Origin of the sequence: Alicyclobacillus sendaiensis NBRC 100866, assembly GCF_001552675.1 — a bacterium.
Taxonomy (GTDB): Bacteria; Bacillota; Bacilli; order Alicyclobacillales; family Alicyclobacillaceae; genus Alicyclobacillus; species Alicyclobacillus sendaiensis.
Genome location: NZ_BCRQ01000009.1, coordinates 1 through 54,862, shown reverse-complemented (window position 1 = coordinate 54,862; position 54,862 = coordinate 1). Strand labels below are relative to the sequence as shown.

Genomic DNA, 54,862 nt, shown 5'->3' with positions numbered 1-54,862 from the left:
GACACGGACCGATGATGCCGATGACCTTGATGCTTGCAAACCAAAATTCGCTCTCGCCGTACACCCCGACCCGCGTCAGGTTGAGCGCCAGGTAAATGGCCGCGAAGATGGCGTACCACACCACGTCCGGCACATGCGGCAGATACTGATGAATGATGATGTCCGCGGCAATCCACTCGCCGCCGATGGTGAAGGCGCCGTTTAACCAGTACAGCCACGCGCTCAAAAAGCCAATCGACGGGCTGATAAACTCCTGCGCATACGTCTTGAACGATCCCGCCACCGGCATGGCCGTGGCCAACTCGCCGAGACACATCATGACAATGGCCACGATGACGCCGCCGAGCACGTACGCCAGCACGGCGCCCCCCGGCCCGGCCTGGTTCACCGTGTAGCCGGAGCTCAGAAAAAGCCCCGTCCCGATGACCCCTCCAATCGAGATCATGAACATGTGGCGCGCCTGCATGCCGCGGCGCAGCTTCGATTCTTTCTCCAAAATGTCGTCCAACTGCTTCATGCGCGACGTCGCCTCTCCTCGTCTGGCTCGCGAGAACGCTTACACGTGCGATCGCGGCTTGTTTGACTCCCGTAGTGTAGCAAATCCTGTGCCAAGTGCGCGACAGCGCCACCGCACCGGACGCGCCCGCGGCCGAGGCGGCTTCGCGCGCCCACCCGTGGCGGCGCAGGTGCAATCCCGCTTGGCGGTGCCCACGGACTTTGCACCCGGAACAATCGCTTGCTTCGATGCAAACAGCCCATACGCTCCTGCATGCCCATGCATCAGCGGCGGTACCTCGCCGGGTCCACCCCCACCTCCCGCAGCCAGTACTGCAGGTTCTGGCGCGACATCCCAAGCTGCCGCGCCGCCTCCGAGACGTTTCCGCGCGTCTCCTCGAGCGAGGCTTGCAGCACGCTCCGGACGTAATCGCGGACGAGATCGCGAAAGGACGGGCGTTCCCGAGGGACCACCTCCCGACGAGCCTCCGAGGTGGACTCGCGCTCCCCGTCTTCGCGCGCGCCGCGCCCGGCCTGATGCTCGCTGCCTTTCGCCTCATCGAGCGCCTGTTCCAGCCTGCGCCGCACGTGGCCCGGCAGGTGCTGAAACCCGATCTTCGTCTCGTCCTCCATAAGGTTCATGGCGCCCTCAATCACGTGCTCCAGTTCGCGGACGTTGCCGGGCCAGTCGTAGGCCAACAACGCGTCCACGAGCCTCGGCTCGCAGCCTTCCACCCTTAGCCCGAACGCAGCGTTCAACCGGCGGATGAAGTGGGCCACGAGCGGCAAAATGTCCTCGCGGCGGGATCGCAGAGGCGGCACGGTGAGCGTCACGACGCTCAGGCGGTAGAACAGGTCCGCCCGCAGCCGTCCCTCGCGGATGGCGCGGCCCGGCTCCTCGTTCATCGTCGCGAGGATGCGCACGTCCACGGGCCGATCCTTGAGGTCCCCGACGCGGCGCACCACGCGCTCCTGGAGCACGCGCAGCAGCTTGGCCTGAAGCGGCGCGGGCATGGCGTTCATCTCGTCCAAGAGGAGCGTGCCCCCGCTCGCCTGCTCGATGAGCCCGGGCCTGTCCACCGCGCCCGTGAACGCCCCGCGCGCCGTGCCAAACAGGATGCCCTCGACGAGCGTGTCCGGAAGGGCGGCGAGGTTCTGCGACACAAACGGCCCATCCCGCCTCGGGCTGGCCGCGTGGATCCCTTGCGCCAGAAGCTCCTTGCCCGTGCCCGTCTCCCCGACGATAAGCACCGACGAGTCCGTGCGCGCGGCGCGCCGCGCCTGCTCGAGGAGCTCTCGCATCGCGCGGCTCTCCGCGATGATGGACGCGAACGTGTAGCGCACGCCCGCCTGGCCAAACGCCGTGCTTTTCAGCTGCTCGACGCTCGTCACATCGCGGGCGATCTCGACCGCGCCCACCACCCTCCCGTCCGCATACACGGGAAACGTGCGATTCACCGTCGTGATGGCGTGTCCCCGCCGGTTGAAGTAGGTCTGGCGCACGTCGTCGCGCCTTACGCCGCGCCGCACTGCGTCGAGCAGCGTGCTCCCCGCGGCGTCCGGAAACGAGAACACGTCGTCGATCCGCCGCCCCATCACGTCCTCCCGCGCCATTGCCTCGATGTCCGCCATCTTCCGGTTGTAAAACACGGTCACGCCCTCGGCGTCCACCACGTGCACGCCTTCGTCCAGGGCTTCGAGCGCCGCCTCGAGCAAAAGCTGGCGCAAGTCCACGTCCTGCGCGCGCATGCCTCGCCTCCTCTCCGCATGTTCTAGCCTCGCTTGCATCAATATACAAAGAGCCTCGTGGCGCCTGTCGAGATCGGCATGCAAGCCTAGTTTGCAGTGCGAGCCCGAAAAGCGCAAGGCCCTTTTTGCGCTCGTGCGGTCGCCTGCGCCATGGCCGACACCGGCGCTGGCCATTTGGCACAAAGTTTGCTTCGATAGTACACGTAGAGCCCTGCGCGGATCCTGGCCCTACCCATCACACGACTTCGAAGGAGGCCATACGATGATTCCGTATCGCCCAGAACCCTTGACGGACTTCCACAATCCGGCCAACCAGGAGGCGTTCGCCGCGGCCCTCGCCAAGGTCGAACAAGAGCTCGGCCGGACGTACCCGCTCATCATCGGCGGCAAGCGCATCGATACGGGCCGCTACATCGAGTCCATCAACCCGTCCAAGAAGGCGGAAGTCATCGGCCGCGTGGCCATGGCCGGCAAGGACGAAGTGGAGCAGGCGCTCGCCGCGGCCTGGGAGGCTTACCGAACCTGGTCGCGCATGCCGGTCATCGAGCGCGCCGCGCTGCTTTTCAAGACCGCGGCCATCATCCGCCGCAGAAAACACGAGTTTTCCGCCTGGATGCTGCTCGAGGCTGGCAAGAGCCGCGCCGAGGCCGACGCCGACACCGCGGAGGCCATCGACTTTCTGGAGTACTACGGGCGCCAGATGATCGATCTCGCCCGCCGCGCGGACGATCTTCTCACGCCCATCGCGGGCGAGGACAACCACATCGAGTACATTCCGCTCGGCGTGGGGGCCATCATCCCGCCGTGGAACTTCCCGCTCGCCATCGTGACGGGCATGACGGTGTCGGCCGTCGTCGCGGGGAACACGGTCCTCCTGAAGCCCGCCATCCAGACGCCCGTCATCGCCTACAAGCTGATGGAGGCGCTCGAGGAGGCCGGCATGCCGGCGGGCGTCGTGAATTTCGTGCCGGGCGATCCGGCCGAAATGGGCGACTTCATGGTCGGCCACAAGGACGTGCGCTTCATCTCCTTCACGGGCTCCAAGCAGGTGGGCCTGCACCTGAACGAGCTCGCCGCCAAGCGCATCCCTGGGCAGCGCTGGATCAAGCGGTTTGTCGCCGAGATGGGCGGCAAGGACGCCATCGTCGTGGACGAGGGCTACGACGTCGAGCAGGCCGCGCAGATCATCGCCCAGTCCGCGTTTGGCTTCTCCGGCCAGAAGTGCTCGGCGTGCTCGCGCGTCATCGCGCACGAGTCGCTCTACGACGCGCTCGTCCATCGCGTCGCCGAGATCGCCAAGGCGTTCAAGGTGGGCGACGTGCGCGACGCGAGTGTCGGCACGGGGCCGGTCATCGATCAGAAGGCGTTCGAGAAGGTGACCACCTACATCGAGATTGGCCGCGGCGAAGGGCGGCTCGTGGCGGGCGGCACGGCGTCGAACGAGACGGGCTTTTTCATCCAGCCGACGGTGTTCGCGGACGTGAAGCCGGACGCGCGGATCATGCAGGAGGAGATCTTTGGCCCGGTGGTGGCGTTCACGAAGGTGAAGTCGTTTGAAGAGGCCATCGACGTGGCCAACAGCACGGAGTTCGGCCTCACCGGCTCCGTCCTGTCGACAAACCGCGAGCACTTGGCCTACGCGCGCCACCACTTCCACGTCGGCAACCTGTACTTCAACCGCAAGTGCACGGGCGCCGTCGTCGGCGTGCACCCGTTCGGCGGGTTCAACATGTCCGGGACCGACTCGAAGGCCGGCGGCCCGGATTACCTGCTGCTCTTCACGCAGATGAAGAGCGTGTCGGAACTGTTGTGACGGAATACGGCGGGCCGCCGCGCCCGCCTGCTGAGGTGAATCGCATGACAACTCACGTGTCGAGCCGCGAGGCGCTGCGGCTTGAGGAACAGTATGGCGCCAAGAACTACCACCCCCTGCCCGTCGTGCTCGTCAAGGGCGAGGGCGTGTGGGTGTGGGACGCGGAAGGCAACCGGTACCTCGACATGCTGAGCGCGTACTCGGCGCTCAACCAGGGGCACCGCCATCCGCGCATCATCCAGGCGCTGAAGGAGCAGGCGGACGCCATCACGCTCACCTCGCGCGCGTTTTACAACGACAAGCTCGGCCAGCTGTACGAGCGCATCGCGAAGCTCACGCACAAGGACATGGTGCTGCCGATGAACACCGGCGCCGAGGCGGTCGAGACGGCCATCAAGGCGGTGAGGCGCTACGCGTACGACGTCAAAGGCGTGCCCACTGACCAGGCCGAGATCATCGTGGCGGAACACAACTTCCACGGCCGCACCACGACCATCATCTCGTTCTCGAGCGATCCGGAGTACCGGCGCGGCTTCGGCCCGCTCACGCCGGGATTTCGCATCATTCCCTACGGGGACATCGAGGCACTGAAGCAGGCCATCACGGATCGCACCGCGGCGTTTCTCGTCGAGCCCATTCAGGGCGAGGCGGGCATCATCGTGCCGCCGGAAGGCTACCTGCGCGAGGCGTACGAGGTGTGCCGCGCGCACGGCGTGTTGTTCGTGGCGGATGAGATTCAGACGGGGCTTGGCCGCACGGGCCAGATGTTCGCGTGCGACTGGGAGGGCGTCGTGCCGGACGTCTACATCCTCGGCAAGGCGCTCGGCGGCGGCGTCTTCCCCGTGTCCGCCGTGGCGGCCAACCGGGACATCCTCGGCGTGTTCGAGCCCGGATCGCACGGCTCCACGTTCGGCGGCAACCCGCTCGGCGCGGCCGTGGCCATCGCGGCGCTCGACGTGATCGTCGAGGAGAAGCTGCCGGAGAGATCTCGCGCGCTCGGCGAGAAGTTCCTCGGCTGGCTGCGCGAGCTCAAGCACCCGGCTATCAAAGAAGTGCGCGGCAAAGGGCTTTTCATCGGCGTGGAGCTGCACGAGAAGGCGCGGCCGTACTGCGAGCGGCTGAAAGAGGCGGGCCTCTTGTGCAAGGAGACGCACGAAAACACCATTCGCTTCGCGCCGCCGCTCGTCATCACGGAGGACGAACTGGCGTGGGCGTTTGAGCAAATTCGCGGCGTCTTTGCGCAGGATGCGCGCTAGAAAGCAGGGAGAGGCATGAAGGACATTCACATCATCGGCGTCCCGTCCGACTACGGGCAGAGCCGGCGCGGCGTGGACATGGGCCCGAGCGCCATCCGCTACGCCGGGCTGAAGGAGAAGCTCGAGCGGCTCGGCTACGAGGTGGCCGATCTCGGCGACGTGCCCGTGCCGACGCCGGAGACGAGGCGGATTGAACATCAGAAGCTGAAGTACCTGCGCGAGGTCGTCTCGGTCTGCGAGGCGCTCTGCGAAAAGGTGGAGGGCGTGCTCAAGGGCGGCCACACGCCGGTCATCCTGGGCGGCGATCACTCCATCGCCATCGGCAGCCTGGCGGGCATTGCGCGCGCGGGCCAGCCGTTTGGCGTCATTTGGTTTGACGCGCACGGCGACATGAACACAGACGAGACGACGCCCTCCGGCAACATCCACGGCATGCCGCTCGCTGCAAGCCTCGGCCTCGGCCACGAGGCGCTCACCGGCATCGGCGGCATCCGGCCGAAAGTCAGGGCGGAGAACGTGGTGCTCGTCGGCGCGCGGTCCATTGACCCCGAGGAGCGCGAGCTCATTCGCCAATCCGGCATCCACGTCTTCACCATGCAGGACGTCGACCGGCGCGGCATGGACGCCGTCATGCAGGAGGCCATCCGCATCGCCTCTGACGGCACGCGCGGCATCCATTTGAGCCTCGATCTCGACGCCCTCGACCCCATGTTCGCCCCCGGCGTCGGCACGCCGGTCAACGGCGGCTTCACGTACCGGGAGGGCCATCTCGCCATGGAGCTGTTGGCCGCAAGCGGCAAGCTCCTCTCGGTCGACGTCGTCGAGGTGAACCCCATTTTGGACCACCGCAACCAGACGGGCCGTATGGCCGTCGAGCTCCTGGAATCGCTCTTCGGCAAGCGCGTGATGTAAAGACGCGATGGGGTGCCTCGCGCCACGCAGAGGCACCCCGTTTTCCCGTCGGTCGATTCGGCCGTCAGCCCTTCGTCTCCACATAGCGGACGTCGCCCAAGCCGGCCACGTCCTTCTGCACCTCGATGCGACCCCGATCGTTCTCGCCAAGGACAATCCAGCGGCACTCGGGCAGCTCGCGCAGCGGGCGATCGGCGAGATCGCCGAGATCGCGAAGTTGGAACAGCTCGCGCACCTGCTCGGCCACCTCGCCGAGCGTCGCCTCCGGATGCTGGCGCAGCCAGCGGCGGGTCTTGCGCGCGAGGTCCTTGCCGGATCGCGTCAGATACAAGATTTCCTGGTCCAAACTGCATTCCACCACCTATCGCTTGTTAAAGATCAATATACAAGAAAAAGACGGCCATGACATCAAAAATTCTCTAAAAAAGCGGTAGCTGCGCGAGAACGGCGGACTGGCGAGCGCGGCCGTGCGAGTCCACGGGCCTTCACGCGAGCGTATCGAGGATCTCGCGGAGGGAGAGATCCGCGCCGGCGAGCGCCTCGTCGGCCACCCCGTAGTACATGTGCACGACGTCCCCTTCCACCCACGCCCCGCAGGAGAAGACCACGCCGCGGAAAAAGCCCGCCACTTCGTACGGCGCCTCTGGCTTGAGAACGGGCTCGGCCGATCTCGCCAACACGCGCGACGGATCGCCGAGCTCCACGAGGCAAGCACCCATGGCGTACTCGTTCTTCTCGTTGGCGCCGTGGTACAAGAGGAGCCAGCCCTTGTCGGTGCGGATGGGCACGGCGCCTCCGCCCACGCGCACGCTGTCCCAGCTGTCCTTGCGCGGCGCGAGCAGAAAGCGGTGATTGCCCCAGGCGCGCAGATTGGGGGATTCCGCGAGCCAGATGTCGAGCTCCCCGAGGCCGCGCGGCGCAGGGCGGTGGAGCAGGTAGTAGTGCGAGCCGATGCGCTCAGGAAACAACACCACGTCCTTGTTCTCCGGGGGCAGGATGAGGCCGAGCCGCGAGACGTGGTGAAAGTCGCGCGTCGCGGCCAGGCCCACGGCGACGCCGTGGTCGGACACCGCGGTGTAGGTGATGTAGTACACGCCGCCAATCTCGGCCACCCGCGGGTCTTCGACGCCGAAGACCTCGTACGGGGTCTCCGGCGCGAGGAACGGCTTTTCTTCCACGGTGAAGTGGCGGCCGTCGCGGCTTCGCGCGAGGCGCAGGTGGGACATGGACGTGAGCCACACGGTTTCACCCGTGTCCTTGCGGCGCACCGCGCGCGGATCTGAAAAATCGTAGTGCGGATCCGAGCGCTTGAACCAATGGACCTCGACGGTTCGATGCGCGGGGTTGTACACGGGCACGCCAACCGCGTCCTCGTCCGCGCTCGCCTGCTCCGCCACGCGCAGCACGAGCACGGTCTCGTCGCCCACGCGCGCGACGCCCGCGTTAAACGCGCCGATGACGCGCATATCGGGATGCGAAGGCGGCACGTCCTTTGGGGTGATGAGCGGGTTTTCCGCATATCGATTCACGTTCACCGAGATCTCCTCCTTTGCGCGCTGAGCCGTGCGGCTTCACCAGTCCGCGATTTGCCCGCCGCGGTGATTTTGCGCAAACACACGTTGCGGCGGATCGAAGTCGTCATGCGTGACGGAAGACGGCGGCGCGATGCCCGCGTCGCTCGTGTACACGGCGTCAAAGGTCGGATCGAAGATCACCCACCGGCGCCCGTCCCAAGCTTCGTCCCACTGGTGTGGCCCCCACCCGAGTTCACCCAGTCCTTGACCTTGGACCACAAGGGCCGGGATGCCGAGCGCGCGCAGGAGCCCCGCCGCGACGCCCGAGATGTCCTGGCACACGCCGTAGCGACGCGACAAGGTGGTGGTCATCTGCTGCCACGGAATCTGGCCGTTCAGGTAGGCGGGCCAGTTGTACCGGATGTTTCGGGACGCCCAGTCCGAGATGGCCCGGATCTCCGCGTCCACCTGTGTCGGCGAAAGCGAGCGTGCGCCTGGGCGCGTGTGCGCAATGGAGGCGGCGAGCGCGGCCACGGATGGCGACTCATTGTCGTTCACAAACCAACTCTGGAGGAGGCCGAGGCTCTGAAGCGGGAGACTCGGCGCCGCGGACTCGATGGCACGGCTATAGGCGAGCGTGCGCAGCTTGAGGGAAGACTCGTCCAGAACTTCGTCCACCTGAACGTCCAGTGCACCTGTGAACGGCAGGCGAATGGTGGCATTGAGAACGCCGTTCACCATGCGAGCGCTGTAGTGGTGCAATTCATTCGGCTGGGCCTGAGACCTGACCGTGATCATCACCTCGCCTGAAAACCCGTCCTGAGCTTTGAGGCGAAGAGGGAGGACCGGCGCAAGCGGGTTGTAGAGCGCCGAAGAGGTGACGCCCGCCTCTCCGTAGAACCACGGCTCCGGCCACAGATCCCCGGGCCCCTGGTACGCCACGGGCGCGACACCCGAGGCCGGGAGCGGTGTTTGCGGGACGGGATCGATCACGGCGAGCTGCGAGCCCTGCCACCGCGTCTCAACGTGTAGCGCGGCCAACAGCTGCTGCAGGGCGTCCACATCCACGTAGCGTTGACCCCCTTGCGTGACGGCATTCGCGTCGATGGGGCCCCCATACGTGACTTCGTCGCCATTCGCAGGCTGCCAGTACCAGATGTAGAGCGGGCCTGACGATGGCGGCGCCTGCTGAGACGAGGGCAAGTCCCCCACCACCCACCCGTCTGACGTCAGGCGCTGAGGGACGTGCATGAGGTTGAACCAGGCGATGCAGGCGGAGAGCGGCGCGTACACGTGACCACCCGCCCGCCACCACGCAACCGACACCTGGCCCACCCCCGGGACGACGAGGGCGCCCCTTGAGTCGGCGGGGGTGTTGGCACCCTGGGTGGACGCGGAGGCGCGCAGCGGTGCGGCGAAGGACGTGGGAACGGCTACAGCGAGCGGCAGCGCGCACAGCGCGCAAAGCTTGGCGAGAGCGCGAGGGCGAAGCAAACGGCGAGCACCTCCGGATGCTGCGGGAAGATGAGGTTCAAATGCATGGCACACATGCTGGAACAATACGCCGCGCGCGCACCAAATCCTGCGAACAGTGTCGCTCGCCGTCGATATTGCTCGGGAAATTGAGAAGCGTGCCGAAGGGAGGTACGGACAGGAAAATGGGGGGTGGCGTCGAAGAGATCTGAAGAACGGTACGATTCGCGTGGGCCAGGGAGGCGCGCCCGCGCCGGCGCTTTCACACCACGAGGAGGATCTCAAGATGCCGAATTCCAGAACCTACGGTTATGCCTTGCTTTCCGTGACGGCGACCTTGTTTCTTGCGACGGGCTGCGGAGGCGGATCGTCCGGCGGGAGCCCACCGCCTGTCAACAACACGACCAATGCCACCCATGAACCGCAGAACAACACCACGGCGCTCTCCAACGGGACAGGCAACAGCTCGGCGGCCAACCCGGCGGGGAACAACGCGTCGACGCAAAACACGAGCACGTCGTCGCAGGGCGGATCGCAGCCGGCCGACGCCAGCGCATTTCCGGCCATCGTGCAGCAGGCCATGACGAGCCTCGGCAAAAACGGGTTCCAGGGCGCCGACGCGCCGACGTACGTGCCGAAGCCTGTGGGAAGCGGATCGACATCGTACAACGCGCACAACACGCAGCCGAGCGCGCACGGCCCCCAGTTTCTTGTGGGTTACCACGTGGATCTGTTGACCGGCGGACAGCCGTACGCCTCGTACGAAGTGGACCACTTCGTCTCGACGAGCCAGGCGGCGTCGAGCCTCTCCTCGTTCGCGAGCGCCGTGCATGGCGGCGCGATGCCTTCGGGCGGCACGGGGATTCTCTTGCCGAACAACCACTCGGCGCAAATGACCACGGTGGGCAACTCCACCGTCGTGTACTGGTCGGACAACGGTTGGAACTTTCAGGTGGTGAACGAGAACACGTCGGTGCCGCCGACGCCGATTGTGGACAAGCTGGTGAGCGCGCTCGCGAGCGCCTCCCTGCCTTCTTCGGACGGCGTTGGCCGTGTCATTGTGGACAACCAGAACCCTTCCGGCGCGGATGTCACGGTGACGGTCATCTGGAGCCGGGACGGAAACGTGTACGAGGTGCAGACCACCAACAGCGCGGAGTCGCCCATCCCATCCGCGCTCGAGATGGCGGGGTCCATGCGGGCGTACTGGTCGTGAGAGAATAGCGACACGATGGCGCATCGCCAGGGAACAGGCGGTGCGCCATCTTCGCGTTGCAAATGCGCCAGCTCCTCGTTTCAGTTGTTGTCGATCTGCGCCCGCTGCAGCCGGCCGCTGTAATCGACGTAGATGGTCTTCCACTCGGTGAAGACATCGAGAGCGGCCTGGCCGGAATCGCGGTGCCCGTTTCCGGTGGCCTTGGTGCCGCCAAACGGCAGGTGAATCTCCGCGCCCGTGGTGCCCGCGTTGACGTAGACGATGCCGGTGTCGAGATCGCGCATGGCCTGAAAGACGCGGTTGACGTCGCGCGTGAAGATGCTCGCCGAGAGCCCGTACTGGACGCCGTTGTTGACTTGGATAGCTTCCTCGAACGAGTCGACCGCCATCACGGCGAGCACCGGACCAAAGATCTCCTCCTGGGCGATGCGCATCTCGGGGCGGACGCCTGTGAACACGGTCGGCGCGTAGTAAAAGCCGCGCGCGAGCGGACCGTCCGTCAGCCTGCGCCCGCCGGTCAACAGCCTGGCGCCCTCCTGCGCGCCGAGATCGACATAGCGTTGAATCTTGCCGAGGGCGTCTTCGTGGATGACGGGCCCCACCTGAACCGCGGGATCCAGCCCGTCGCCGACGCGCAGCGCCTGCACACGCGGCACGAGGCGCGCCAACAATTCCTCCTCCACCGCGCGTTCCACAATCACGCGGCTCGCCGCCGTGCACCGCTGGCCGCTCGTGCCGTAGGCGCTCCAGAGGATGGCCTCGACGGCGAGGTCCAGATCCGCGTCGGCGAGCACCGTGATGGCGTTCTTGCCGCCCATCTCGAGCGACACGCGCTTCAGGTTCGCGCCCGCGCGGCTCGCGATGTGCCGCCCCGTCTCGGTCGATCCCGTGAACGAGATGACGTCGATGCCGGGATGCTCCAGCATGGCCTCGCCGACCACCGGGCCATCGCCGTAGACGACGTTCAGCACGCCCGCAGGCAGGCCGGCCTCCTGATACACCTCCGCGAACGCCCGGGCCGTGAGCGGCGTCTCCTCCGCGGGCTTCCACACCACGGCGTTGCCGGCGACAATGGCCGGAAGCGACTTCCACGACGCGATGGCGATGGGGAAGTTCCACGGCGTGATGAGCCCCACCACGCCCACGGGCGCCCGCACGCTCATCGCGAACTTGTTCGGCAGCTCCGAGGGCGTGGTCTGGCCAAACAGCCGCCTGCCCTCGCCCGCCATGTAGTCGGCCATGTCGATGGCCTCCTGCACCTCGCCGCGCGCCTCCTCGATGACCTTGCCCATCTCCATCGTGAGCGTCCGCGCGATCTCGTCCTTCCGTTCCCGCAGCAGATCCGCGACGCGCCGCAGCACCTTCGCCCGCTCCGGCGCGGGCACGAGGCGCCACGCCGCCTGCGCCTCGCGGGCCGCTCGCACGGCGTCGTCGAGATCGTCCGGGCCGGATCTGGCCCAGAGGCCCAGCACCTCGCCGTTGGCGGGATTCACGTTGTCCCCGTACTGCCGCGTCTTCGGCTCGCACCACCGGCCGCCGATGAAGTTGAGACACTGTTCAAACCTCGGCATGCGCCTCACGCTCCTTCGCCTCGCGGACCGCCGCCGCGAAGATGTCCAGGCCTTCGTCCAGCACGTCCCACGGGATGTTGAGCGGGCACAGGAAGCGAATGGCGTTGTTGTACACACCGCACTTCATGAGCAGAAGCCCCCGCTCCATAGCGAGGCGCAGGACCCTCGCCACCATCTCCGGGTAGGGCTCCATCGTGGCGCGATCGCGCACGAACTCCACGGCGAGCATGGCGCCGCGCCCGCGGACGTCCCCGATGCACGGGCACTCGCGCATGAGCTCGAGCAGCTTCGCGCGGATGCGCTGGCCCACCTCCTCGGCCCGCGCCACGAGCCCCTCCTGCTCCATCACGTCGAGCACCGCGAGCCCGGCGCTCGCCGCCACCGGGTTGCCGACGTACGTGCCGCCGAGCGTGTTCTCCGCCGGCGCATCCATGATCTCGGCCCGGCCAAACACGGCGGAGAGCGGCAGGCCCGCCGCGATGGACTTGCCGCACGTCATGAGATCCGGCACCACGCCCTCGTGCTCCATGGCGAAAAATCGCCCCGTGCGCCCGTAGCCCGTCTGAATCTCGTCCGCGATGAGCAGGATGCCGTGCTGGTCGCAAAATTCGCGCACAAGCGGGAAGAAGCCTTCCACCGGCACGATATACCCGCCCTCGCCCTGGATGGGTTCCGCGATGACGCACGCGATCTGGGCGGGATCGAACCACGTCACCGCGGCGCGGTCCAGAAACCGCCGAAATTCGTCGAGGCGCGGCCCGTGCGTCGCGCTCGGGTAGGGCAGCCGGTACACCTCCGGCGCGTACGGGCCGTAGTGCGCCTTGTACGGGTGGAGCTTGCTCGTGAGGCTCATGGCCATGTACGTCCGCCCGTGGAAGGCCCCGTCAAACGCAATCACGCCCGGCCGCCCCGTTGCCCACCTCGCGATCTTCACCGCGTTCTCCACGGCCTCCGCGCCGGAGTTGAAGAAGAGCCCCTTCGCGTTTGGGATCCGCGTCTTCGGCGCGAGCCGCTTCGCCAGTTCAATGAGCGGCGTGTAGGGAAACATCGTGTAGTCCGTATGCGTGAACCGCTTCGCCTGGTCGATCACGGCCGCCACCACCTTCGGGTGGCTGTGCCCGACGTTCAGGCAGCCGACGCCGCCCACGAAGTCGATGTAGCGGTTGCCGTCGAGATCGTAGAGCAGGCTTCCCTCCGCTTTGGCGATCATCGCCGGCAAAAACGGGCGGTACGCGCGCGCGAGATACGCGTCTGCGTCCCGCAGGTAGGGCGCGCTCGCCGCCCCCGGGAGCGTCTTCACGTCGGCCATGGTGCACCGCCTCCTTCGGGGAATCTGCCTCAACTTATGGAGCAAGTGGCGTGCCACGTGCCAGGCCGCGCCGCTTCGGTGTATGATGATTCTGACAGCGCAAAATGGGTGCGCAAAACGCAAAACGGAGGCATTGGGCGAGGGGGCGAGCGCATGGAACCGAGCCTCGTGGCCGACGTGTGGAAGCTGTATCAGGAGATCCTCGAATTCGCGCCGGTCGGCGTCCACGCGGTCGATCGCGAAGGGCGGACCCGCGTGTACAACCGCGCCATGGGCGAAATCGATGGGTACCGTCCGGACGAGGTGCTGGAGAAGAACGTGTTTGAGCTGTACGAGCTCGACGAGGAGACGAGCACGCTGTGGCGGGCGCTAAAGACGGGGCATCCGGTGCAGATTGAGGAGCAGGTGTACGTGGCGCGCAACGGGCGGCGCGTCGTGACGCAGAACCGCACCAAGCCGGTGGTGATTGCAGGCGAGATCATCGGCGCGATGGAGATTGCCGTGCCGCGCGAGGCGGGCGGCGAACACGACGCGGCAGACGCGCGGCGTGGGCGCCGGCACTCGTTCGCGGACATCCTGGGCGAGAGCCGGGCCATGCGGCGGGCGCTCGATCTCGCCGAACGCGCCGCGAAGACGGATTTGCCGGTGCTCCTCGTGGGTGAAACGGGCACGGGCAAGGAGCTTTTCGCCCAGGCCATCCATCAAGCGAGCGCGCGTAAACACGGCCCGTTTTTGGCGCAAAACTGCGCGGCATGGCCGGAGGGGCTCGCGGAGAGCGTGCTGTTTGGCACGAGGCGCGGCGGATTCACGGGCGCCGTGGACCGAGCAGGCGTGTTTGAGCTCGCCTGCGGCGGCACGCTGTTCCTCGACGAGGTCCACGCCATGTCCCCCGCCGTGCAGGCGAAGCTTTTGCGCGCGCTTCAGGACGGCGAAATCTGGCCGATTGGCGCCAGGCGATCCGTCCGAACGGACGTGCGCGTGGTGGCCGCGATGAACGTGTCTCCCAGGGAAGCGGTGCGCCTCGGGCTCGTGCGGCCGGACCTCCTGTACCGCATCGGCGCCCTCGCGATTCACCTGCCGCCGCTTCGGGACCGGCCCGAGGACATTCCGCTTCTGGCGCGCGCGTTTTTACAAAAATATGGAGAAGGCCGCGCCGTGCGCCTCTCGAGCGATGCCCTTTCGTTTTTGACGAGCCACGACTGGCCAGGAAACGTCCGCGAGCTCGAGCAAACCGTCCGATCCGCCCTGGCCCTCTGGCCGGAAGCCTCGGAACTCACGCCCGCGATGCTTCGATCCGCGCATCCGATCCTCGGCGAGGGCACACCGGACGACGGATTGCGCCCGCCGCGCATGGCGCGCCCCTCCGACGACGCCATCCGCCAGGCGTACGAGGCGGCCGGGGGCAACCTGACGCGCGCGGCGCGGGCGCTTGGCATCAGCCGGCAGCGCATGCAGTACCACGCGCGGCGCCTCGGATTGCGCACCTCGCCGCGACAGGCACCGTGACTAGAATGCGCCGCCTCCGTCGCCCCCGAGCCGGCGCGAGATCACGACGAGCGGCGGGAAGCGCGAACGGCCCCGCTGCAACTGCTGAGCGCGGCAGCGCATGCGCCCATAGGCCGCCCTGGCCCCGTCAGCGAGCGGCGCGGCGCCGCGTGCGCCCGCGGCCAGCCTTGGCTCGCCTTCCCTTGCGCTCCTCGCCCACGATGGCGCGCAAAAGCGCCCACACCGCCAAGGGCACGCCGGAAAACATCAGCCAGTCGATGGGCACGTTGTAGCGCTCAAACGCGAAGAAGAACGAGAACACGGCGGTGTAGTAGAGCAGCGTGAGCCAGATGAGCAAGAGCTCGCGCCGTCTTCCGCGGCCGAACACCATGGCGACGAAGTGGCCCACGATGGACACGTCCACCACCCAGGTCTGCAGCCCGCGAAGTGACGCCTCGGTCAACCCGAAGATGGGAAGGGGCAGGTACGCGCGAAGCCAGAGAATCTGCGGCTTCAGCCAAAGGTACGTCGTCCAAAAGGACGAAGGGTTCGTCTTCAGCCACTCGCCCATGCGCTTGAAGGCAACCTGCCTCTGCAGGCGAAACCAAGGCAACTCGTGCATCGACTGCGGCCGGAGATTCGGGTACTCGCGCAGCAGCTGGTGCTCGATAGCGCCCTCGTTGGTGGGCGGCGGGTAGCCGTAACCCTGAAAGGTGCCCAGGAGGAGTGGGTTCCAGCTGTCGTCGGTGAAAAGGATGAAACGGTGAAACACCAGCTCGTTTCGGATCCACCACGGCGCCATGAAGAGAAGCCCGACCATCACGGCAGCGCCGAGGTGGCGCCAGAAGAGCGGTCGGGGATAACCCTTCATCAGGAAGTAGATGAGCGCGAAGACAATCCACAGAGCGACGTTGGGCCGCACGTAGAGGGCGAGCATGAATGTGACGGCAAGCCCAAGCGCGTCCCGCAACCGCTTGGACTCCGCAGCTTTGAACGTGAAATCGAACATCCAGGCGAACGCCGCCATGAACAGCGGCTCGGTGAGAAAGAGCGTGTCCACCAGCACTTCGGGCGGATACAGCGCGATGGCGCTTGCCACCACGGCGCCCACCCAAGGCCGGGTCACGCGGCTCACCGCGCGGTAGATGCCCGCGATGCCAAGCGTCGCAATCAGGGTAAAGACGATTTTCCCCGCGTACAGGCCGGCGGTCCCCGTTCCAAACAGCCAGATGATCCCGGCCAACAAGAGCGTGGTGCCCGGCATCATGTGCACCGTCGGCGCGTCCGGCGTGTAGTACGAGAACGTGCCCTTCTGCAGGAGCCAAAGCGCGCTTCGATAGTACCCTTCGTCGTCGCTGTGGATGCTGAGATGCGGTCCGTACACGAAGATGGTCACAAGGCGCGGCGCGAGCGCGAGCAGCCACAGCCACACCGGCGCGCCGAGCCATGTCCGTCCCATTCGCATGCTGATAACTCCTGTGCCCTTGAATTTGACGGCCACCCGCCGAGCTGTGCGCGGCAAGCCTCGAAAGCTAGTCTATCATACCTCCATCGCGAAGGCGTGCGTGCGTCCGCGCGGCCCCCTGCACGTTCGGCGTCACGAGGCGCCTTCAGAAGGAGCCTCGATGACCTCTCCCCGCTCGATGTCGTAGAACCCCCACCTCGACTCGCCCGGCATCTCGCCGACCAAGTGGACGGGAAGCTGAATCTCGCACGACTGGTGCGACACGTCATCCGGATACCTGCCGCGGTAGTGAAGGCCTGTCGGCTTGAAAAACACGGCATCCACCAAGAAGCGCCGACCCTCCAGCTCCACGAAGCCGACGCTGCCCGGAAGAATGATCCGCACACGCGCATCGCCGTCACTCGCCGCGGCGGCTTCGCCTTCTCCGCTCACCGGGACGAGCGGTTCGCCTAGCGAGGACACCCACGCCTCGGCGATAGACCGGTAGTCGGGATCGATCTGGTTCCAGAAGCGCGCGTGCAAAAATGCGTCCATCTGCTCAGCCACCCGCGGCAGCACGCCGGGCTCCAGGATGCGCGCCGCGAGATGCAGGCTGCCGTAGACGCGATCGAAGAGCGTGATGAGCCGGCTGTCTTGGGGCAAGGCGTGGTTTCGCACGCCGCCTATGCGCGAGATGCCCGCGGCCACATCCTGCGTGTCGAACGGCACGACGAAAGCGTACGCCTCCCAAAGAAGAAGCATCAGCGCGTTTAGGACGTCGTGATCGCGCAAATCGGGGTGGAAAAACGACACACCGTGGGTCACATACCGGCGCTGGAACAGCGGCATGTCGAACTGGACACCGCGGAGATCCGGGTCGTGGTGGATGGGATACTCAAAGCGATAGGGCGTGCGACCGCGGTACTCGACGAATCCGGTCACCATCTCGTGGACCAGGAGTTCGCTCGCGACGATGAAGCCCGCGCCGGCCTGGTAGATGACGGTGCCTGGGCGGTCGATCTGCGGGGAGATGCGCGGCGGAATGGTGTTGGGCTTCGTGCGGTACTGCTTGTCCGGCCTCACCATGATTTTGCCGGACGGATGGTAGACGCGCACGACGCGGTAGCAGCGCCCCATGTAGCGGTAGATGGCGCCGGGGTATGCCTCGCGCATCACCTGAGACATCGACAGGTCTCCGAGCCTGTCGAGTTCCGTTCCCGACTGCATCTCGACCGTGAAACGCCGCTCCATGTCGCGCAGGAGATACGTGCGGTGCGGACTGTCGCCTGCCTCGATGCGCATCGCCTCAAACTCGGGCGGAACCTGTCCGGATCGCTCCGCGAGACACAAGTCCGCGAATCCCTCGGGCCAATCGACGGCTTGGGAGAGCTGGAACGCGTCCGGATCGCCCGGGCGGCGATTGAGGGCGAGATCGTGCTCGCCGCCGATCCCGGCGAGACACATGGCGTGGATGTACTGCGCTCGGCGGTGATCCAGGTACAGGACGGTCTCGGTGAGCGGTCGCTGCCAGAGGAGAGACGGATTCGCGAGCACCGCGTCGTCAAGCGCCGTCTGAGTGTGCAGGATGACCACGTGCCCTGGGCCGTGGCGCCCGACGCGCCCGATGCGCTGCAACAGACTCGTCTGCGACTGCGGGACACCGACGAGCACCGCGACGTCGAGGTTCGGGATGTCCATGCCGAGTTCGAGCGCACTCGTGCTTACGACGCCCCTCAGCGTGCCGGACGTCAGCCCGCGCTGGATGGCCTGGCGATCCAGCTCCTCGTACCCGGAGCGATACGGCAGAATCCCCACCTGCTCGAGCCCCCGCAAGCGACGCCCCATCGCCTCCTCCTCTTCGCTCTCGTCCCCGTCCTGGCGCTGCAAGATGGAGCCGATGATCTCGACTCGCTGGCGGCTGTCGAGGAACGCGATGGCGCGGTTCCCTTGGCCTGCGACGTGGCGAAGGAGCAGGGCCACCGCCTGCAGCAAATCGCCGCCCGAAGGCAGGGCCACAAGTTCCACGGTCGTCGGGTGGCGCGGCGACGTATCGTCTTCCGGCCCAATCACGCAAAATCTGCGCCCAAACAGCTTCGCGGCGTGATCGTCCGGTTTCGCGATGGTGGCCGAAGCGGCCACCATCCGGAACGCTCCGCCCAGCGCATCCGCCACGTGCGCGAGCCTGCGGAACAGAAATGCGCTGTTCGTGCCCATGACGCCCGAGTACGTGTGGACCTCGTCGATCACGACCAGGCGAAGGTGCGTGAGAAACGTCCGCACCGCTTGGGAGGAAAGACTGGGTAACAGCCACGTGTGCACCACATCCGGGGTCATCACCACGACGTCGCACTCGCGCAGGAGTGATTCCCGCTCGCTGACGGGCACGCCGCCGTCGATGAGACACACGTTCCAGCTTGCGCCCGCGGCCGCGACGGCCTGGCGCCATCGCTCCGCCTGTTCCCGCCCCAGCGCACGCGTGGGATACATCGCGAGGACGCGAGCCTTGTACCGCTTGGCCATGGTGTCGATCCCGGCCGTGAAAAACAGCGCGCTCTTTCCGGAAGCCGTGCCGGTCGCAAGGAGCACATGTTCACCTTCGGAGGCTGCGCGGATAGCCTTCACCTGGTGCCTGTACAGGCCGCGCGGATACACAGCCTCGAGGTAGCGCCGGGTCTCGGGAGCAAGATGGGCCGCGACGGACGAAATCGGCTCGTACTGAGGCGCGCGCGCCGGCAGGGTCCACGCGTGCAAGCGCACAAACCCGTGCTTTTCGTAAAAGGCGTCAAGCTCCACATCCATCCCTCCGCCTCATCCGTCTTCTCCCAACATAGCAAACTGGACGACGTTGTCATGGTAGATTCGCACAAAAGCTTGTCCAATCGCGTCGACTTAGCAGGAATTTGGGCGAGGAAGAGCGTATTGGTTTGTATCACCAGGGGCGCACAGCAGAGCCAGGAGTGCCACAAGGGAGTTGCCGCATGACGCAGGGATCTGTGACCCACGAGATCTTGACGATTTTGGCCTTCATCTACGGAATCATCTTTGGATCCTTCGCCAACGTCGTGGGTTATCGACTGCCGCGCGGGGAGAGCGTGGTTTGGCCGAGATCGCACTGCCCCAACTGCGGCCGCACGCTCGCCGCATGGGAGCTAGTGCCGGTTCTGTCCTGGCTTTGGCTGCGTGGGCGCTGCCGCACGTGCAAGGCCCCCATCTCGTGGCGGTATCCGGCCATCGAGCTCGCCACGGGCGCGGCGTTTGCGTTGTCCGCGGCAACCTCGAGCGGCAACTACGCGCAGCTCGCCGTGTGGTGGGCATTCTGGCTTTACCTCGCGGCGGCCGTGGCGTGCGATGTCACGTCGCTCATTCTGCCGGACGTGCTGACGCTGCCCGCGGGCGCCGTGTTGTTCTTGGCGAGCGCCCTCGCTGGCATACGGTCTTGGGCCATGGCGGCCGCCGGTGCCGCGGTGGGATACGTCATCGTGGCGGCCATCCACCTGGTGACGGGCGGAAAGATGGGCATGGGCGACGCCAAGCTGAACCTCGGCATCGGGGCGATGCTCGGGCCCGGATATATGGTCATGGCGTTCATCCTGGCGGCGATTTACGGCGTTTTGGCCGCGTTACCGCTGAGGCTTGCCGGGCGGGTCAAACCCCAGCAGCCCATCCCGTTTGCGCCGTTTCTGGCGCTCGCCGCGGCCACGTGCGCGTTCGTCGGACCGGAGTTGTGGCATGTGTACGCGCGGCTGACCGGTCTTGCGCCTTGACCACAAGGCGCGCGCACAGGTTCTGCCCGGCTTGAGCGCTGGCCGGACTCGCGTATCCGTGAGCAGCGGCCACGGTGCAGCGCGTGGGCGAGCTGGTTTGGTTCGCTATCCGTGTCGTCAGAGGGAGGGTTCACATCGTGCAGATTGACGAGATCTTGGCTTTGGCCAAAGAGAAAGAAGCTTCAGACGTCCACCTCTCCGCAGGAGCACCCGTGACCTATCGCGTGCATGGCGATCTCGAGCCCATGGGCGAGAAACTTCTCCCCATTGATCTCGAATCGTTCGCCCGGCAGATGCTGTCGGAGGAGCGATGGCAGCGATTCATGGAGCTGGGCGAGATCGACTTTTCCTACAGCATTCCGGGCATCGCCCGGTTCCGCGTCAACGCGTACCGGCAGCGCGGCTCCATCAGCATTGCGGCCCGGCTCATTCCCCAGCGCATCCCGACGATGGAGGAGCTGAACCTGCCATCGGTGTTCAGGGCGCTCATGAACCGCCCGTACGGGCTCGTGCTCGTCACCGGCCCCACCGGAAGCGGCAAAAGCACCACGCTGGCGTCTGTTCTGGATGCCATCAACCAGACCCAGCGGCGGCACATCATCACGCTGGAAGACCCGATTGAATACCTGCACACCCACAAGTTGTCCATCATCGACCAGCGGGAAATTGGCCAGGACACGTCCGGCTTTGCGCCGGCGTTGCGCGCGGCGCTCCGCCAAGACCCCGACATCCTGCTCGTCGGTGAGATGCGCGATCTCGAGACCATCGCGACGGCCATCACGGCGTCGGAGACGGGCCACCTGGTGTTCGCCACGCTGCACACCTCCGACGCGGTGCAGACGGTGGAGCGCATCATCGACGTGTTCCCGCCGGAGCAGCAGGGGCAGATCCGGATTCAGCTCGCGGGCGTGTTGGCGGGCGTGGTATCGCAGCGCCTGCACCGGACGCGCGACGGGCGCGGGCGCGTGGCGTCGTTCGAGGTGCTCGTGAACACGCCCGCCGTGGCGAACCTCATCCGCAGTGGAAAGACGCACCAAATCAGCGCCATGATGCAGACGGGGCGTCAATTCGGCATGATCACGATGGAGATGAGCATCCGGGAACTGGTCCAACAGGGGAAGCTCTCGCAGGCCATCCTGCGCCAATGGCAACCGACGCAGCTCACGCAACAGTCTTGACGAGGCTCCCCGCTCGCAGACCGCACCGCTGCGCCCTGTGCGCAGCGGTCGGGGCGACACACCTGCATACGAAATCCCCGCGCGGGTCGAGCGGGGATTTTTGCATGTACGGGGACGACGGGCGTCGTGGAGGGGGCGAGGCATGCGCATCGCGGCGAAAGCAGCATGTGAGGCCGCGGTCAGACGGAGCGGGTGAATCGACACCGAGGATAATTCGAGCAGCCGTAGAATTCGCCGCGCTGGCCTTTCCGCCGTTTCAACTCCCCACCGCAACGCGGACACACGAGAGCTTCCAACTGGCGTTTCACCTCGCGAATGCCTTGAATGTGCTCCTGGCGCGCCTTGGCATCCTTGATATTGGCGGATTGCAATCGCTCCACAACCAGATTCACAGTCTCTGTGGGGATCACCACGTCGCGATGCCCGCGGATGGCCTTGGCCAGATGGCGAAAATGCACAACTTCAGCCTTCTGCGATTCGACGTCGAGGCGCGCCTTGTCGTTGAAAGCGACCATGGATCGGAACGCGCTTGCGGCAATTCAGGCACCGCCTGAGCCAGGGCTCGAATGTGTCCCTCGTTCTGGACGACAGGGCTCAGAAAGCGATGCTTGGTGCGCCGATTGAGCACCTGCGTCCATTCTTTCCACTCGTCTTTTCCCACGATCACGCCCTGGTAGTTTTTTGTCTCGATCACGAAGATCCCGTACGGCGACACGACGACGTGATCGATCTGCGTGCGTTTGCCGTCCTCACGGGATACAAGCAGGTTGTGCAGGACGCGATATTCGCTCGGAGGCAAGGACGACAGCCGCCTTCGAACAATACTTTCCCCCGCGTAACCGATGAACTGAGGGTTGCGCAGGAGATAGGCCATCACGAGAATCAACGTGAAGATCACAATGCCATAGATACTTGCCAACGACACCGCTCCTCTCACATGAAGCTACCCGTTCACGATCCACGCATCTCATCCGTTTCGGTAGTACACCGCCAGCGTAAAATTGGCCGTGTCGCCGCTCGCGGTGCCGGAGACGCTCTGCAACTGGACCGTCATGAGGCGCGGTGCCGTGGCGAGATTGGCAAAGAACGATTCCAGGTTCGCCGTCGTTCCTGTCACCACGACGTTGTACTGGAGGCTCGACAACGCTCCGCCGCCTTGCGACGCATTGCTCGACCCTGATGTCGAGAAACTGGTCGATCCACCGGACGCCCCCCCGGAGGGCGCACCGCTCGTGCCATTGCCGTAGGACACCGAGACGAGCGTCACGTGATCCTGCTCCGCAATCTGGTTGAGCAACTCGAGCGCGTTGGCCTCATGCGCGCCAATCGGCACGCGCGACAGTACCGACTTCCCCCGCTCTTCCGTCTGTTGCTGCCTGGCGTGCACTTGCCCCAAAGAAGCAAGCGTCTGCTCCAGCGAAGACCGCTCCTCTGCGAGATTGGACAACTGATTCAGTGCGGGCCGCACGCCGATGAGATACACCAAAAGGAGGACGACCACCACCCCGAGCAGGAGCAGGATGGTTTTGTCCCGCTGTGAGAGCGATCTCGACACAGTCAACTTCACGGCGCGCCACCCCCCGATTTCAGGACCACGGTCAGCGTGTAGTCGTACCGATAATTCGCTCCGCCTGACCCCGTCACGATGGCGTAGCCCAGCGAGGCCTGTCCAAGCCCCGGCACCGCAGTGCCACTTGTCTGGAGGGCGGCCGCGGTGAACGACGCGCTCGACACGAACGGTTCGCGCAGGAGGTCCGCCTCAAAGTCGGCCACGCTCGCCACGCTGTTCGCTCGGCCCACGACCGTGAGCGTCGATCCCGTCTGCTGAATGGAATCCACGGTCGACGACTCGGAGACGTCCTTGGCCAAGGCGCGCAGGATGACGTCGTAATGCGTCGCGGATTGCGCCACCTGCTGCGCGGCCACCGCCTCCTGGGCAGACTGGCTCGTCGAGATCGACTGGGTCTGGGCCTGCAGAAGCTGCACCTGCTGCTGCAGCTGGTTGAGCGAAGAGGCCGATCTCGCGACGGCCAGATGGGCCACGACGACGGCCGCGACGCAGACCACCGCAATCCCGCCGCCCATGACGATCCACGGCCACCTCCCGCGGACCGGCGTGCGCATGCGCACTGCACGGCTGACCGGTTTTGGCATGAGGTTGATGTCCAAGCGTCACACCCCCCTCAGCGCGAGGCCAATGGCCGCGGCGTAGTCGGCGAGATCGGGCATGCGATGCGCCTCGGGGCCAATTTCACAGTTGCGGCGGATCATTTCGGCGAGAGGCAGCACTTCGCACGGCATGCCGATGCGTTCTTCGAGCGCCCGCAGGTGTTCGGAGGCGTCCACGTCTCGCGGCAGCGTGATGAACAACCGCTCAAACCCCGCGTCGCGCTGATTCAGCGTGTACATGAAGAAGTTCATGGTGCGCTCGATCTCGACGTCGAACTGGCTCACGTAATCGAAGGCAGGGACCTCCGCTGAGGGCGCGAGTGCCACGGGGACTTGACGTGTCAGGTACAAGAGGCCGTCGTGGAAGACGTGCATGTCCACTGTGTCCTCACTGGTTTCGAGCAAGAGAAAGTTGTTTGGCAGATCCGGACGAAAGCGCCGAATCAGCCGATACAGCGCGAGCGCGTGGATGTCGATGGTCTTGGGGCGCATGCCGATGGTGCGAAACCCCTGAATCACGTCATTCACGCGAGACTTGTCCGCAGCCACAAGAAGGAGGCTGATCATTCCGTCTTCATCGGCAGGCGGATCGCACAAGACGTAATCATAGGCCGCCTCGTCAAACGGAAGGTGGATATTGTGTTGGATCTGGATATCGATAGCGTTCTGCAGTTCCTTCTCGCCCACGTCAGGCAGCGTGATCTGTCGGATGACGGTAAACCTCGAAGGTAGCGCCACGTGAACGGTCAGCTTCTTGCGCCGGTTGGTTTCAAACACGCGCGAGAGCAGAGGAGCGAGAGCGAACGTCGGATAGGGATCTCGCACCGTTTCGGAAAGGTCCCATGGCGCAGTTTCGAGCCGGGAAACGCGAAGAGGTCTGCCCGGTTCCACCTCGGCGATGCGCAGACCTGCGTCGCAGATCTCCACGCCGACTGAGGTGGAACGAGATGCGGTGGATAGACGAAGCGGCATGCCTTTACCCCTTCCATGCTACAAATTCATTTCTCTATTTTGGAATCCGGAGCTGGAAGCCCTCACCTCTTCAGTCTTGCGTGATTTGCAGCACCCATTGGAACGTCTGCGGATTAAAAACATATGTCACATTGTAATACATGGAATAGCCGCCCTGAGCCGATTTCACCTGGATCACGGCGTGCGGCTGCATGTAGTTCGGCGATGTGTTGAGCACAGCTTGAAGCAGAAAGCTCGCAACCTCAAGCGTGTCCCAAGCAGACGACCACGGCTGCACGAGGTTTGAATTGGCCAGATTCTGAAGCTGGGTGATTTGGTCTTTCAGCTGTTGACTCCATGATGTTTGATACATGTAGACAATTGAGGCCTGCATTTGCTGCTGCTGCAAGGCCGGAAATACCTTTTGCGTCAAAGCATTCTGTAAATCGCTCATCGTCACCAGTTGCAAGGATTGACCCGTTAGCCACGAAAGGAATGATGCGCCCAACAAATTCAGCCAGTAAAAGAGTTGTGAGATAGGATTCTGAGACAACGAGACGGTCGCTTGCTGCGCGGCGGTCTGCATCGCTTGTAGCGCCGCTTGGTCAAACGAAGCCTGGGACTGAAACACACTGCGTTCATCTCGGATCTGCCCCAGTCCGCCCACGCGTAGGACATATCGGCTCCACACAAGCGCGGTGCTCACGAGCGACGCAAGAATCACGACGTAAACTAAAGACCAAAGGAGCGAGAATCCGCGTTGAGATCTTACACCTTTCAGGAGAGGTGCCATCCGCACTCACCTCCATCCTCGCAACGCTCAGCCTTGATTCATATCGTGATAGCCCGCAGTCAAAGCATAGGTGGATACTTGACCATTCGGCGCTTTGTACGAGGCGGACAACTTCAAGATGAAGCCATGAATCACTTCGCCACTCGGCACCGACGCAGTCGCGACCCCCTGCGACGCCGAGTTTCCATAGAAAAGCTGTGTAAAAATTTGCGACCAAGTCGTCGTCGACGAACCGGTGCTATTGGAGGAGGTGCCTGTCAAGTTAGGCAAATACCATTGGACACTGACGTTTTGCGCAAGGGGCTGACCCCCGAAATTGGGTAGAACACCGGGCTTTGTAGCCGATCCCGCATAAATGCTCCACAGTTGATTCGGCTGCTGGACGAAGTCAAACACGTAAAAGCAGGTTGCATTGGCTATTCCCGAGGAGACATTCCCAGAAGAAATGGTCGTTGTGTTCACCAACCACGGCTGGCTCGCGTTCACCACGTTTCCAACTGTTGTACCACCGCGAAACAACCAGATCGATATATTGCCTGGACTATACTGAAGCTGCATGTATGAGGCCGACTGGGTCATTTCAGTCAGCGCGTGGTTCACGGTCAGCACGCTCTCAACCGCCTGATTTGCTTGTGTAATGCGTTGAGAACGCAGCGCCACCTGCCATATGGTCCCCACCAGTGCGGTACCCACAATTGCGGTGATGACAATCGCCACGAGCGTTTCAAGCAACGTCAAGCCTCGCCCCCGACGTGCGTCTTGGTTCCAAGGGAATGGTCTCATGTTACCCCACCACCGGAACTGTCACGGTCGCTGTGGCGCCGTGCGGACTTTGCACCGTCACTGTGTAGTTCCACACACTGGGCGACGAGTTACTGCTCGTTGAGACGCGTTGAGCGTTGACCGTGCACGTGTAACCATCCATTAACGGATATGGTTGATTCCACATTTTACCTCCGCGTGCGAGAGCCAAGACGAATTCCGTGTATGTCATCGAGCCATTGATGCTGCCAGGCGAGGATTCGGAGGACAAACTGGCTGGAGACGGGATGTATAACACCGCGTCTTGCGCTGGCGGATTATCGCCCAGCGCATCGCCCGGAACCACCACTTCAAACGGCAGCAACGCTTGCTGATTTTGTAGAATACTTTGCTGAACGGCGGTGATTTGCCCTTTTTGCATCCACTGCTGAATCTGCGTTCCCCATTGCGACGTCGGTTGATTGATCAGATTTTCTACCTCGCTTTGCAAATCCAGGTTTCCCCAGGCGCCAGTCTGCACAAGCGCGTTTAGAAGGTTTCCGTAAACCAGAGATACCGCAGTCTGGAAAATTTGAAGAGACGAGAATAAAGTCGCAATGACACTGCCTCCAGTGGTGGACAGCGATGAGGTCTCGGTGATGGGAGCATACACACTGATCTGCGCATTCGGATCCCTATCCCGTATCTCCTCCGCAATCGTCGTCGCCAGCCCCAGCGCCTTGGAATATTCCGCCTCTTTCAGCTGCCCCGCTTGAACCGATTCCACCGCAAACAGCGCAGCAGTGCCAGCCATCGCGATGATCACGACGCTCGCCAAGACCTCGATCAGGGTGAAAGCTCTTCCGCGCCTCTGACACCCACTCCGCTTCCACTTCCCGCGCTTCATCAACTTCGCCCCGCCTATCCCTATGTTCTGGGGTCGCTGCTCCCTCATCTTCAGGAGCCACATGTACGCAGAAAGCCCCCAAACAGGGAGCTTTCCAAGCGTGTCATGCTGGCTAGCGTACGAGCCCGTGTTCTCTTCTCATGGTTGAATCGTGATATACCAGCTCTGGAGGCCACCCGTGTTGTTGGGATAGGTAAACGTGACATACGGCGTGCTCGTATTGTTCCCCGGTGCATTGGATACAATCGTGAAGTTACCAGTTTGAGATTGAGGCGTCGGAATACTCGTAATGTACCCCGTTCCATTTCCGCTGAAGCTACCGTTTAGGAGATACGAATAGACAGCCGTAGTATTGGTTCCATTGCTGATCTGTGCTGTATTCCCGTTAATAGCACCCGGAGTAGATATATAGAGGCTCCCCTGGTTCGTCGAGTTCGACTGATAGTCATACTCCGCGCGCTGCAGGGCGTCGGCAATCAGCTGCTCGTTCGATTTATCGGTGTTGACGCGCGCCTTCTGAATCTGGGCCAACACAATCGGGACGCCCACCGCCGCGAGGATGGCCAGGATGACGACCACGGCGAGCATTTCGATCAGCGTCACGCCGCGCTGATCCCGGAGCTTCTGTTTCACATTCGAAATCTTCATTCTCATCTGACGCATACGAACTCCCCTTCCCCTCGGCTCGACTCGGTGCGAGCCAGCGTGTCGAATGAGAACCTTTGACGACACCTATTATACTGGCAAGATGTGCACTTGTACATGTATTCTAGCCAATTTGGCCATATTTTTCGTAGGGACCGCCAAGCTCGCGGCTCCCTCAAGAAACGCCGTACGATCCCAGGTTGTTGTACAAGGAGAACATCGGCAGCAGGACCGACAGCGCGATGATGCCGACGACGGCCGACAACACCGTGGTCAAGAGCGGCTCGAGCAACTGGCGGAGCCTTTCGACCATCACCTCCAACTCGGACTCGTAAAAAGTCGCCACGCGCGCCAGCATGTCGTCCAGATGGCCGGTCGTTTCGCCGACGCGCACCATCTGCACCATGAGCGGCGTGAACGCGCCGGATCGCTGCAGCGCCTCCGAGAGCGCGCCGCCTTCGCCCAGCGTATCGCGAGCGCGGCGCAAGCTCACCCGCACGTAGTGATTGCTCACCGCGTCCGCCGCAAGCGACATCGCCGTCAAGGCCGGCAGGGCCGCGTGAAACAGCATCGCGAGCGTCCGCGACGCCTGCGCCATCGCGCGGTAACGCATCAGTTTCCCGAAGATGGGGATGCCAAGCATCAGCCGATCCCGCCAGTACCTGGTCTCCGCATTCCGGCTGATGAAGATCCACGCGGCCACGAAGAGCGCGACGAGGATCAACGCCACATACCAGAACCGCTTCACCGCGTCGGCGGAAAACAACACGATGCGCGTCGGCAGCGGAAGCGTCACGTGCATGGACGCAAAGACAGACACGAAAGACGGAATGACGTTGATCATCAAAAACCCTGCGACCAAGACCGACACGACGGAGACGAGAGCCGGGTACATGAGCGCCGACTTGATCTTCGACACGGTCTCCCGCTGGCCCTCTTCAAAGCGCGCGGTGGACTCCAGCACCTCTTCCAGGGAACCGGACGCCTCGCCGGCGCGCACCATCTGCACGAACATGGGCGGAAACACCTTCGGGTAGTCCGCCAGGCTTTCCCAAAGCGCCGTGCCGCCCTCGACCTTGGCCGCAACTTCGGCCACCGCCCGCTTCAGTGGCCCCTTCCGCAGCTGCTCTTCCAACACCTGCAGCGCCGGAACGAGCGGGACTCCCGCCCGCACGAGGGTCGCGAACTGCCGGCAGAACGGGACGAAGTCCTCCGACTTCACCTTCGGCTCGAGAAAGCTGAACTTGAGCTCGCGATTCCAGAACTCGGACTTCTCGTTCATCGCCTTGAGGCCGACCACAAACAATCCGCGCTCACCGAGCGCCCGGATGGCCTCGGCCTCGGACTCCGCCTCAATTTTGCCGCGCTCGCGCCGATTCGGGCGCGCAATCGCCTCATACCGGTACAGGCTCACCTCGGCTCACCCCCTTTCAGGTCGCCGCGGTCACGCGCAGCACTTCCTGAATGGTCGTCTGCCCCTGAAGCGCCTTCTGCAGGCCATCGAGAAACATCGTGCGCATGCCGCGCTCTTTCGCCGCCGCGACGTAATCTTCCGTCGATCTCGACGTCAAAATGAGGCGCGCGATCTCGTCGTCGACTTCCAGCACCTCCTGCACGGCCATGCGACCCTTGTAGCCCGTCTGGCCGCACGCCGGGCAACCTCTCCCCTCGACCACCGTCTCCGCCGAAAACCCATTCTCCTCGAGAATCTCTTTCTCGAGCGGTGTCGCCGGTCGCTCATGTTTGCAGCGCGCACACACGAGCCGAACCAAGCGCTGCGCCACCACGCCCGTGACGCCCGAAGCCATCATGTACGCGGGCACCCCCATGTCGATCAGCCGATTGATGGCGCTCGCCGCGTCGTTCGTGTGCAGCGTCGACAACACGCGGTGACCCGTGAGCGCAGCGCGCATGGCGATCTCGGCCGTCTCGTTGTCGCGGATCTCGCCCACCATGATGATGTCCGGATCCTGGCGAAGCACCGCGCGCAGCCCGCGCGCGAACGTCAGCCCCGCGACCGGGTTCACCTGCACCTGATTGACGCCCTCAAGCTGATATTCGATGGGATCCTCGATGGTGATGACGTTCACTTCCGGCGTTGCGAGCCGCTTCAAAGCAGCGTAGAGCGTCGACGTCTTGCCCGATCCCGTCGGGCCGGTGATGAGCACGGCACCGTACGGTTTCGTGATCATGCGCTCGAACGCGGCGCGGTTCCACTCGGAGAACCCAAGTTCGTCCAGCGTGAAGGCGCGCTTGGCGAGATCGAAGATACGAAGGACCACCTTTTCGCCATGCGCCGTGGGCATCGTCGACACGCGAACGTCCACCTTGCGGCCGCCTTCCGAAAACTCGAAGCGGCCGTCCTGCGGCAGGCGCTGCTCGGCGATGTTGAGCCGCGCCAGGATCTTCACGCGCGCCACCAGCCCGCTCTGAAGGTTGCGAGGAATGACGCGCTCCGTCCGCAGAAATCCGTCCACGCGGAACCGAAGGAGCACGCCGTCCGCCTGCGGATCCAGGTGGACGTCCGACGCGCCTGCGTCGGCGGCTTCCACGAGAATCTGGTTGAGCGCCCGCACGACCGGCGAGTCCGCGGCGCGCGTCTCCTGCTCTGGCTCCTGGCGGGGCGGCGCGGCTTCGGCCATCGACCGCACCGCGCTCTCGAACACCTCGTTGCCGCGGTAATGGCGCGAGATGGCCGCCTGGATATCCTGGCGGGTCGCGATGGCGGGCATGATGATCAGGTTCGTGGAGCGGCGCAGATCGTCGATGGCGTAGTAATCGAGCGGATCCGCCATCGCGACGTGCAGCCGATTGCCCGCGCGGCGGTAGGGAATCAGGACGTACGTCTCCGCCAGGCGCTCGGGGACGAGCTTCAGGACTTCGGGGTCAATCTTCATGTTCGCGAGAATGACGTGGGGAATGCCGAGCTGAAACTCCAGCACCTCCACGAGCTGCTGCTCGGTGATGTACCCATTATTGATGAGAATATCGCCGAGGCGCGCCCCCGTCTCGCGCTGTTCGGCGAGGGCCATCTCGAGCTGTTCCGGGGCGAGCAGGCCGGATTCCACCAAAAGCTCGCCCATTCGCTTGCGCGCCAAAATCTTCACCTCCCAATCGCCAGAACCGAGAGAGGTCACTTCATGATGTAGAGGGCGCTCTGTGTTTGCGAGATCAAGAGATCATAGCCGTTTTGTTGGAAGAACCCGTATCCCAAAAGCGGGGTGCCCGTCCAACTCGGATCCACGATACAGGGGACATCAGGAAAGACGTGGCCTCCGATGGAAAGCGTCATCTTGCTCATGTACGCCTCATCCGTCCCGCCGATGCCGCCCACTTCGATGCTGCCGAGATTCGGGAGGTGCAACTGCGCCGCGAGATTGGCGCCAAGGAGCGTCTCGTAGGCGCCAGTGTCGAGCTGAAACGTGATGTCCTCGTTTCCGCTCGAAGCCTGGAGAAACACGCCGTTCTGATAGAACGTCACCGGAGCGGTGGCGATGAGCCGCTCGTTAGAAAGCGATGGCAGAGATGAGTTGCCGCTCGTCCCCGTCGCGCTCGACGCCGCATTGGCGGTTGTCCCCTTCTGCGACTGAAAGGGAACGGGCAGGACTTGGTGAACCACGCTTCCTCCGGGCGTGGTCCAAGAGGCGGTGACGTACACGGTCTCCGCCACATTGTCCGCAATCCCGCCCTCCCACGTCCCGGTTCCATCTGTGCGAACGCGGAGGGACGACGCGTTAGAGGACGGCTCCAATTGACTAAACCCTGTGGCGGAGATGGAAACGGGCTGTCCGGGCACGGGATTGTCCCCATCTAAGGTCATCACCGTGAGCACCGCCACCCCGCCGGCTGTGGCCTGCGAAACTTGCAGCAGCAATTGGTAGTCGTGCTTGACCGGCTTGCTGACGAATTCAAAGCCGCCGCCCTTCAGGGGAATGGCGCGGACGGAGGGCGCGAGCACAAACCAAGGCACGTACGTCTTGCCCCGGTACACCACGCCCTGGATGTCTCCCCCTGTGATGGCGACCGTCCCGTTGCCGAGATCGACATACGGCGTGTGAAACGCGGCGAACGCCGCCTCCTCGACGTAGGTGTCCTCACCGACGGCGATGGCGTCGTACAGCTTGCCGGCGATGATCACCCGAACGTGTCCGGGCGCGAGCTTCACATGCGGGACTTCGGTCCGCGCCACCGCCTTGGGCGTGGCGGCCTGTGCCAGAGGGGCAGCCGACGCGAACAGGAGCGTCAAGGGCGCAAGACTCAACAACCAAGAATGAGGACGTCGCATAGTCAGCCTACCTTCTGGATGGATTCAGTCGCCATCCTAATTCGTCCTCCACCGCATCATTTCCTGCATACGCCACGGCTGCCCATTGCGCGACGTCTTCGAGCACCGCGCTGGCCGTCGGCAGGGCGCCGGCGCCGGGCCCCGTGAGCGTCACGGTGCCCACCACGTCGCCCGTGATGGCGAGCGCGTTCTCGACGCCGTCAATCCCGAACAGCGGATCCGTGGGCGCGAGGGACTCGACACCCACCCGCACTTCGATCACGCCATCCTCGCGCCAGCGGGCGCTCGCGACGTGTTTCAGTTTCTCGCCGCGGAGACGAGCGCGCTCGACGTCATCCGGCGTCAGATGCGCAATCCCTTCGCGGGGCGCCGCGAGGTACGCCACAGGCCGCGTGCCCGCGGACTTCGCGCCGGAAGTCGGCAGGAGTGCCCCGCGTCGAAGGGGTTCAGTGTCGACCCCGAGGACCTGAAGGAGCACCTGGAGCTTGAAAAAGGCGTCGTGGCCTTCCACGTCCGACGTGGGATCGGGTTCCGCGTACCCGAGCGCCTGCGCCTCGGCGAGCGCGTCCGCAAAGCTCGCGCCCGCTTGGGTCATGCGGGTGAGGATGTAGTTGCTTGTCCCATTGACGATGCCGCGCAGGCCCGTGATGCGGTTGACGCGAAAATAGGTCTCGAGCGCGTGAATCACGGGCACGCCGCCGAGCACGCTCGCCTCGTAGCGAAGCGACACGCCGTGCTGGCGCGCCATGGCGCGAAGTTCGGGCCCGTGGGCCGCCATGAGCGCCTTGTTCGCCGTGACGACCGGCTTACCCGCGCGCAGGGCGGTGCACACCACCTCGTGCGCCACGTCGACCCCGCCCATCACCTCGATCACGACGTCGACATCGTCCGCCAAACAGACGGATCGCCAGTCGTCCGTGAGTTTCTCCCGCGGCACATACGAAGGCCGCGGACGGGACAAGTGCTTGACGGCGATGCGCGTCGGCTCGAGCAACATGTCGCCGATGACGCCGCCGCGATCGCTCAAGACGCGCAGCACGCCGCTCCCAACCACACCGCAACCGATGAGACCCAGTCGAACGTGTTTCAATCTATCTCTCGCCGCCTTTCCATTGTGAGGGTGTTCTTGGCGCTTGCCCATCCCCACGCGCTGGGAACGCGCCTCCCTTGCTGCTGGGAGGCCTTCGCGCGGCGGGAGGCCGCCGCCGATAGAACAAAAGGGCACCCTTTCGGATGCCCTTCCTGAGAAGCGAAGCTACGTCACACGCGCGCGGTGGCGCGCTCGATGCGCTTGTTCTCCTCGGCCTCGGAGGCAAGCGCCTCGACCGGCCGGTTGTCCGCGTCCACCACGACGACGGTCGGGCGATGACGCCGAACCTCGTCCTCGCTGTAGGCCGCGTACGAGATGATGATCACCAAGTCGCCCGGTTCGGCGAGCCGCGCCGCCGCCCCGTTCAATCCGATGACGCCGGAGCCACGCTCGCCCGGGATGACATACGTGTCAAACCGCGCGCCGGTGTGAATGTTGACGACCTGCACCTTCTCGTTCTCGACGAGATCCGCTGCGTCCATGAGATCCTCGTCGATGGTGATGCTGCCGACGTAGTGCAGGTTGGTCTGCGTGACCGTCGCGCGGTGAATCTTGGACTTCATGAGCGTGCGAAACACGCGCACCCCCCCATTCCCACGGGGTTTCCGCGTCAAGCGCGGAAGATGAGATCTTCTCTCGACATGGTACGCGCGACGGCGGCCGAACGCAAGTCGCAAACGGCCGGCGCGCCATCCATCACTTGGATCCGCTCGACTTGCCGCTGAGCTCCGACATCATGAGCTGGAGCGAGGCGTACGCCGTATCGGTCTTCTTCACGTTCTTCAAGCCCTGCTCCACCACCTGCTTAGCAAGGCTTGTCTCCTTCAGCGTCACATACGCCTGCGCGAGCTGCCAGTAGGCCCAACCGTACGACGGATCCATCTGAATCGACTTCTGATAATACGGAATGGCCGCCTTCGGCTGATTCTCGCGCTCGCGATACATGTTGCCGAGCGCGGTCCAAGCCAGCCCAGACTTCGGATTGATCTGAGTCGCGCGCTTGAAGTAGTGAATCGCCGCCTGAACGTTGCCGTTGACCGAGGCGCTGTCCGCTGCGTTCATCTGCGCCTCGAAGTTCGTCGGACTCTTGTCCGCAATCTGCATCAAGTGCTTCATGTTCGCCGTGCCCACCTCGGTCTTGGGCGCGACGACCATGCTGTTGTTCCCCGTCCGCACGACGGTCGTGGTCGACGTGTTTGTCGTATTGTTGGCTGTGCCGCACCCTGCCAACAGGCCCGCCGCCAGTGCGGCACACCCAGCAGATACAACAAGCTTCCGAAGCATCCCATCTCCCCCTGTCGCCATCTTCATCTTGGCATTCTACCACACGCGCGCCAAAACGAAAGTCCAACAAGAACGGAACCGGGCGCCTGCTCGCCGAAGGGTTTAGGCCGCCTCGGCCAGCGGCGCCCGGTGACATCCTTTGAGCAGCGCTGTCCTCACGCCTTCAGCTCCACCGCGCAACTCGCGGTGACGGCGAACGGGTCCGGGATGAGGATGCGCTGCGCCTCCGCATCCGAAACGCCGGCGTACAGGTGCGCCGTTCCATCTGGATAGCGCACGAGCCCGCCGCTGAACACCACGTCCGCCAGCTCAGGCCGCTTCGCTTCACCGCCGAGAAAATCTTGCCGCTCCGCGATGACCCTCACCGGCGTGACGAGATCCAGATTCAGATGGAGCGAGAAACACATCGCCTTGTAGTGCAGAAGTCCGTCCTCCGACCGATAGGCGATGTGGCCAAGCACGCCGACCGTGGCCGGATCGATCAGCTGGGCCTCATTGACGCCGCCCCACTCGCCGGGATAGAACCGATCCGGCAGGCACTCCGCGCGGAGAATGGACTCCGGCGAAAGTTCGTCGAGCGACGACAGGACCGTCCAGCCAATCTGCGCCTGCCCGCCGTAGCGCGCGCCGTTCGGCCGGGTGAAGACGCCGACGCGCTCGTCCGGCAACTCCACCAGGCGAATGTCCTTCATCCACTGGGGCCCGACGGCGAAAAGCCGCAAGTCCGCGAGCGAATGGCCGCGGTAGAACACGGTGCGATACTCAATCTCGTGGTTGTGGAACGGATTGGTCCAAATTTCGACGCCGCCAAACACAATTTCCCCGTGGATGCGCGCGTGAAACGGGTCTTGCAGGCCCCGGAACGTCCGAAGCCCTTCCACCACGGTCCAGACGCCGTCCTCAGCCTCTTCGAAAAAGATGACCTCCGAGAACTCGCTGTGGCGCGGCTCGACGCGCGCCGGGATGATGGCTCGCCCTCCGTCCACGATGGGTGCCGCGATGTTGTAGACATCGCGCCCCTCAACGCCGCGGAACCGAATCTTCTCCACGTGGTACACCTGTCGCTCTTGCCGATACTCCTGTGCAAGCCACTCGCATGGCTTCGCGGCACAGATGGATTTCACCTTTGGGCACTCCCTTGATGTAGTACATATCCTATGTCGAACGCGGCCGCATTCGCTCCTCCGGCGGGCTTTCGACCTGGCCCTACGATGGGCCGCGGCGCGACTTACGGAATGGACGCGCCCCACTCGCCGAAAGTTCAACGCGCCTGCGGCCCGCGATTCCCTTGGTGCTGCGAGCCGATCAGCCCAAGCATACGGCCTCGGCGCGGGCGATTCAAGAGCTTGGAGAAGAAAAGGAGAAGAAAAGATGAATCATCCGCGCATGATGGCCCGAAACCAGGGAAGCATGCGCTTCGCCGGTGACGCCCCCGGCCCGTGGTCCACGCGGACGGTCGCCGTCGACCCCTGCGCGGGCGCGGAGGCAAACGCCGCCTGAATCTCCCTCGCCGGCACGATGGCATTCGTGTCGGCGCCGTAATTCGCGCCGCCAATCGCGATGCCACTCATCACGGGCAGCGTCTGCAAGGGCCCCTGCACGTCGCGCGACACCATGTCCGGCGTGACCGACGGGGTCGGGACGCTCTCCTGTGTCACTGCCCACACGCCCGCCCCCTGCGCCGTGAGCTGGCGGAGGGCGGGTGGACGGCGGCTGCGGCGCCTATGGCGGTCGGTAGCCGCGGCGGCATCACACCTACGGCGAATGGCAGCCGGCGATCGCGGCGACAATCCCATGCGGCGGCTGATTGGTGCCAACCGCGGCGCAAGGCGCCCTCTCCCTGTGCGAGACACGCAAGCCCCTCGCGCCGGCCTCGTGCTATACTCGCGGTAGCATGAGCGAGGGGGCTCTGTCATGGAACGGATATTCACCTATCCTGCTGTCATCGAGGCGCAGGCGGCGCGCAGGGGAGACGCGCCGTACCTCGTGTGGCAACTCGACGGCGACCGACCGGAGACGCTCTCCTACCGGGAATATCAACAGGCATGCGCGGCCGTTTCCGCGTGGCTCCAAGCCGAAGGTATTCAACCGGGCCATCGCGTCGCGCTCGCCCTCGACAACTCCCCAGAGATGGTCGTGGCCTATGGCGCGGTGACGTCGATGGGCGCCATCGCGGTGCCCATCAACCCGACGCTCTCCCTGCCTGAAATGACCTTCATCCTCCAGGACGTCGAAGCAAGTGCCTTCATCGGCGCGCCTGATCGAGCGGAGGCGCTCGCCGCGAACCGCGAAGTGACAAGCGTTGAGCGGTGGCTCACGCCCGAGGCCCTGTGGCGACAAGTGGTGTCGGGTGGCGAGGGCGCGCCGCAGTCTGCAGACGTGCGCCCCGATTCCACCGCCATGATCCTCTACACCTCCGGCACCACCGGGCGACCAAAGGGCGTGATGCTGAGCCACGAAGGCGTGCTCCGCACCGCCCAGACGGTGTGCGACTACCTCGAGTCGACGGATGGGGAGCGCATCCTGAACCTGCTCCCCATGACGCACTGCTTCTCGATTTGCGTCGAGATTTTGCACGCGCTGCTCGCGGGCGGCACGCTCTTTATCCGATCCGGCACGTTTGCGCCCCGCGCCGTGCTCGGCGAGATCGAGCGGCACCGCGTGACGTTCATCTGCGGTGTGCCGAGCATCTTCATGTTGCTGAACGAGGCGCTGAAGAGGCACCCGGTCGATGTCTCCTCGCTGCGCGTGGGCCTGGTGGGCGGCGCGCCCGTTCCCGTCGAGACCATCCGCGAATTCGAGGCCCAGACGGGCATCGTGATGGTGGAGGGCTACGGCCAGACCGAGCTCTCGCCGCTCGCGACGCTGCAGCCGCCCCATCCAGACAAGCGCCGCCTGTCCTCCTGCGGCCTGCCGATTCCGGGCACGGAGGTCCGCATCGTGGACGCCGAGGGCCGAGACGTGCCGGTGGGCGAGCCGGGCGAGCTCTTGGTGCGGGGATTCAACGTCATGCAGGGCTACTGGCGGCAGCCGGAGCGGACGGCGGAGACCATCGAGCAGGACGGCTGGCTGCACACGGGCGACGTCTTTCGGCAGGACGCGGACGGGTATCTGTACGCCGTCGATCGCCTGAAGGACGTGATCATCTACGGAGGCTTCAACATCTACCCGAAGGAAGTGGAGTCGGTCCTGTACCGGCACAGGTCGGTGCTCGAGGCGTACGTGGTGGGCGCGCCGGACGCGCTGAAGGGCGAGATCCCCGTGGCCTTCGTCCGCATCGACGAGTCGGCGGATCCGAGCGCCGTACAAGCGGAACTCGAGGCGCTCTGCCGCGAGGATCTCGCGCCGTACAAACGCCCGCGCCGGTATCACTTTGTGGATACGTTCCCAAAGACATCCACGGGGAAGGTGTTGCGGCGGGAACTGCGGCACATGGCGGCCGAAACGCTGAGTGGACCAGCGCGCGAGAGCAGAAGCGCGCGTGCATGACGAAGGCGGGAGCGCCCCGCGGCGCCAACCCGATGAGCGCCTCGTACCTGAAGAGGATGGCGCTTGGGAGCTAGGGAGGGCGCCGAACCGGCCGTCAGGCAACCTTGGACCCATTGAGGTTCACGTGCGCGCAGAGACCTCGCGCCCCGCGCCTCACGCGGGCTGCGCCTGCCGGCCGAGCCGCGTTCGCCGCAACAGGAGGCTGTTCGACACCACGCTCACCGAGCTCATGGCCATCGCCGCCCCCGCGATGATGGGGCTCAGGATGCCAAACGCCGCGAGCGGGATGCCGAGCACGTTGTAGACGAGCGCCCAAAACAGGTTCTGCCGGATCTTGCGCATCGTCGCCCGGGACAGGCGCAGCGCGTCCACGACGGCCCCCACGTCGCCTCGCATCAGCGCGAGGCCCGCCACCTCGAGCGCCACGTCCGCGCCCGTGCCCATCGCCATGCCCACGTCCGCCGCCGCGAGCGCCGGCGCGTCGTTGATCCCATCCCCGACCATCGCGACGACCCGCCCCGATTGTCTCAGCGCCTCGACCTTCGCCGCCTTGTCGCCAGGCAGAACCCCGGCCATCACGTGCGCAATGCCGAGGCGCTCCGCCACGGCCCGCGCGGTGTCCTCCGCGTCGCCCGTCAACATCCACACGTCCACGCCCATCTCGCGCAGCGCCTCAATCGCCGCTCGAGCATCCGGCTTCACTTCGTCCGCCATGGCGATGGCGCCCACCATCTCCTTCTCGCGCGCCACCAGCACCACCGTGTGGCCAGGCCCAGCGAGCTTGTGCCACACCGGTTCCGACAGGCCCCGCACAGCGCCTTGCAGCCAGCTCGGGCTCCCGACGCGCACGCGCGCGCCCTCCACCACGCCTTCAATTCCGCGCCCCGGCACGGCGGCCACGTCCCGCGCCGCCGGCACCGCCAAGCCGCGCGCCTTCGCCGCCTCCACCACCGCGCGGCCGAGCGGATGCTCGCTCTGCGCCTCGAGCGCGGCCGCAAGCCGCAACACCTCGTCTTCCGCGACACCTTCTGCCGCCCACACCGCGGTCACCACCGGCTTGCCAAGCGTCAGCGTCCCCGTCTTGTCGATCACGACCGTATCCACGCGCGCGGCCGCTTCGAGATGCTCGCCGCCCTTCACGAGGATGCCCAGCTCCGCGCCGAGCCCCGTCCCCACCATGATGGCCGTCGGCGTGGCGAGACCCAGCGAGCACGGGCAGGCGATGACCAGCACCGCGATGGCCGCAAACAGCCCGTGCGACCAGTGCCCGAAGGCGCCCCAGATGAGGAACGTGAGGAGCGCCACCCCGAGCACCGCCGGGACAAAGACGCCCGAGATGCGATCCGCCAGGCGCTGCACCGGCGCCTTCGACCCTTGGGCGCGCTCCACCAGCCGAATGACCTGCGCCAGCGCCGTGTCCCGGCCCACCTTCGTGACGCGCATCACGAAGGCATTCGTCTGGTTGAGCGACGCACCCACCACCTCGTCCCCTGGCGCTTTCACCACCGGCAGCGGCTCGCCCGTGAGAAACGACTCGTCCACCTCCGTCATCCCTTCCGTCACCACCCCATCGGCAGGTACCCGCTCGCCCGGTTTGACGCGGACGAGATCGCCCACCTGAAGCGCTTCGACCGGGACGTCCGTCTCTTCGCCGTCCCGCAGGACGTGCGCCACCTTGGCGCCGAGCTTCGCCAGCGACGCAATGGCCGCGCTCGATCTCGCCTTGGCCCTCGCCTCGAGCAGCTTGCCCATGAAGATGAGCGTCACGACCGTCGCCGAGCTGTCGAAGTAGACGTCAGGGCGCCCCTCCACGGTGAGGACCGCGCTGTACGCGTAGGCCACCGTGGTGCCGAGCGCCACGAGGACGTCCATGTTCGCCGCGCCGCCGCGCAGCGCGTGATACGCGCCCTTGTAGAAGCGCCAGCCGACGAAGAACTGGACCGGCGTCGCGAGCAGCCACGCAGCCCAGTTCGGCAGGAACGGCCGCCCACCCGCGAGCATGACGAACATCTGCACGACAAGCGGCAGCGTGAGGATGGCGGAGAGGGTGAACGTGGCGAGATCGCGCCGATACGCCTGGCGCTTGCGCGCCTCTTCCTCCGCCTCCACTTCGCTCGCGAGGGCCGCGCCGTAGCCCGCCTTCTCCACCGCGCGGATGATGTCGTCCACGTCGATCACGCCGGGCACATACGCCACCCGCGCCTTCTCCGACGCGAGGTTGACGTTCACCTCCTGCACGGCGTCCAGCCGCCCGACCACCTTCTCAATCCGCGCCGCGCACGCCGCGCACGTCATGCCGGTGATGCGCAGGTCCACCTCGCGCAGCGGCACGGAATATCCCGTCTTCTCGATTTTCTCGACAATCTCGGTCCACGGCGTGTCAGGCGAAACCACCACGCGCGCGCGCTCGGACGCGAGGTTCACGTTGACCTCCTGCACGCCCGGGAGCTTCGACAGGTTTTTCTCGATCCGCGCCGCACACGCCGCGCACGTCATGCCTTCGATAGGAAGCGTGAGTTCGCGAGTCTCCGCCATGTTTTCACCCCAATCCGCGGCTCGAGGCCAAAAACCGAAACGCTCCGCGCCTCTGCATGCCCGTGTGGCCGAGCGCCCTCGCCAAGAAGCGCACCATCGGCCCAGGCAAGCTCTGCGCTCGGCATCTTCTGATCTCACCATACCCCAGTAGGGTATAGACGTCAAGGGGCATTGCTCCTGGGCCCGGGAAGTCTTCCGGCCCGCATCGCCCACTCGCGCCTTGTCGCCGGATGCTGGAGCATGCCCTTGGCGAAGCCCCGCCCGCCCCCGCAGGGGCCGCCGCACCCGAGTCGCTCCGGCGCGGCCTTCGTGCGGTTGCAAGGCTCGTAAACAAGCGTTAACTTTAGAATCGGCCTGTCGCACGGGCCCATACGTCGGACGCAGGAGTACCCGTTATGAAGTCGCGTCGTTCGGTGACACCGCTACCACGAGAGTCGTACGCGTTCCTCGTCGCACGCTTGTTCAACGCGATGGGCAGCGCTTTCATTTGGCCGCTCACCACCATCTACGTCCACAACGTGCTCCACGGCGACTACGCAGCCGCAGGTTGGGTGCTCTTCGGCCAGTCGCTCGCCGGAGCCCTCGGACAGTTCGCCGGCGGAGCCCTGTATCATCGCCTCGGGCCCATGCGGCTCATCGTCGGATCCTTGCTGCTGACCGCGATGGCACAGTGGAGCCTCATGTTGGCGCATTCGCTTCTGCCCTACGCCGCGACCATCGCCGCCAACAGTTTTCTCATCTCCGCCACGCAACCCGCGCTGAACGCCTTCGTGGGCAACCGCTGGAAATCGGTCAGCGCCAGGCTCTTCAACACCATGTACGTGATGACGAACATCGGCATTGCCGTCGGCACCGCGCTCGCGGGCTTGATTGCGTCCGTCTCGTTTTTGCTCACGTTCTTCCTGAACGGCTGCCTCACCATGTCGTTTGCCGTGTTCATGTGGCGTTTTCTGCGCAAGCTTGGGCCTGACGCGGAGGACGTGCTCGTCGACGCCATGCCGCAGGTCGATGCGTCGGCCCGGCATCTCCTGCGAAACTATCGCGTCTATGCGCTGCTCGGCGCAGGCACGCTGGCCCTGAATCTCGCGCTCGCCGCCTGGAACTCAGGCGTGGCGCCATACCTCAACCAGACCGGCCATCAGCCGGACGCGTACAGCGTGCTCTGGACCGTGAACGGCCTTCTCATCCTCGTCGGCCAGCCGCTGACCGGATGGCTGAAGCGCCGCGTGGTTCAGACGCCAGCGGCACAGCTCGTGATGAGCGGCCTGCTCTACGCCGCCGCGTTTTCCGGCATGGCCGTCGCCCATCGGGCGTATGCCGCGCTCGTGGCCGGCATGGTGGTGGCCACTTTCGGCGAGATGCTGAACGCGCCGACAGTGCCGGCCCTCCTCACCCAGATCACCGGTCGCCACGCGGCGTTTTATCTGGGACTCGTCGGCGCCATCGGCAACGTCGGGAGCCTGATGGGGCCGGTCGCTTTCGGCCACCTGTTCGATCTCGCCGGCATCTCCCCGATTCTCTGGACAGCGACGGGCGCGTGCGCCCTGGCCACGGCTGCTTTCGCAGGATATGCGCGGGCGATCCGGGACGCCGCCGGATGGCCGAGGAGCCAGGCGCATGGCCGGGCATCGGATGTGTGAGGGAGGAGCGCGATTCATACAGCGAAGGATTGCGAGGTTCCACGGCGCCCCCATATCCTTTTTCAGAAGGAAGATGAAGAGCACACGCAGAATGTCGTCCTATCTCCACGGGCGAATGTTCTACTCGGACTCAACCTGGCCATTGCACAGTCTGTGCTAGGTTTTCGTGACCTGCGTGTACGAGAATCCTGATGTGAGGGCGAGGTCGGCCACCATCAAATGGACGCTTATGCACAAGCCGCAACGCGTCACCTTCGCGACTCCAAGTTATTGTTTGGCAACCAGCGGTTTGATAATGCGGTGTATTTGGCGGGTTATGTCGCCGAATGTTCCATGAAAGCGATGATCGAAGTTTTCGATCGACATTCCAACCCTCGTCAATTCGGACACAATCTCAGGAAATTACAACAGGAGGGGCTGAACCGATCCATACGCCTGCAGCCCAAACTTCACTCCTTCTTGTCCAGTTTCGCCATCGACTCCACAGAGCTGGCTAAGGGCCATCCCGACCGACGGTATTGGGCCACCGGACGATGGCGGCCCGACCTCGCACGTGCCGTACTTGAGCTCGCCGAGGAGATTTATCAAAAAACCCTTTTGGAAATGGTGCTAAGTGGATATTTAAGGAGGAGTGACCTTGGTTGACGTTTTCTTTGATAACGTGTTGCAGGTGGCGTGGGATGCTCTGTTAGAGGTCGACGTTTTCCTGGCATCGTGCAGGAGCGTCACATTGATTCGCGACGTGCAAGGGAAGATCACGCTGTTCGTCGAGCCTGCTGCAGGCGTGCACATCGACCGCGCGACGGTGGACGAAACGCAGAGCACGCTCTCCAAAAAGCTTGGTCCATTTTTTGCGAACGACATCTGGATTTCGGACCCAGACGATGACGTTCTCGCTTCCCTGGAACGGACCATAAGGATGGAGCGCGAACAAGCCGATTGGCTCAAACGCGAAAAAGGTTCCTCGCTGAATTGCACTGTCTATATCCTTGAGAGGCGCGTTGCGAAAGAGTATTGGAGGGCGCAGGGTTCGCTGGATTGGGAACTCCCATGGTCTGTGGCTGAAGTGGACGATGGAAGGCGTCCTGCCATTATCACGTTCTACTCTTTCAAGGGTGGCCAAGGACGCACGACCGCGCTCGCGGCTGTGGGTCTGTTGCTCGCCCGTCGCGGGTTTCGAGTGGGAATGATCGACTTGGATCTCGAAGCTCCAGGCCTTGGTTCTATCTTCTTTCCTGACGGCAGCATATCGATGGGCGTCATCGACTACCTCATCAACAAGCCGGTACTTGGTGCGCATTTTACGCTTCCGACCAGCGTCTTGTCCGTCATCGACCGCCACCTGATTGGAGATGGCCATCCGATTCGGGTGATACCTGCCGGACATGTGAATTCTGCCTATCTCGAAAAGCTCGCCAGACTGGATTTTCAACATCAGATGTCCAGGGTCATTCGAGACACGATGCAGCAACTTCTCACCGAATTCGCGGACGCGTATGATCTTGACGTTCTGTTCATCGACTCTCGGGCCGGTTTTCACGATCTCGGCGGTCTCGCCATGACGCAACTGTCCCACGCAGTCGTCTTGCTGGGGAATCAATCTCGACAGACGTGGGCGGGACTCGTCCCTGTGATTCAAGCCCTCTCCGGGCATGGTGTTCGAGAGCCCGTTCCTGTCGTGCTGGTTCATGCGATGGCGCCAGGGCCATCCCACGTTAACTTCACCCATGAGACACGCATGTTTCGTGAAACAGCGTACGACGTGTTCCAACGCCACTATTATCCAGAGCAGGACCCTGAGGAACCAGATGACATCGCGGTACCGAACGAAAACGATCCCGAGGCTCCCTTTCATCCCGTGGTTGTTCCTTGGAATGAAAATCTTCGAGCCGATTTGCGCTTGTTGAGAATGGGAGAAGATGATACCGTGCGGGTAAAAGCGCTCGTCGGTATCTTAACGTCGCAGCCGTACACAGAATTGGCCGAGCGACTCACCTCTTTGTTCAATCGGTTTGTTCACCCTCGTTCTAGGGGTTGATTTCCTTGTGGGACAAACGCATCCTTCTCGAGCAACTGAAAACCATCGGCCCTGGAAACGCAGAATACGACACGCGTGACCCAAAGTCGTTCTTCCGCAACTTCTTGGTTGTCGACGACTATCGGAATGTGCTCGACCCAGACATCCTGCTCATCCTCGGCGGACGTGGAGTCGGCAAGTCCGCCCTGTTTCACGTGCTGAACCTCCCGGGTGGACCGTCGAGTATCCTGCAGACGCTGAGACATCCGGTATCTATTGCATGGGATCGAGCATGCTGGATTCGCGGTTACGGGCGAGTGGATCAGGACCGTTTTTTCCCCGCCCCCGACGTCCTGCAAAGCGAAGTGGACGAATCGGACGCTCTCTGGTGGAGGGCATTTTGGATAGGACTTCTGCTCGCGTGCCTGCTGCGCGACGGTACGCACGAGGTCAAGGAGGTCCTTCGTCACCGGATCTCGGATGTCTGGCGCGCTGGATTGGAAAGGAACCGCTCCCACGTGTCCGAATGGTTCCCTCAGATCCGCGAGAACATGGAACTCGCCAATGACATTCTTGATGAGTTGGACGAGTACCTTACCGAGACCAATCAATGGCTATTCGTGACCTACGATGAACTCGACCGTCTGGTCAAGGATTACCACAGCCTGTTTTCGCCCATCCGGGAATTGTTGGCGTTTTGGCTTGACCGGTGGCGGAGATGGCGACGTATTCGCCCGAAAATCTTTCTGCGATCCGACCTTTTCAGCATGGACAAATTGCGTTTTCCGGACGCCTCGAAGTATTCGGGACACCAGGTCAGCCTGAACTGGACGCCCAATGAACTGTATCAGTTGCTCATCAAGCGACTGGCAAACCTCGAGCCACCGATGCACGACTACGTTGTTCGCATCCCTGACATCATCGAAGGAGAAGACGAGCAGCTGGGCTACCTGCCCACGCACCACGAGCATCTGCACAAAGCTTTCATCGATGAGATGGTGGGCCCGTTTATGGGTGCAAACGCGCGCAAAGGCATCACGTTTCGATGGATACCCAATCACCTGATGGATGCAGAAGGGCAGATTGCTCCTCGCCCGTTCATCAAACTCTTCGCGTTTGCGGCCGAACGAGAGTTGGAGAGTTTCGACGTCAAAGCGCTGCCGGGCGATCGCCTGTTGCGCCCCATCAACATTCAAGGCGCGCTGATGCAGACGTCTCAGGAACGCATCGCGGAACTCCTTGAGGAATATCCGTGGGTCAGCGCGCTCGCGTCTGCGTTCCAGAATGTGGAGGTCCCCGCCCCGGAGGAGCGCTTCATCGATGCCCTGCAACGAGCACAGTGGTCGGAGACGGAGCCGCCGCCGTCGCGCGAGCCTCGCGGCGTGATCGAAGCGTTAATCCAGCTCGGCATTCTGGAGCGGCGGCTGGACGGCCGTTTGAACGCGCCGGAGATCTACATGCACGGGTTTGGGATGAAGCGCCGAGGCGGCGTGAAGCGCCCGCGCGCATAGCGTGGCTCCTTTGCGGCAGCGTTTCTCCCCGCCGCGCCCGGCGCGATGTCCTCTTGCGTCTGTCCACCCGCATATGCATGTCCAATTCTAGGGCACTTCTGGGCACCCCCGCGGGTGCCCTGTTGCGCGCGCCATTTCCCTCACGCGTATTCCAGCCGCACCCGCGTCCCGCGGCCGCCGGGCTCCGCCGGCTCGACCATCAGCCGGCGTGGCACCCGTTCGCGGAGCTCCGGCACGTGGCTGATGAGCCCAATGGCCATCCGCTCCTCTCGGAGCCGCTCGAGCGACGACATGACCACGTCGAGCAGCTCGGGATCGAGCGTGCCAAAGCCCTCGTCCAAGAAGAAAAACTCGAGCGGATGCTGTCCGCGCAGTTGGATGTGCGCGGAGAGCGCCAGGGCGAGCGAGAGCGAGGTCACAAACGTCTCGCCGCCGGACAGCGTCGACACTGGGCGCTCGACGCCGCCCAAGTGATCGTCGCGCATCACGAAATCGCCGGTTGGCGTCAACACGAGCCGGTAACGGCCGTGGGTGAGCGAAGCCAGCCGCTCCGACGCCTGCCGCGCCACTTCGGCCATCTCCTCGCGCCCCACGAACTGCACAAACGCATTGCCGCGCAGGACGTCGCTCAGCGCCTTCAGCCTCCGCGCCGATTCGCGGGCCTGCTCGAGCCTCCCGCTGACCTCGTCGAAGCGCGCGCGGCGGGCTTCCACGTCGGAAAGCTGCTGCCTGCACGCCCCCACCCGCTGTTGTGCCTCGGCGTGCGCTGCCTCAGCAGCCTGAGCGCGGGCTCGGGCGTCGGCGAGCTCCGCCGGATCCGCGCGCCGGCCGGCGAGTTGGCGGGCGAGATCGTCCAGCCGCTGCTTCACCGCCTGCAGCGCGTCGCGGTAGCGGGCGATCTCGCCCTCCGCATCCGCCACCTCGCGCTCGTCGAGCAGCGCGTCCCGCACCTCCCCGGGTGTCGCGAAGCCGGATTCGGCCAGCGCGGCCTCCAGCGCCTCGCGCGCACGCGCTTCGGTCCGGCGCGACTCGCTTAACGCTGCCTCGGCCTGCGCGGCGTCCGTCCGCGCCTTGTCGCGCGCCGCTTCGGCGGCCTCCCGTGCGCGAAGCGCCTCGGCCACCGCGCGCCGGAGACCCTCCAGCGCAGCCTGAGTCTCGGCGAGCGCCTCGGCCACGGAGCGCCCGGCTGTCATCTCGTCCAGGCGAGCCCTGTCGCCGTCGGCGCCCGCGCGGAGCTGCGCAGCGCGCACCTCGGCTTCGTGGACACGGCGCTCGGCCTCTCGCCGCTCGCGCTCCGCCTCTTCGCGGCGAACGCCCACCTGCGCGAGCTGGTCCGCGAGCTCGGTGCGCCGCTCGTCCGCCTCGGCCGCGAGCTTGTCGTCCTCTTCCAGGCGACGGAGCCGCTCCTCGACCGCGTGGGCGATGGCCGCACCGTCCATCCCGTCCCCAAGCACCGCCTCCGCGGCCCGCCGCAGGGACGCCTCCGCCGCTTGCACCTTCTCCTCGGCCGCTGCCGCGATGGCCCGCTGCCGCTCCCACTCCGACCGCGCCGCCTTCAGGCGCTCCTCGGCGGCCACCGCGCTGCGGTTCGCGCCCTCGAGCCGCTCCGCGATGGATGCCGCTTCGGCCGCGAGCTCCTGCGCGCGGGCTTCCCAGGCTGCCCAGGCCGCTTCCGCCTCCGCCACCTCGTCGGCCACGCGCCGGACGTGCGACCGCCAGCCCTCCACCGACGCGGGCGGGGTTTCTTCCGCCACGCCCTGCGCCTCCGTCCAAAGCTCCGCGAGCGCCGTCAGGCGGCGCGCGCGTTCCTCGTCCGCTCGGCTTGCCTCCATCGCCGCGGCTTCCGCCTTCGCCAGGGCGGCTTGGTACTGCCGCTCGGCCTCGCGAAGCGCCTCGTCCGCCGCGCGCCAAAGCGCCTCCGCCTCGGCCAGGGCGAGATCGTCATCTTCCGTCCACACCTCGGCCGCCTCGTGCCCGCCGAGGGCTGGACTTGGATGGTGCGTGGCGCCGCAGACCGGACAGGGCTTTCCGTCCACCAGCTGGCGGGCCAACTCGGCGATGAGTTGGCCTTGCCGCGCGGCCCAGCGCCGCTCCCGCTCCGACCGCCACCGCTCGAGGGACTCGAGCGCCGACTTGGCCTCTCGCTCGCGCGCGCTGCGCACGTCCTCCGCCTGCGCCCGCGCCCGATCCGCCGCCTCCGCGCGGCGGCGGGCTTGCGCCGCGGCCTGCTCGGCCTGTTCCAGTTCGCGCACGCGCTCCTCCGCCCGCAGATACCAGGTGCGAAGGCTGGCCAGCGCATCGCGCGTGTGCGCGGGGCGGGCGCCTTCATGCGCGGCCCGCCGCGACTCGGCGGACGCCGACTCCGCGAGCAAGCCATCTCGCACCGCCGCCGCTTCCCGCCAGGCGTGATCGGCCTGCTCCACGTCCGTGCGGCGCGACGCAAGGCGCGCGGCCTCTTCATCCCGCGCGAGCGCCGCCATCCGCCAGGCATCGTGGGCGCGGCGGAGCTCGTCGAGCGCGCTTCTCATCTCGTGAGGCACGTGGTGCGCCCGAAACGCGCGCTCGGCATCCTCGAGCGCCTGCCGCAGCGCCACGGCCTTCGCCTCGAGATCGGCGCAGGACTGTTCCGCACGCGCCAAACGCGCGCGCTCGGATGCGAGCTCACGCTCAGCCTCTTGGGCGGCCCGCGCCTTGTCCGCCCAAGCGCGCTCCAGGGCTTCGGCTTCGCGCAGGCGCGCCTGCTCGGCGATGAGCGCGGGCTCCTCCGCCTCGCGCCGGGATGTGGCCTCCGCGTCCGCTCTTATGGCTTCTTCCGCGCGCGACTCGGCGGCGAGGAGATTGGAACGAGCCTCGTCCGCGCGCGCCTGCGCCGCCTGCGCCATCGCAGCGGCTTCTTCCCAGGCCACCACAAGCGGCATGAGCACCTCCGCGCGGCGATGGCGCGCAAGCCGCCCCTCGAGCCGCGCCACCTCCTCCGCGCGCTCCCGCAGGCGATTCGCCTCATCCTCCGCCTGCCGGCGCGCGGCATCCAGCTCGGCCACGCGCTCGAGATCCCGCAGGCGCGCTTCGGCCTCCCGCCGCTCGGCTTCCGCCTTCGCAAGCGCCTGGTTGGCCTCCGCGAGCGCCGATTGTGCCCGCGCCAGCGCCTCCTCCGATGCATCGCCCATTTCGGCGAGTGCCGCCTCCAGCTGCCCCACCTCCTGCGCGGCCTCGGCCAACCGCAGAGACACCTTCTCGGAGAGTTTTTTGCCGTAGCGCTCCAGACCAAACAGCCGCTCGAGCATTTTCCCGCGATCCGCCCCGGAGAGGTGCAGAAATTCGGCGAACTGCCCCTGCGGCAGCACCACGGCCCGCGTGAAATCCTCCTCTTTGAGCCCCAGAATGGCCTCGATGGCGGCGTCCACCTCCCGCGCCCCCTCGGCCACCACGACGAGGCCGCCCGCCTCTTCCAATTGCAGCAGCCGGCTCGCCGCGGAAAGGGCGGAAAAAGGACTCTGTCCGCGCTTGAAGGCGCGCTCCACGCGGTACCGCCTGCGCCGCGCACCTGTGCCAATCTCGAATTCAAAGAGGATTTCCATGCGCGCCTCGAGCGGATTCACCGTTCCCTGTGTATGGCGTGACGCCCGCGCCGAACTTCCGAAGAGGGCCAAGGTGATGGCGTCGAGGATGGTCGACTTGCCGCTCCCCGTCGGCCCAAAGATGCCGAAAAGCCCGTGCTCCGTCAGCGCCTGAAAGTCGATTTCCTGCCGCTCCCTGTAGCTTCGCAGCCCCTGCACCACCAGCCGAATCGGCCTCATGCGCCCACCTCCTCGCCCGCCTCCGCGTTCGCCGCGGGCCCGCCAGCGTCCCGATCCACGTCCTGCACGAGCTCGAGGAAGAGCTGCACCAAGGCATCATCCGGCGGCACGCCGACTTTCTCTTCGAAGAAGCGGCGGAAGAGCACGTCCGGCGAGATAGACCTGGATTTCTGCGCGTCCCAATCCTCAACCCCCTCACGCACCGGCAGGATGGGCCGAATATGGACGAGGTGCGGCCGCGCCTCGCGCAGTTCCTGAATGTCCCGCAGGGCCATCTCCGTGTCGACGCGCACCTCGAGGTCAATCCAGGCGCCCTCATCTCGCCCTTCTTCGAGCCAGGCGCGCACCTCGTCGAGGCCCGACGCCCGCCAGCGCACGAGCGGGCGCCCCGCCGCGAGCGGAATCTCCCGCCACCGCGCGCGCTGCCCAGGCTCAGCCTCCACGAGCGTCACCGATTTCTGCTGCCCCGCCTCGGAAAAGCTGTACGCGAGGGGAGACCCGGCATACCGAATCGGCACGCCCCCCGGGCCCTCCATCTCCTGCGGCCGATGCAGATGGCCGAGCGCCACGTACTGCGCGCTTGCGGGGAAGGCCGATGGATCCACCGCATACGCGCCGCCCACCTGGATTTGAATTTCGGAGTCACTCTCCATCCCGCCCACGACGTACACGTGGCTCACGAGCAGGTTGACCGTGTCCGGGCGAAAGTGGCGGGCGAGATCGGCATACCACGACGCGAGGCGCTCACTGTAGCTTCGCCGCATCTCGCCCTCCTCAAGAGATTCGGAGAGCACCTCGCCGAGCCGAGATTCGGACGGATAGGGCACGGCCGCAATCCGGGCCCGGTGGGCGCAGGACGGAACGGCGATTTCGAGCGCGCCCACGCCGCCAAACGGCCGCCACACGCCGCCGTCCCGCGCCTCGGTCGGCCGTATTTCGTCTTTCGGCAACCCCACGAGCGCAATGCCAAGCGAATCTGCCAGCCAGCGCGGGGCGCGGATACGATCGGCGTGATCGTGATTGCCGGCGATGATCACGACGCCCCGGCGCCCACCGGCGGCCAGCCTGTGGAGGGCGTGGTAGAACATCTCCTCCGCCTCTGCGCTCGGGTTCACCGTCTGGTAGACGTCCCCGGCCATGAGGACCAGATCCACCGCCTCGTCCTCGCAAATGGCGGCCAACTCCTCAATGAACTGCCACTGTTCAGGCGCGCGCGCTCGCCCTTCGAGCGTCTTGCCGAAGTGCCAATCCGCGGTATGGAGGATGCGCATGGCATGACCTTCTTTCCGAGTCGAGAGTGGGCCTTCTGGGCCTTTGCAAACATACGTTCGTCGTCGAGTCCCGAACTCCTGCCGCGCCTACGAAAAAATTTGGGACGGCGAATGCGCGCGAAGGAACGCCTCGACCTCCGCGCGGGTGGGGATGCTGTCCGAGGCGCCCGCCCGCGTCACGCACAGGGCGGACGCGGCCGTCGCATAGCGCAGCGCCTGTATCACATCCTCGCCCCCGTCCCACGCCGCGACAAAGGCGCCAATCCACGTGTCGCCTGCCGCCGTCGTGTCGCGCACCTCCACCGGCCACGCCGGCACCTGGATGGTGCCGCGCCGCGTCGCCGCCACCAGGCCCTTGTCGCCGAGCGTCACCACCGCAAGCCCCGGCCCCAGGGCGAGGAGCTGCGCCGCCACCTCGCGCGCCGCCTTCGGGTCCATCACGGGCTTTCCCGCGAGGTGCGAAGCCTCCGCCTCGTTCACGACGAGGACGTCCTCGCTGCGAAGCGCGCCCACCGGCACCTGTGCGGGCGGCGCGGCGTTCCAGACCACGCGAAATCCACGCCCGTGCGCGGCACGGATGGCTGCCAACACGGCGTCTGGCGTAATCTCGTTTTGCACCACCACCGCCATGTCCCGCGGCGCATCCAAATTCATCACGGCGCGCTCCACCCCCTCGGGCGTCAGTGCCGCATTCGCCCCCGGCACCACCACAATGCGGTTCTGCCCGCCCGGTTCGAGGAACACGAGCGCCGTGCCGCTCGGCCCCTCCGCCTGCGTTACGCCTGCGACATCGACGCCCGCCTCCCGCAGCGCGGAGGTCAGCATCCCGGCAAACGCGTCCGTCCCCACGGCGCCCACCATCCGCACGCGCGCCCCCTGCCGGGCCGCCGCAATCGCCTGATTCGCCCCCTTGCCGCCGACCTGGTACCTGGCCGATTGACCCAACACCGTCTCCCCCGGCCCGGGCATCGCGTCGACCCCCACCACCAGGTCCACGTTGATACTGCCGATCACGACCGCATCCACGCGCCCACCTCCTGCCTTCAAGGAAATTTTGAGCTTCTTGTCCTAGCCTCAATGGACACAGAGGATGAATGTTCACACCATACCAAAGGGGGATTCAAATGAAGCACGCCCGTTGGACGAAAGCCGTCGCTACCGTCGCCGCCATCGGCACGCTCGTGGCTGCCGGCAGCCCAGTCGCCCTGGCCGCGCCGCGCGGACTGCATCTCGGCCACCCCGTCGCGGCAAGCCACGGCCACCACGAGAACATCACCGTCACGGATGTCCAGACCAAGGCGGCCGCCGTGCAAGCGCTCTACCAGCAGTACCAGTCGCTCCTGCAGAGCACAACATCTTCGTCCGGCCAGTCGCCGACCGTGGCCCAGCTCATCTCGGAGCTCCAGTCGGACCTGACGGCGCTCCAGAACGCGTCGACCAATCAAGCGACGCGCCAAGCCATGAACCAGATCTTGAAGCAGGTCGCCCAGGCGGAATCCGCCCTCCGGGAGACTCACGCCCTGACCGCCCTCGAGCAGCAGATTTCGAAGGAATACAGCCAGTTCACGCAGGAGATGAACCAGTTGACGTCGTCCACCAACCCACCGGCCGGCCAACTGCGCCAGCTCTGGAACCTGGAGAACCTCCTCATTGCCAAGCTGCGCGAGGCGATTCGCGATCTCGGCGCCACCCCAACGCCGAGCACCGCGCAGTCGACATCGGGATCGACCACTTCCTCAACTTCGAAGGCGACCGGCTCGTCCAGCACGAGCACAAACAGCACGTCCAGCAGCTCGAATGCCACGTCGACGACCTGATGGTAAAGCGAAGCGCCGGGCGACACAAGGTGCCGTTCGGCGCTTGGCTCAAGCGCTGTCGACATGGAGGTCCTGCAGACCTCGCATAGGTATTGACTCCTTCTCATCGGATACGGCAATCTATGTCACAACTCGAGGCTGGCTTCGACACTTTGTAGTCGTAGTCCCCCAAGCCCACTCCCGGCTTGGGACCTGTGGCTAACCCGTGTAGTGTCTAATCCCTCGTGTGCGAGGTTCCATGCGCAGAATTCTTGGTGGCTCTGTGATCCGTAGCATTCGCAGAATTTCCCGCTGCACTTCGGTCGTTTCAGTCCGGTGCACAACGATTCCATTTGGCGTGCGCTTGGTCACCTGATGCATCGCTTGCATGTGGGAGCGGATGTCGGGCCACGAGCGCCCGGTCTTCAGGGTCCGAAACGCGGACTCGAGAACACGACGGTTAACGGCGACGTGTATGTCAATCCTGGCGAAAACGGCTGAGAACACCTGCGCGTTTCTCATTTATCTGCCGAGAAGTACAGAATTTTATATGTTCAAAATTATTCTCCAGACAAGATTTACTCACCAATGACGCATATGTTATTTATGTGTCAAGGCTATTTGGCCACCTCTTCGCTCTATTTGAATATATCCTGTTAATTTGTAGATATACAAATCAGGAAATCTGCAGTCTCTGATGCGTACACAGGATATGGCTCCCTCAGTTTCTTTGATATTATTTTAGGTTTATTTACCTTATTATCTATATATTTAATCTGGTTCTTCTCAAGGACTGTTTCTGTCACAATACATGAAGATCGCATCTATTTTCGAGGACGACCTTTGAGATCTGCAGCGAACATCCGAAATGTAAAACGCACTAGTGAGACATGCCTCCAAACTGGACGAAGCGATTAGGCAATGGTATGTGGAAACCGCGCCACCTCACGAATCACGTACTTCACCCATGGTCAATCCGGCGCATGTGGGCAGACCCGTGCAGGCATGTGAGCCGGCAGCCACGTAAACGGAGCGGCCATCTTGCATGCCACGTCCGGTTCACGCACGGAGCCCCGTCCCGGCACGGCTGGCTTCTCCGTGCGCTTCACGCGGCACGACTTCCCCATGGCCGTCGGTTGCTCCGCAGGACATTCGTGTCGAATGTCGACGCCGCGAGAGCATGAAAATGAAGAGATATCGCGATACGATCACGTCATCTACCGCCAGAGCTCGTTTGACGGTGGTGCATAAAGCCCCATCGTAAGACGGAGCCGGCGACCAGGAGAACCACGGTACGTGTTCCGCGGCTTTGGGACACCCAATCCGATAACTTTCGAACACGCAGTCAAACAACCTTTGAACACTCGTTCCGAATCCATCATTGGACAGGCAGATGGCCCACCACGCAGCTACTTCTTAGTTACCAGTCTCCTCACGGCCTACGGGTCAATTCTCAGGTTCCCCCATCGGTCCTGTTTCAGGTAGCGCTTGAACGTTGGATGGCTTGCGAATCGACAGTGCGCCTTCGTGTGCGCTTCGCCCTGAAGCTCCTTGAGGCGTTCCAACTCCATCCGAAGCTCGCGCAACTTCGCAGCCCGGCGCGCCTCATCGCGTTTGGCTTCCTCGGGATTGAACGCCAACACGTAACGGACCCGGGCCTCGCCGTCTCCCACCACGACCTCCTTCACCTTTCAGGTTCGGACGAAGCTCACGAAAGCGTCCAGGGCGCGCCAAGGCCTCGTCCACCGCCGGTTTCCCAGAGGTCATCTTCTCCCCAGCAATGTAGTGACCGACGGCGCGTTGTCGGATCCGCAGATTGTTCTCGGATGCGAAGCCGCGGTCTACAGCCGTGATCACCCGGCCAAGCTGCCATCCGATGAGATCCTGTTTGAACTTCCGATCGGCCGCCGCTCAGGCAAGACTTCGTCCAATGCAAGCTGTCGCCTTAGCTCATCGGCAGATACGCCCCTCCCATGGGAAGGCTGTCCAGCAGCGTGATTTGGATGGCATCCGACTGGCCGCGCCCTAAGGTAAACTCGTTGCCCACGAAAACGATGAATACTCGGGGCAAGGCGACGGCGCCTCCAGGTGTGTTTCCTCTGCACGGCCGAAGGTGTACAGCACCTTGGCCTTCGGCTGATCGGCCTGTGATCGCGGTAGTTATGGCCTAACCGCACGTAAGTAGCGGTAACAGACCCGTTCTTGGCTTTCGTCGAAGGACGTGGATATACATATCCACGTGATGGGACACAACCTACGCCTATGTAAACAAAACAACACATTTATCCACAGACAAATGCACACCTACAAAAAGCGATAGAAAACGTGGTGCATGCCTGTGGACAAGTCTTACAAGCCGCGCCCTTTAGGATCCCACATTCATCCACGAGTCTACATACTCTGTCCAACTGTCGAAGCCGGGAGACTAAGATAAACCATTTCCGTTCGAGGAGTGGCGTCGTGTACAGCGTGTCCTTAGGTCAATTACTCGGACACCTCCTCACATGGTGAGTCCATGACGTTGTCCTTTGTTTCGAATAGCTTCCAGTCACTAGGTGTAAAGTCGTGACTTCATCGTTTGTGTCCAGTGCGTGACATTTGGTGCCTGGTGGGGATGCGTACTGGGCGGAGCCATGGGCGTGTACGGCGACCTGAAGAGTAGTGAGGTCGACCAAGCCGACTTACTGATTTCATGTATAAAAAGCGGAATGAGGGAATCTAAGAAATTACAGACGAAAACGGAGATCTTCAACTCATCTGGT

General features: G+C 64.5%; 44 protein-coding genes and 2 pseudogenes. 13 read left to right on the top strand and 33 right to left on the bottom strand.

Annotated features, from left to right (window positions below; translation table 11 throughout):
* Together AS26_RS03365 and AS26_RS03360 are read right to left on the bottom strand one after the other, a co-directional pair.
* Window positions 1-517, bottom strand: a 517-nt coding sequence (locus AS26_RS03365) for an amino acid permease (protein WP_157068435.1), incomplete at its 3' end; no start/stop codon positions are given.
* 263 nt (window positions 518-780) lie between these two features.
* Window positions 781-2,244 (bottom strand): sigma-54 interaction domain-containing protein, encoded by a 1,464-nt coding sequence (locus tag AS26_RS03360; RefSeq protein WP_062306130.1) that lies wholly within the window; start codon window positions 2,242-2,244, stop codon window positions 781-783.
* Window positions 2,245-2,506: 262 nt separating this feature from the next.
* Between AS26_RS03360 and pruA the strand changes: the two genes are divergently transcribed.
* Genes pruA through rocF form a run of 3 tightly spaced genes read left to right on the top strand, consistent with a single transcriptional unit; the run spans window position 2,507 to window position 6,225 of the window.
* A complete protein-coding gene (pruA, locus tag AS26_RS03355) occupies window positions 2,507-4,057 on the top strand; it encodes an L-glutamate gamma-semialdehyde dehydrogenase (protein ID WP_062306128.1) in 1,551 nt (516 codons plus the stop codon).
* 44 nt (window positions 4,058-4,101) lie between these two features.
* Window positions 4,102-5,313 carry an ornithine--oxo-acid transaminase gene (locus AS26_RS03350; RefSeq protein WP_062306136.1) on the top strand — a complete coding sequence of 404 codons (1,212 nt, stop codon included), beginning with the start codon at window positions 4,102-4,104 and terminating at the stop codon, window positions 5,311-5,313.
* 15 nt (window positions 5,314-5,328) lie between these two features.
* Window positions 5,329-6,225: an arginase gene (gene rocF / locus AS26_RS03345; protein WP_062306127.1), complete on the top strand. Its 897-nt coding sequence runs from the start codon at window positions 5,329-5,331 to the stop codon at window positions 6,223-6,225.
* A 64-nt stretch (window positions 6,226-6,289) separates the two neighbouring features.
* Here rocF and AS26_RS03340 read toward each other — a convergent pair whose 3' ends face one another.
* The 3 genes from AS26_RS03340 to AS26_RS03330 all read right to left on the bottom strand — a co-directional run bounded on the left by AS26_RS03340 (window position 6,290) and on the right by AS26_RS03330 (window position 9,233).
* Window positions 6,290-6,571, bottom strand: coding sequence for a hypothetical protein (locus AS26_RS03340; RefSeq protein ID WP_062306126.1), 282 nt, complete (start codon window positions 6,569-6,571; stop codon window positions 6,290-6,292).
* Between the two features lie 139 nt (window positions 6,572-6,710).
* Window positions 6,711-7,760 carry a glycoside hydrolase family 130 protein gene (locus AS26_RS03335; RefSeq protein WP_062306124.1) on the bottom strand — a complete coding sequence of 350 codons (1,050 nt, stop codon included), beginning with the start codon at window positions 7,758-7,760 and terminating at the stop codon, window positions 6,711-6,713.
* 36 nt (window positions 7,761-7,796) lie between these two features.
* Window positions 7,797-9,233 (bottom strand): transglutaminase-like domain-containing protein, encoded by a 1,437-nt coding sequence (locus AS26_RS03330; protein WP_062306122.1) that lies wholly within the window; start codon window positions 9,231-9,233, stop codon window positions 7,797-7,799.
* Between the two features lie 265 nt (window positions 9,234-9,498).
* Between AS26_RS03330 and AS26_RS03325 the strand changes: the two genes are divergently transcribed.
* Complete coding sequence (locus AS26_RS03325) at window positions 9,499-10,428, top strand: hypothetical protein (RefSeq protein WP_062306121.1); 930 nt, start codon at window positions 9,499-9,501, stop codon at window positions 10,426-10,428.
* A gap of 80 nt (window positions 10,429-10,508) precedes the next feature.
* Here the strand turns inward: AS26_RS03325 and AS26_RS03320 are convergent, their stop codons facing one another.
* Window positions 10,509-11,999: an aldehyde dehydrogenase family protein gene (locus tag AS26_RS03320; protein ID WP_062306119.1), complete on the bottom strand. Its 1,491-nt coding sequence runs from the start codon at window positions 11,997-11,999 to the stop codon at window positions 10,509-10,511.
* Window positions 11,986-13,308: a 4-aminobutyrate--2-oxoglutarate transaminase gene (gene gabT / locus AS26_RS03315; RefSeq protein WP_062306118.1), complete on the bottom strand. Its 1,323-nt coding sequence runs from the start codon at window positions 13,306-13,308 to the stop codon at window positions 11,986-11,988. The genes AS26_RS03320 and gabT overlap by 14 nt, the downstream gene beginning before the upstream one ends.
* Before the next feature lie 153 nt (window positions 13,309-13,461).
* Here gabT and AS26_RS03310 point away from each other — a divergent pair, with 153 nt between their 5' ends.
* On the top strand, window positions 13,462-14,814 hold the full coding sequence (locus AS26_RS03310; protein WP_062306135.1) for a sigma-54 interaction domain-containing protein: 1,353 nt from the start codon (window positions 13,462-13,464) through the stop codon (window positions 14,812-14,814).
* A gap of 127 nt (window positions 14,815-14,941) precedes the next feature.
* Here AS26_RS03310 and AS26_RS03305 read toward each other — a convergent pair whose 3' ends face one another.
* Complete coding sequence (locus AS26_RS03305; protein ID WP_062306117.1) at window positions 14,942-16,258, bottom strand: ArnT family glycosyltransferase; 1,317 nt, start codon at window positions 16,256-16,258, stop codon at window positions 14,942-14,944.
* A 132-nt stretch (window positions 16,259-16,390) separates the two neighbouring features.
* Window positions 16,391-19,036 carry a DEAD/DEAH box helicase gene (locus tag AS26_RS03300; RefSeq protein WP_245629580.1) on the bottom strand — a complete coding sequence of 882 codons (2,646 nt, stop codon included), beginning with the start codon at window positions 19,034-19,036 and terminating at the stop codon, window positions 16,391-16,393.
* Window positions 19,037-19,215: 179 nt separating this feature from the next.
* Here AS26_RS03300 and AS26_RS03295 point away from each other — a divergent pair, with 179 nt between their 5' ends.
* Both AS26_RS03295 and AS26_RS03290 read left to right on the top strand, forming a co-directional pair.
* Entirely contained in the window at window positions 19,216-20,001 is a 786-nt protein-coding gene (locus AS26_RS03295) for a prepilin peptidase (protein WP_062306115.1), read from the top strand.
* Between the two features lie 134 nt (window positions 20,002-20,135).
* On the top strand, window positions 20,136-21,179 hold the full coding sequence (locus tag AS26_RS03290; RefSeq protein ID WP_062306132.1) for a type IV pilus twitching motility protein PilT: 1,044 nt from the start codon (window positions 20,136-20,138) through the stop codon (window positions 21,177-21,179).
* 179 nt (window positions 21,180-21,358) lie between these two features.
* Here AS26_RS03290 and AS26_RS14915 read toward each other — a convergent pair whose 3' ends face one another.
* The 17 genes from AS26_RS14915 to AS26_RS03205 all read right to left on the bottom strand — a co-directional run bounded on the left by AS26_RS14915 (window position 21,359) and on the right by AS26_RS03205 (window position 35,711).
* Window positions 21,359-21,694: a topoisomerase DNA-binding C4 zinc finger domain-containing protein gene (locus tag AS26_RS14915; protein ID WP_083515963.1), complete on the bottom strand. Its 336-nt coding sequence runs from the start codon at window positions 21,692-21,694 to the stop codon at window positions 21,359-21,361.
* Window positions 21,586-22,098, bottom strand: coding sequence for a nuclease-related domain-containing protein (locus AS26_RS03280; RefSeq protein ID WP_062306112.1), 513 nt, complete (start codon window positions 22,096-22,098; stop codon window positions 21,586-21,588). Before AS26_RS03280 ends, AS26_RS14915 begins: the two co-directional genes overlap by 109 nt.
* 48 nt (window positions 22,099-22,146) lie before the next feature.
* Window positions 22,147-22,746 (bottom strand): type II secretion system protein GspM, encoded by a 600-nt coding sequence (locus tag AS26_RS03275; RefSeq protein WP_062306110.1) that lies wholly within the window; start codon window positions 22,744-22,746, stop codon window positions 22,147-22,149.
* Window positions 22,743-23,348 (bottom strand): PilN domain-containing protein, encoded by a 606-nt coding sequence (locus AS26_RS03270; protein ID WP_062306109.1) that lies wholly within the window; start codon window positions 23,346-23,348, stop codon window positions 22,743-22,745. Before AS26_RS03270 ends, AS26_RS03275 begins: the two co-directional genes overlap by 4 nt.
* A gap of 3 nt (window positions 23,349-23,351) precedes the next feature.
* Window positions 23,352-24,320 carry a type IV pilus biogenesis protein PilM gene (gene pilM, locus AS26_RS03265; protein WP_062306107.1) on the bottom strand — a complete coding sequence of 323 codons (969 nt, stop codon included), beginning with the start codon at window positions 24,318-24,320 and terminating at the stop codon, window positions 23,352-23,354.
* A gap of 70 nt (window positions 24,321-24,390) precedes the next feature.
* Window positions 24,391-25,092: a hypothetical protein gene (locus AS26_RS03260; protein WP_062306106.1), complete on the bottom strand. Its 702-nt coding sequence runs from the start codon at window positions 25,090-25,092 to the stop codon at window positions 24,391-24,393.
* Window positions 25,093-25,119: 27 nt separating this feature from the next.
* On the bottom strand, window positions 25,120-25,875 hold the full coding sequence (locus AS26_RS03255) for a type II secretion system protein (RefSeq protein ID WP_062306104.1): 756 nt from the start codon (window positions 25,873-25,875) through the stop codon (window positions 25,120-25,122).
* Window position 25,876: 1 nt separating this feature from the next.
* Entirely contained in the window at window positions 25,877-26,740 is an 864-nt protein-coding gene (locus AS26_RS03250; RefSeq protein WP_281176939.1) for a type II secretion system protein, read from the bottom strand.
* Between the two features lie 138 nt (window positions 26,741-26,878).
* Window positions 26,879-27,403, bottom strand: a complete 525-nt coding sequence (locus AS26_RS03245; protein ID WP_062306101.1) for a type IV pilin protein — start codon at window positions 27,401-27,403, stop codon at window positions 26,879-26,881.
* Between the two features lie 157 nt (window positions 27,404-27,560).
* Window positions 27,561-28,799 (bottom strand): type II secretion system F family protein, encoded by a 1,239-nt coding sequence (locus AS26_RS03240; RefSeq protein ID WP_062306100.1) that lies wholly within the window; start codon window positions 28,797-28,799, stop codon window positions 27,561-27,563.
* A 16-nt stretch (window positions 28,800-28,815) separates the two neighbouring features.
* Window positions 28,816-30,483, bottom strand: a complete 1,668-nt coding sequence (locus tag AS26_RS03235) for a GspE/PulE family protein (protein ID WP_062306098.1) — start codon at window positions 30,481-30,483, stop codon at window positions 28,816-28,818.
* Between the two features lie 35 nt (window positions 30,484-30,518).
* Window positions 30,519-31,670 (bottom strand): retroviral-like aspartic protease family protein, encoded by a 1,152-nt coding sequence (locus tag AS26_RS03230; RefSeq protein WP_062306097.1) that lies wholly within the window; start codon window positions 31,668-31,670, stop codon window positions 30,519-30,521.
* A gap of 7 nt (window positions 31,671-31,677) precedes the next feature.
* Window positions 31,678-32,760 (bottom strand): homoserine dehydrogenase, encoded by a 1,083-nt coding sequence (locus AS26_RS03225; protein ID WP_062306095.1) that lies wholly within the window; start codon window positions 32,758-32,760, stop codon window positions 31,678-31,680.
* Window positions 32,761-32,930: 170 nt separating this feature from the next.
* Window positions 32,931-33,338: an aspartate 1-decarboxylase gene (gene panD / locus AS26_RS03220; protein ID WP_062306094.1), complete on the bottom strand. Its 408-nt coding sequence runs from the start codon at window positions 33,336-33,338 to the stop codon at window positions 32,931-32,933.
* Between the two features lie 118 nt (window positions 33,339-33,456).
* The gene (locus AS26_RS03215) at window positions 33,457-34,044 is read right to left on the bottom strand and encodes a tetratricopeptide repeat protein (RefSeq protein ID WP_062306093.1); all 588 of its coding nucleotides are present in this window, start codon (window positions 34,042-34,044) and stop codon (window positions 33,457-33,459) included.
* A gap of 155 nt (window positions 34,045-34,199) precedes the next feature.
* A complete protein-coding gene (locus AS26_RS03210) occupies window positions 34,200-35,168 on the bottom strand; it encodes a DUF1861 family protein (protein WP_062306091.1) in 969 nt (322 codons plus the stop codon).
* A 252-nt stretch (window positions 35,169-35,420) separates the two neighbouring features.
* A complete protein-coding gene (locus AS26_RS03205) occupies window positions 35,421-35,711 on the bottom strand; it encodes a hypothetical protein (RefSeq protein WP_157068434.1) in 291 nt (96 codons plus the stop codon).
* 247 nt (window positions 35,712-35,958) lie between these two features.
* Here AS26_RS03205 and AS26_RS03200 point away from each other — a divergent pair, with 247 nt between their 5' ends.
* Window positions 35,959-37,533 (top strand): class I adenylate-forming enzyme family protein, encoded by a 1,575-nt coding sequence (locus AS26_RS03200; RefSeq protein WP_062306088.1) that lies wholly within the window; start codon window positions 35,959-35,961, stop codon window positions 37,531-37,533.
* Window positions 37,534-37,686: 153 nt separating this feature from the next.
* Here the strand turns inward: AS26_RS03200 and AS26_RS03195 are convergent, their stop codons facing one another.
* Window positions 37,687-40,068: a heavy metal translocating P-type ATPase gene (locus AS26_RS03195; RefSeq protein ID WP_062306086.1), complete on the bottom strand. Its 2,382-nt coding sequence runs from the start codon at window positions 40,066-40,068 to the stop codon at window positions 37,687-37,689.
* 395 nt (window positions 40,069-40,463) lie between these two features.
* Here AS26_RS03195 and AS26_RS03190 point away from each other — a divergent pair, with 395 nt between their 5' ends.
* From AS26_RS03190 to AS26_RS03175, 4 genes are all read left to right on the top strand, one after another.
* Complete coding sequence (locus tag AS26_RS03190; RefSeq protein ID WP_062306085.1) at window positions 40,464-41,708, top strand: MFS transporter; 1,245 nt, start codon at window positions 40,464-40,466, stop codon at window positions 41,706-41,708.
* A 219-nt stretch (window positions 41,709-41,927) separates the two neighbouring features.
* The gene (locus AS26_RS03185) at window positions 41,928-42,353 is read left to right on the top strand and encodes a HEPN domain-containing protein (RefSeq protein WP_062306083.1); all 426 of its coding nucleotides are present in this window, start codon (window positions 41,928-41,930) and stop codon (window positions 42,351-42,353) included.
* Window positions 42,346-43,746: a KGGVGR-motif variant AAA ATPase gene (locus tag AS26_RS03180; protein WP_062306081.1), complete on the top strand. Its 1,401-nt coding sequence runs from the start codon at window positions 42,346-42,348 to the stop codon at window positions 43,744-43,746. Before AS26_RS03185 ends, AS26_RS03180 begins: the two co-directional genes overlap by 8 nt.
* Before the next feature lie 5 nt (window positions 43,747-43,751).
* Window positions 43,752-45,236: a P-loop ATPase, Sll1717 family gene (locus AS26_RS03175; protein ID WP_062306079.1), complete on the top strand. Its 1,485-nt coding sequence runs from the start codon at window positions 43,752-43,754 to the stop codon at window positions 45,234-45,236.
* 140 nt (window positions 45,237-45,376) lie between these two features.
* Here the strand turns inward: AS26_RS03175 and AS26_RS03170 are convergent, their stop codons facing one another.
* The 3 genes from AS26_RS03170 to AS26_RS03160 all read right to left on the bottom strand — a co-directional run bounded on the left by AS26_RS03170 (window position 45,377) and on the right by AS26_RS03160 (window position 51,330).
* A complete protein-coding gene (locus AS26_RS03170) occupies window positions 45,377-49,033 on the bottom strand; it encodes an AAA family ATPase (protein WP_062306077.1) in 3,657 nt (1,218 codons plus the stop codon).
* Window positions 49,030-50,304, bottom strand: coding sequence for an exonuclease SbcCD subunit D (locus AS26_RS03165; RefSeq protein WP_062306076.1), 1,275 nt, complete (start codon window positions 50,302-50,304; stop codon window positions 49,030-49,032). Before AS26_RS03165 ends, AS26_RS03170 begins: the two co-directional genes overlap by 4 nt.
* Before the next feature lie 87 nt (window positions 50,305-50,391).
* Window positions 50,392-51,330, bottom strand: a complete 939-nt coding sequence (locus AS26_RS03160; protein WP_062306074.1) for a ribokinase — start codon at window positions 51,328-51,330, stop codon at window positions 50,392-50,394.
* 98 nt (window positions 51,331-51,428) lie between these two features.
* Between AS26_RS03160 and AS26_RS03155 the strand changes: the two genes are divergently transcribed.
* Complete coding sequence (locus AS26_RS03155) at window positions 51,429-52,121, top strand: hypothetical protein (RefSeq protein ID WP_062306073.1); 693 nt, start codon at window positions 51,429-51,431, stop codon at window positions 52,119-52,121.
* 198 nt (window positions 52,122-52,319) lie between these two features.
* Here AS26_RS03155 and AS26_RS15000 read toward each other — a convergent pair.
* From AS26_RS15000 to AS26_RS14990, 3 genes and pseudogenes are all read right to left on the bottom strand, one after another.
* A pseudogene (locus AS26_RS15000) lies at window positions 52,320-52,529 on the bottom strand (IS1634 family transposase); the annotation flags it as partial.
* A gap of 1,016 nt (window positions 52,530-53,545) precedes the next feature.
* Window positions 53,546-53,990, bottom strand: a pseudogene (locus AS26_RS14995) (IS1634 family transposase); the annotation flags it as partial.
* Between the two features lie 55 nt (window positions 53,991-54,045).
* Window positions 54,046-54,171 (bottom strand): hypothetical protein, encoded by a 126-nt coding sequence (locus tag AS26_RS14990; RefSeq protein WP_444541744.1) that lies wholly within the window; start codon window positions 54,169-54,171, stop codon window positions 54,046-54,048.
* Between the last annotated feature and the right edge of the window lie 691 nt (window positions 54,172-54,862).

What these genes read in the sequence shown, in the direction of transcription:
- AS26_RS03185 (WP_062306083.1), top strand. Translation starts at nt 41,928, where the DNA reads ATGGACGCTTATGCACAAGCCGCAACGCGTCACCTTCGCGACTCCAAG.
- AS26_RS03320 (WP_062306119.1), bottom strand. Translation starts at nt 11,999, where the DNA reads ATGCCGAGGTTTGAACAGTGTCTCAACTTCATCGGCGGCCGGTGGTGC.
- AS26_RS14915 (WP_083515963.1), bottom strand. Translation starts at nt 21,694, where the DNA reads ATGGTCGCTTTCAACGACAAGGCGCGCCTCGACGTCGAATCGCAGAAG.
- AS26_RS03300 (WP_245629580.1), bottom strand. Translation starts at nt 19,036, where the DNA reads ATGGATGTGGAGCTTGACGCCTTTTACGAAAAGCACGGGTTTGTGCGC.
- AS26_RS03350 (WP_062306136.1), top strand. Translation starts at nt 4,102, where the DNA reads ATGACAACTCACGTGTCGAGCCGCGAGGCGCTGCGGCTTGAGGAACAG.
- AS26_RS03170 (WP_062306077.1), bottom strand. Translation starts at nt 49,033, where the DNA reads ATGAGGCCGATTCGGCTGGTGGTGCAGGGGCTGCGAAGCTACAGGGAG.
- AS26_RS03195 (WP_062306086.1), bottom strand. Translation starts at nt 40,068, where the DNA reads ATGGCGGAGACTCGCGAACTCACGCTTCCTATCGAAGGCATGACGTGC.
- AS26_RS03360 (WP_062306130.1), bottom strand. Translation starts at nt 2,244, where the DNA reads ATGCGCGCGCAGGACGTGGACTTGCGCCAGCTTTTGCTCGAGGCGGCG.
- AS26_RS03230 (WP_062306097.1), bottom strand. Translation starts at nt 31,670, where the DNA reads ATGCGACGTCCTCATTCTTGGTTGTTGAGTCTTGCGCCCTTGACGCTC.
- AS26_RS03260 (WP_062306106.1), bottom strand. Translation starts at nt 25,092, where the DNA reads ATGGCACCTCTCCTGAAAGGTGTAAGATCTCAACGCGGATTCTCGCTC.
- AS26_RS03310 (WP_062306135.1), top strand. Translation starts at nt 13,462, where the DNA reads ATGGAACCGAGCCTCGTGGCCGACGTGTGGAAGCTGTATCAGGAGATC.
- AS26_RS03295 (WP_062306115.1), top strand. Translation starts at nt 19,216, where the DNA reads ATGACGCAGGGATCTGTGACCCACGAGATCTTGACGATTTTGGCCTTC.
- AS26_RS03200 (WP_062306088.1), top strand. Translation starts at nt 35,959, where the DNA reads ATGGAACGGATATTCACCTATCCTGCTGTCATCGAGGCGCAGGCGGCG.
- pruA (WP_062306128.1), top strand. Translation starts at nt 2,507, where the DNA reads ATGATTCCGTATCGCCCAGAACCCTTGACGGACTTCCACAATCCGGCC.
- AS26_RS03165 (WP_062306076.1), bottom strand. Translation starts at nt 50,304, where the DNA reads ATGCGCATCCTCCATACCGCGGATTGGCACTTCGGCAAGACGCTCGAA.
- AS26_RS03245 (WP_062306101.1), bottom strand. Translation starts at nt 27,403, where the DNA reads ATGCGTCAGATGAGAATGAAGATTTCGAATGTGAAACAGAAGCTCCGG.
- AS26_RS03155 (WP_062306073.1), top strand. Translation starts at nt 51,429, where the DNA reads ATGAAGCACGCCCGTTGGACGAAAGCCGTCGCTACCGTCGCCGCCATC.
- AS26_RS03305 (WP_062306117.1), bottom strand. Translation starts at nt 16,258, where the DNA reads ATGCGAATGGGACGGACATGGCTCGGCGCGCCGGTGTGGCTGTGGCTG.
- AS26_RS03190 (WP_062306085.1), top strand. Translation starts at nt 40,464, where the DNA reads ATGAAGTCGCGTCGTTCGGTGACACCGCTACCACGAGAGTCGTACGCG.
- rocF (WP_062306127.1), top strand. Translation starts at nt 5,329, where the DNA reads ATGAAGGACATTCACATCATCGGCGTCCCGTCCGACTACGGGCAGAGC.
- AS26_RS03250 (WP_281176939.1), bottom strand. Translation starts at nt 26,740, where the DNA reads ATGAAGCGCGGGAAGTGGAAGCGGAGTGGGTGTCAGAGGCGCGGAAGA.
- AS26_RS03215 (WP_062306093.1), bottom strand. Translation starts at nt 34,044, where the DNA reads ATGCTTCGGAAGCTTGTTGTATCTGCTGGGTGTGCCGCACTGGCGGCG.
- gabT (WP_062306118.1), bottom strand. Translation starts at nt 13,308, where the DNA reads ATGGCCGACGTGAAGACGCTCCCGGGGGCGGCGAGCGCGCCCTACCTG.
- AS26_RS03255 (WP_062306104.1), bottom strand. Translation starts at nt 25,875, where the DNA reads ATGAGACCATTCCCTTGGAACCAAGACGCACGTCGGGGGCGAGGCTTG.
- pilM (WP_062306107.1), bottom strand. Translation starts at nt 24,320, where the DNA reads ATGCCGCTTCGTCTATCCACCGCATCTCGTTCCACCTCAGTCGGCGTG.
- AS26_RS03325 (WP_062306121.1), top strand. Translation starts at nt 9,499, where the DNA reads ATGCCGAATTCCAGAACCTACGGTTATGCCTTGCTTTCCGTGACGGCG.